Origin of the sequence: Streptomyces anatolicus, assembly GCF_019400875.1 — a bacterium.
GTDB classification, from domain to species: Bacteria; Actinomycetota; Actinomycetes; order Streptomycetales; family Streptomycetaceae; genus Streptomyces; species Streptomyces anatolicus.
The window spans coordinates 1-51,290 of record NZ_WMBF01000006.1 but is presented as its reverse complement, the minus strand read 5'-3'; the positions used below and the strand labels follow the sequence as shown (position 1 = coordinate 51,290).

The following is a 51,290-nucleotide window of genomic DNA, read 5'->3' as shown; positions in this document are numbered from 1 at the left end:
CGCGCCGAGCAGCTGGTCGACGACGACACACCCGACCCCCGCGCAAACCGCGCCACCCGGCGCGCCTTCGCGCGCGCAGCACGGAGGAAGAAGTGACCGACCGACCCACCGCCGACACGATCACCGACGACGAACTCGACGCCCTGTACGCCCGCATCAAGACCCTCGAACACGTCGCCGCGGGCAACAAGCGGCACGTGCAGCTCATCGTGCCCGAGCTGGAGAACGCCGACGCCGCTCGCCGGGTCCTCCGCGACCGCGCCGAGCAGGCCGAGGCCGCCATCGAGCGCGTGCGCCGAGCCGTCCAGGAAGCCAGCACGAGCGCGACCCCCGTGCGCGCGGGCAGGACCCTCGCCGGGCAGCTCGTTGCGCGCGTCCTAGCGGCTCTCGACGGGGCACCCGGCCCGGCAGCGGCCGAAGCGATCGAGACGGAGAACTGCTGCGGCAAGCCCGCAGGAGCTATCTGCGTCCACGACGTCATGCCCACCGACCACACCACGGAGTAGCCGTGCACCACCGCATCGCCGCCGCAGAAGTCGCCCGCACCCTCACCGCCCGAGGGCACACCAACTCCCTAACCGGGTCCGCCTGGAGGCCCGGCCACCGCGCCACCCAGGCCAGTCCCAGCACCGCCCGCCTCTGGCACGACGGCCCTGACGAACAAGACCACCTCGACCAATACGCGCAGGCGCTCCGGGGCGCCGGATACACCGTCACCGCCGAACACACCGCCGACACCCGCCCGCGCCTCCGGATCACCCGCCAAACCAAGGAGAAGTGACCCATGCAGTACCTGCTCGCCCTCGGCGGCTGCATCGGCGTCTTCCTCGCCGCGCCCTGGGTCTCCGACGCCCTCGACCGCTACTACCACGCCGTGCACCGCATCCTCCGGCGCCGGAAGAGCTGGGGGCCCGAGTGCTCCGAGAGGCACACCGAAACCGGCCGCTGCGAGATCGCGAGGAACCGATGAAACCCACCCGCGTCGAGATCATGGGCGACGACGGCGAATGGCACGACGTGCTCGGCGTCGCCTCCATCGAACTCCACGAGGAGCAGCCCGACACGGCCGCAGACCCGTGGGTCGCGCTCGCCGCCCGCGTACGTGCGACGCAGGCCGAACGCGACGCCCTCGTCCGCGAAGCCTGGACCGTCTTCGCCCGCGCGTACGTCGAGGCGATGCGGCCAGCCATGGAACAAGCAGCCGCAGCGATGGCCGAGTTCAACCGCGCCGTTAAGGCGAGCGCGACCGCCAAGAGGGACGACTTCGTCCTGCACACGGACCGGCCCGCCTGGCAGTCGCCGTACGGGCCACCGACGAGGAGGCACTGACCATGCGCTCCGCCATCACCGTGTACGTCGGCCACTGGATCGCCGGACCGCTCTACCGGCTCCTCGGCATCCGCCGCCCTGGCGACGGCTACAGGGCCATGCAGTACCAGGACCTGCAGAGCCACCGCTGAACATGCGAGAGGGCGTCCTCACAGTCTCCCCAGACCAGGACGCCCCCTAGGTGCTGATCACCGTACCTCCCGCGCACCACAGGAGCACCCACGATGACCACCACCGCCACCCACCTCCGCACCATCGCCCTCCACTGGCAAGACCTCCGCGAAGCCGTCGGTGCCCCCGCGCAGCACGGGGCGTTCGGTCTCGGCCTCCGCGGCTACCTCGCCGCCCTCGACCAGACCGACGCCGACCGGCTGGAGTACGACCGCCACCAGGCCGCCCACCTCCGCTCGCTGGAACGTTCCTCCGATCAGATCGGCGAACGCCCCGCCCCCGTCCGCCTCCACATCCTCGACACGATGCGCGCCGTCGAGACCGCCTTGGTCGAGACCGCCGACCAGACCGCCGCCGTCGTCCAGCGATCCCCGATGACGTACGCGCCGCGCGGGTGGCCGACTGCCGACCGGGCCCGCCGCGACGTCCTCGCGCGGGCGGACGCGCTCGACCCGCGGAGGTGGCGGTACGCCGGGCGCCGCACGGCGCCGTACGCCGCGCTGTGGCTCCTCGCACGCGTCGCCCGCGCGGCCGGCCCGTTCACGGCGCTGCCAGAGCGGGAGGAGCGGCACATCGGCTGCGTGGCCGCGGGCGCAGCCGCGCGTGTGGAGCGGGCCCTCGACATTGCCGTGCAGCGCCGCACCCTGGAGCAGCGCCACGATTGCGGCGGCGCCATCGATGTCCACGGGGGCGAGGGTCGGGCCCCGCTCGCGCATTGCACGGGGTGCGGGCAGATCTGGACCGGGCAAGGCACAGCAGTTCTAGGCTGATTGATCATCTTGAGCGTTAGCTACCCACAGAGCCGCCCCGTTTTTTTGGCTCAACTTCCTGACGACTAGGGCGCCTTACTGCCTAACCAGGCATATTTACGCTCTGCCACTAAAGAGTTGGCGGCGATTTGCCGCCAACGTTGTGCACTGGCAGCGGCGTTGGGCCATGCGTGACGCTACGACTCCCGACTTCCGGACAACCTTGGCTTTTTGGTCTCCGGCAGAGGAGGCCCATGTTCCCTCGTCGAGTAATGAGGGGGCGAGCACTCAGGCAAGAAGGCAACGCCCGATTTCTTGACATGTGTGCCATTGATGGGCTTTTCGCCTTCGAGTTGTGCAAGATCGTCGTTGCTCTATAAAGTCCAGGCCAGGAAATCGGGGTGACTTCCCGAGCCTTGCGAAACATGACATTCAGGGGGGACCCAATGCGCGTATTGAACGGTCAGCGGAGAACTATCGGTGGCGCTGTCGTGGTCGCCACGGCACTTATGGCTACGCTTACGCCGATGGCGTCAGCTGCCCCCGCCGTTAATTCTGGCGGCAATTCCACGGCAAGCAGCACGGAAGACGCAGTCAGGCAGGCCACGCTGAAGCATCTCCTGGCTAAGATCCAGGGCGGGGACGCCTCCCCGCAGGAAATCAACACCCTCAAGCATCTTTATCCGGAGATAGCGAAGACGATCGACGACCCGTCGCGCACAGAGGTCAGCGTCAAGGAAGCAGTAATCACCGAGGACGGGAAGATCGTTTCCCCTGTGACCGGTAAGCCTCTGAGCGCCGCGGAAATTGCAGAGATTGAACCTCCGGCAGACGCCAAGCCGAGCGACCCCTCGGAGGAAGTGGAGACGCCTGAGGAGACCGAAGTGGACCCCGAGGGCGCGGCTGCTAGCGCTTCCGGCACATCTTCCCTTCGCGCTGCCGTCAGCGGGGGCAAGTGGAAGATGACTCACATCACGCACACCCACCGTAGCCTCCTCGGTGATACCATTTTCAAGTACCACACGTACGCGCGATTCAACTACAAGGGCGGCAAGGTGCGCGCCTGGGGCAAGCGGTACGACAGGTTCACCAACGAGGCCGATGTGGTCGACGTCGAAAAGGACCGGTACGAGAACCGGAAGTCCAAGGTGCCGGCCTCCTCCGCTACCTCGATGATGAAGCGTAAGGTGAAGCTTTGCGCCGTCGGCACCATCAGCTGCTACGCCACGCTCTACCCGTGGGCTAAGGTGCAGGTCTTCGGAACCGGCAGGACGAAGATTGCCGGTAGTGGCGCATAAAGCGGGGAAGTCCCTATGATGTCTCTTGTCGCACAAATTCTAGCGATTCTCGCCGTCTTTTTTGCCATACTGATTGCGCTCGGATCCGGGTTCGGAACTGTAGAAATCTGCATCTGGTTCGCAGCTATGGCAGCGGCGATAATTTTCGCCATCAAGCGGCATCGACGGTCGAGTAACTCAAATTCTGACTAGCTTCAGAGGGTTCCTGCCGTCGAGCGTCCTCAGATGATCAGCAGGACGATGGTTGCCCTCCTTGTTACGCAACAGGGAGGGCCACTTTCATTCTTCACTGCACTGCCGGTAGCGCTTACGTCGTGGTGCGAAAAATTACACGGGAACGGGCGTCTGTGGGTAACAGCTGGACCTGCACATCGCGAGTCCGACTATCAGTAACCAATGCGACCCTCGTCGTATGGACGAGCCCGTGCGGTGCTTCCGCTCCCAAGATCGCGGCCCCCTTGGGCTTTCCACGGTCAGAAAGCAGTTGGGCCCGTACGGGAAGTACTCCGTCGTCGGATACCGCTGCCCCGCGCCTGCGCCCAGGCCAGATATAGCCGCAGCGGCGTGACCTACGCCACTCGCCGTATGGTTCTGCGGCCCAGACACCCGCCCGCCACCGCGCCACCATTAACCGCATGGATGCCCTCCCCGAGCTGTACGCGGTGCAGCACCTCCAAATCCTCGCCACTGAATCAGGAGGCGAACACCTCTACCGGGAGTTCCTTGTCCGGCGGGCCGCCGTCCTCGACCGTTTCGCGGACAAGCCACAGCCTCCCGAGTGGGCCATCGACCAGATCGCCTACGCCGACAGCTACGCCCGCGACCTCCTTGCCTACGACCTCATGCACGGCAGCACCCGCGGACCGCTCCCGGCCGGCGCCCCCTGCTGGACGCAGAACCCGCGCGGCTACGCCCGCCAGGAGCACCGGGCCTGGATCGTCGACCACGACGTTTAAACCCGGTGCCTCAGTCCAGCGTTCCCGCGCGGTAGACAATGAGCAGCCCGCCGAGCGCGGCGTAGACGATCCAGCACCGCCCCCGCAGCACGGCGTCGGCCGCCGTCATCGGCCCGGCGCCGTGCTCGCGCTCGTCGGCCACGGAGTCGATGAGCGCGAGCACCTCCTCATGCACGGCATCCGGCATCGCGGACATTGCCGCATCGGCTACGCGCGTGAGATCCACCCTCGTCATGCCGCCCCCCTCGTGATCGCAGGAGCAGCACGGTAGAGCCTGCTGCCTGAAAGTGCGTGCCCCTGTGGATAACTGCGGGGACATGACCCGGGGATGCGGGCCGGGCCTCATCTCTGATCAGGAGAAGACGACCGAGCGCACCTTCAGGCGTTCCGAACCGCCGCCCGTGTGGGGTCGCAGGGAGAAGAAGACATCGCCCTCACAGTCGGCGTTCAGAAAGACCACGGCCGTGGCGTCCGTCCGATTCTTCGGGGAGTGCCCAGGGGGCAGATCGTCGGAGCCGACGCCGTGGAGGTTGATGCACTGCCCGCTCGGCGGGTTGTTGAGGAAACCAACCGCCTCGTAGCCCTCCTCAGTCAGGTAGGTGTAACGGAACTGCCCGTCGGCAGCGCTGGCTGAAGTAGGGGCCGCCAGGACCAGTGCGAGAGCTCCGAGAGCGGCGGTGGCAGAACGACGAAGGTGCATGAAGCGAGCTCCTGGGAAGAGGCGTTAGGGACGCCTGAGTCTGTCCGCGCCCAACCTGCCGTTACACGCAGTCGACCTGGGAAAACGATTCGCTGTAACCCGTTCGGCCGAATGAAGGGCGTCCCCGCTCGTCACACCTCTCGGCTGCCGTGCTCGCCGGCCATCGTCCACTCCTCCGGGCTGCCGCCCCGCCACTCGATCAGCGACGAGCGGACCACGTCCATCTCGTCCCAGCCCTGGAGCCCCGCCTCCTGGAGGAACGCAACGACGTCCCGTACCGAGTACGCGCGCCCGAGGATCGTGCCATCGACGCGGACGCGCCGCCCACCGTCGCCGTCGGGCGGGTAGATCACTACGGGCACGGTGGAGGCCATGACGCCAGCGTGCAGGGCCACAGGGTGCGGCGCACGCCGGGCTACTCCAGCACGCCGAGCTCGGTGTCCGGCCGACAATGCGTGCACGCCCGGATTTCTTCCGCCAGCGCCCGGCGCGCCTCATCCCGTGAAATCGGCCGGCGCTTCTTGCCCGCGGCGTAGCAGTCGCCCCGGTGCACCTCGATGGGCGGGCTGCCCTGGCCGATCCCGAGTTCGATGATCCAGTCCGGCGTCGGCGGTCGGGCTTGCTCGCCCTGGCGCTTCTCGGCCTGTCGCCGTTCCTCGTCCGCGATCCACTTGCGCGTGCGCGCGAGGTCCCGCTCCTGCACGCGCTCCAGGAAGCGCAGCAGGTCGAGGCGGGAAAGCGGAGCGGAGTCGTTCACACGTTCGAGTGTACGGACGTCGGTCGCGGAGGCCTACGACCGCCAGGTCGATCGGGCCTGACCACTCACGCGGGTGACACAACCGCCATACGCGGCACGTCGCCGGGCCCGTCTCGCTACGAAGGACGCGACATTCGCGCTCCCCAAGGAGACCAGTGCCCGCCTTTACTCGCGCCGCAGTCCTGCTCGCCACCGTTGCAGCCCTCACCTCTCCCGCAGCCGCCCACGCCACCCCCACCCAAGCCCCGGAGCCCGGCAAGACCGTCGTGCGCCCCCTCCAGACCGCGCTCAAAGCCCTCTCCATCAAGGACGAGGACCGCAGCGGTTACCAGCGCACGAGCTTCAAGCACTGGGTCGACGCCGACAAGGACGGCTGCTCAACACGCAACGAAGTCCTGCTCGACGAAGCACTCACCGCACCCGACCAGGGCCCGAAGTGCAAACTCACCGGGGGCCGCTGGTACTCCGAGTACGACGACCAGTACATCGAAGGCCCCTCCGGCCTCGACATCGACCACCGCATTCCACTCGCCGAGGCATGGGACTCCGGAGCCAAGAACTGGTCCGCGGCCGAGCGCCAGGAGTACGCCAACGACCTCGGCGACAGCCGGGCGTTGATCGCCGTCACCGCGAAATCCAACCGGAGCAAGGCCGACCAGGACCCCTCCACGTGGATGCCGCCGGCCGAGGGCAACCGGTGCGAGTACATCGCCCAGTGGGTCGCCATCAAGACCCGCTGGAAGCTGGCCATCGACCCGAGCGAGGAGGCGGCGCTCGCGGAGAACGTGACGCGGTGCCCGAACGTGCCGGTCAAGGTGCAGCTCGCCCGATAGACGCCCCGCACTCGAAAAGCCCCTGCCTCGATGGAAGGTAGGGGCCTTTGTGCGTGCGGCTACAGCCGCCACTCCTCGCGGTAGCCGGGCCGGTCCGCGTACGCGCTCGCGAGGCTCTTCAGCACCGGTTCCATCACCACGAGCGCCACCTTCGCCGGGCCGTTCACCATGAAGTCGGGAGACGTCGCCTCCTCGATGCGCGCCTGCGCCATCGCGAGCACCTGCCGCTTGGCGCCGATCTCGCGCAGCACCCGCGCCGGATTGTGGGCGGCTACGTGCAGGCAGTCCTCACGGGCGCGGTGCGAATCGGTGTACGCGACCGGCCAGTGCTTGCCGCCATCACCCACCACGCCCTCATCGCGGACCCGCCAGGGCCCCGGCGTAGCCGCTCGCGCGATCCGCTCGTCCTCGTCGAGCTGCTCTCCGCACCACTGCACGAGATCATCCACCGCTACGCCTCCGGTTCCGTCCTCTTGAGGTCCGTGCGCTCGCCCGGCCGCAGCTCCCGCGCTTTGTAGTACGCGCGCGCCTCGGCTAGGTCCCAGAAGTCACGAGTACTGCCTGGCTTCCGGCGTGCGCCGGGGAAGTCGGGGTCCTTCAGACGCAGGGCGTGCAGCCACTGCCGCGTGACCCCCAGCTCGGCGGCGAGCTGCGAGAGGTTCAACAGTCTGCCCTCCTCGTCATCGACCTGCGGCTTTTCCGGCTCCGGTACGTCCGGCATGGGGTCCATCCTGCCCAACCTTGTTGACACTGTAAAGCAGGTTCCCTAGCTTGGAGCCTGCACCACTGCAAAACCCCCGGCCCGGCGCTGGAACGCCATATGGGCCGGGGGCGCCCACCCTCACTCTGACGAAAGGGCAGGCAATGCCCGAGACTATCGATCTCCCCCAGGCCGATGAAGCCCTCCGCCGCGTCCTAGCAGAGCCATCCCTCGCCGCGCAGATCCTCCTCGTCACCGCCCGCCTCCTCGGCGAGAGCACCGACACCCTCGGCATGCACCAGCTTGACCGGCGGCTGACCACTGCCATCGACGCCATCTGCGGCGCCCTCCCCGAAGCCGTACGGACCGACGCCGCCACCCGCGCCCGGTCCGCGCTCCCACCCCTCACCTCCATCAGCTGCGGCCGGTACGCCGCTCACCTCCGCGCCGCCGCGAGGGAGCTGTGATGGGTTACGAGGGCCCCACCTGCCAGGGCTGCGGCGGGCAAGGCGGCTACCCCGAAACCACACCGACACCCGGAGGCGGGCAGATCACCGTCTTCCGCCGCTGCGAGACGTGCGCCGGACGGGGGACGCAGTGATGGAACGTCTCCTCTACGGCCTCGGCATCCTCGCCAGCCTCGCGTCCGGCGTGTTCGCCGTCGTCTGGATGACCACCCGCTGAGCCAACCGACCGCCGGGCCTTGCACCACCCCCGCCGCGAGGCCCGGCCCTCACTTTCCACGGAGACGCCACCGTGACAGCAGACCAGCTCACCGAGTGGGCGGTCGCCAACCCCTGGCCGGCCGCCATCCTGGCCACAGCCGCGCTCGGTACCACCGCCCTCACCACGCGGGGAGTCGTACGCGCCGTACGCGCGGTTCGCTTCCCGCCCGCGGCCGTACTCGTCGCCGCCGCCGGGGCCCTCGTGTGCACCACGTACTCTGCCGACGCCTCCTGGCGGTTCGCCGAACACCGCCTCGGCATGAGCAACTTCAGCGAGCGCGCCGTCATGTTCGCCGCCGCCGAACTCGCCCTCCTCGCCTGTGCCGTCATGGCCCGCGCCAACAAGGCCGCGACCGCCACCGACGACAAGGCCGGCACGCCGGGCGTCCCGGGCATCCTCATGTGGGTCATCACCGCGGTCCTCGTCATCCCCTGCTACGCCGAGTCCGGCCTCGTCGGCGGCACCGTCCGCGCCGTCATCGGACCCGTGATGGCCGGTCTGCTCTGGCACCTCGCGATGGGCCTGGAGATCCGTCTCGTCCGCCCGGAGGCGCTCTCCACGGGGTTGCCCGCGATGATCGGCCGGGAGCTGCGCGAGCGGCTGCTGTCGCACCTGGGGATGGCGACGCGGAACCGTACCGCGGAGCAGATCACCCGCGACCGCGCGACCGCGCGCGCCGTACGTCTCGGTGCGCGCCGCTGGCTCGGCCCGTGGGGCAGGGCCCGGCTCGCTGCCGCGCTGGCCCGCTCGGGGGCGGCAACCGACGGCGAGCAGCGCCACGCCCTGATGCAGCAGCTCGCCGGGCGGCGCAGCGCGAGCGAGCTGCGGACCGTACCCGTCATCTCCCCGTGGGTACAGCAGCCCGTACCCGAGGTGTACCCGCGTACCCCGCTCGGGGTGACCGGCGAGCAGCTGCGGCGGATGGATCCGATCGAGGCGATCCTCCTCGTGCACCGCGCGCACCCGGAGGCAGGTCCGGCCGAACTCGCCGTGCTGTGCACCGAGTACGGCGTACCCGTCTCCGAGGCTCAGGCGGGTCTGGCCCTGCGCGCGGACCGGTGGGGCATCCCCGACACCATCGCGCCGCCCGCGCTGGAGAGCCCCGGACCGGGCCCCGTACCTGAGTCCGTACTCGACGACGTACCCGAGCCTCCACCAGCCCAGACGCTCACGTTCGACCTCGCGGACATGCCCGAGGTACACCCCGAGGTACGCGCACCCGAACTCGTACTCGCCGCCGAGCACACCCGTACCGAGGTACACGCACGCGTACCCGACGAGCCCATGCCTGAGCCGATCGAGGACCCCTGCGAGGCCAGCTCGCAGGCTCCCCGCAGCACTGCTGTACCTGCGGATCTCCTCGCCCGCGCCCGCGTACTCGACGCCGAGTACAGGCGTACCCACGACGGCCGCCCCGCCTCGATCCGCGCTCTGAAATCCGGACTCCACATCGGCCAGCCGCGCGCCGAGCAGGTACGCGACGCCCTCACCGAGAGGCCCACCCCATGACCGGCATCGGCGGGTTGATCCTCGCCCTCGTCTGCTTCACCCCCGTCGGCCTCGCCGCGGGCATCGCCATCGCCACACGAGGCGGCCGTGAGCCGCACTGGCTCGTGCCCCTCGTACGCGTCACCGCGGTCACCGTCGCCGCGTTCTGCTTCCTCCTCGCCGCCGTCCACCAGCTCACCGAGGCCCTCCTGCCATGACCGACAAGCCGCCGCCCATCACCCCGACGCGGATCATCCCCGCCAGCGCACCACTGCCCGACCGGCCGCCGCAGCCCGGCGAGGTCCCGCCCTGGCGCACCCCACCACCGCCTCCCGCCCCACCGGCCGCGCCCATGCCGCCGCCTCCGCTGTTCCCGCCGCCCCCGGCGCCCGGCGTGATCGAGGTGCGGACCACCTACGTGCTGCTGCCGGTCGAGCCCGAGCCGTCCCGTTGGCAGTGGCTGGTGGACTGGCTGCGGCCCTGGCAGTCCCTCGTCGCCGCGGGGATCGCTCTGCTGCCGGTGTCTGACGGGTACAGCCTGGCGACCGGGTGGGGTGCCGTGTTGCACGACGCCCGCAGCACCGAGTCCACCGGCGCCGCGTACGCCCTCGCAGGCGTCGCGCTCGGCGTGGCGCTGCTCCTCGACCGCACCGAGCGTTTCCTGCCCCGCATCCTCCTCGTCACCGCCGTCGTCGGCGGCCTCGGCGTCATGGACTGGTACGACCCGGTCACCGCCGTCACGGGGGTGACCCGATGACCGGCCGCACCGGACTGACCCTCGCCGGACTCGCCATCGTCCTCGTCGTGCTGTGGGCCAACCTGCGGCCGTGGTGGCGCGGAGACCGTGACCCCGCCAAGCTCAAATCTTTCGGTACCGGATCCCTGCTCGGCGCCCTGGCGACCATGTGCGGTGGCGGCGTCCTCGGCTGGCTCGCCGGATGCGCCCCCACCCTCGCGAACAACGGCGGCGGCAAGGGCGTGCAAGGCGTCACCGGCCAGACGCCGCAGGCCACCGTCACACAAGGCGCTCTCGGCCAGCTCACACCCGAGGGTGCCGTGATCGTCTTCCTGGTCTTCTGCGGCACGATCTTCGCCTACCGCTCCGCGGGCAAGGACGAGCGCAAGCGCATGGTTGGCGGGATCTTCTGCGGCGTCTGCCTGTGCCTGACCGCAGGCGTCGCCTCCGCCCTCAACTGGGTGCCCGACCTGGTCAACCAGGGCGGAACCGTCCTCGTCGACGGCATCGAAGGGGCGGGCCTGCTGTGATCAGCCGTCTCCTCGCCCGTCTCCCCGCACAGACCTGGATGTACGAGGGCAGCCTCCTCATCCTGCGACGCCGCACCGACGCCCTCACCCGCTGGGTGCGCGCCGGCCGCCGCGAGGACCTCACTGGCTGGCAGGCCGCCCTCGGCCCGCTCGCCCGCCTGCTCCTCCTCGGGTTGCTCGCCTACGTGCTGTGGGCGATCGTGCGGGCCCTGCCGTGGCTGCTCTGGCTCCTCGGCGCACTGTGGCTGCACGCTGCTCGCAGAGCTGCCCGCACCCGCCCCGCTGACCCCACCGAGGCTCCCCCGGAGGCACCGTCAGGGGACGCCTCTGTGGCTCCCTCCGGGGAGGCCCTCCGCGCCCTGCTCCTGGAGCTGATGGAGGGCGGCTCCGCGGTGCACCTCCGCACGGTCCTGGCACACCTCCAGCAACACCCCGAAACGGCCGCCCTGACGGCCCGCTGGAGGATCGCTGATCTGCGCGCCCGTCTGGAGGCTCAGGACATCCCCGTGCACCCCAAGGTCAAGGCGCGCGGCGGGGGGCCCACGCGGGGCGTCCGGCGTGAGGATCTGGCCCCTTCCCCGGCTGGGCCCCAGGAGGCGTCTATCGCCCCGTCTACCGCCGTCTGACCTGCATGTCTACCGAGCCATCTACCGCCATCTACCCGCCCATCTACCCGACGTCTACCGCGAATGGATCGCCGATGACCATGCCCACCCACCCGCAGACCGCCGAGGCCCTCGACGCCACCATCCGCGCCATGGAAGCCAACCCGGCCCTCGACCCGGACGCAGCCGCGCGCCTCGCCGTCCACGGAGACGCCAACTGGCAGATGCCGTACGGCGACACCACCGACTCCCTGCTCTACGAGTCAGTCGCCGACGCCATCGCCCACGACCACGCCCCGCACCTCGACACCGACCGTCGGCCCCTCGCGCAGGAGCTGAGCCCGACCGACGGGCTCCGTGCCGCTCGCGCAGCGGCCGCGCGCCTGCACTCCTATCGCTGAGAAAGGACCGCTCATGAACCGCTACGACTGCATGACGAGCAACGACATCAAGGCCGAGCTGGAACGACTCAGCGCACACAAGGAACGCGCGGACCTGTCCGAAGCCGAGCGCGACGCCGCGCACTGGGCCATCGACAAGGGGCTGGAAGAGCTGCGCAAGCGCGACGACCTCTGACCACACCAAGCCCCGGGGCGGCCCCCCGCCTGGCAGCTGACGGCCGCCCCGGTCTCCCATCCCGATCACACGAGACAGGAGCACCACCATGCCACTGCCCAAGGACATGCCCACCCGCGACCCGAGCCGCGTACCCGACTCGGACAAGCACGCTACCGACTACCGCGGCTCGCAGGGTGGTTGGGTGAAGGACTCGGACAAACCGATCCCCGGCACGCCGAAGCAGTGACACCCTGAACCCGGGCCCCGCCGTGCACCCCCCGACGCGGCGGGGCCCTCCCTTGTGTCACGAAGCAGACACTTCACCTTCGCGAGCACCACATAAGGCCGCATCATGCGCAGACACCGCACAACCGCAGGGGGGACCCATGAGCAACACCATGCCGCCACCACCGCCCGCGTTCCCGCCGCCTCCGCCGGCGAAGAAGCGCAACACCAACGCGGTCATCATCGGCTCGGCAGCCGCCGTCATCGCGGCCGTGGTCGCCACCGGCATCGTCGTCGTCAACAGCCGCGATGACGGGCGGCCGGACACCACCAGCGCCCAGGAGTCCGCCACGACGGACGACGTGACCACGACCGACGAGGACGGTGAACCGGCCGAGGATCCGGCGCCGGAGGACACCGGCTCGGACACGCTGGGCCTGACCGACACCGTCGCCTACGACAACGACGTCGAGGTCAGCCTGGCGAAGTTCTCGCGCGGCACATCGAGCGTGACCGCCGCACCGGAGAACACTCCATACCTGAAGTTCGAGGTCCGCGTGAAGAACGGGTCGAAGTCGACGGTCGACACGACGGCGCTCTCCGTGAACTGCGCGTACGGCGAGGAGGGGAAGGAGGGCGACCTCGTCATCGACACGGAGCGCGGCCTGAACGGGGGGCCGTCGACGCGGCTTCTCGCCGGCCGTTCGCTCACGGTGGAGTGGGCGTGCGCGATTCCGAAGTCGGAGAGGTCAGTACAAATCGAGGTGTCGCCGGACTTTGAGACGGAGACGGCAATCTTTACGGGTGAAGTGAAGTAACAGGCCAGCCGATGTGGCCCCGCCGGAACAACCCGGCGGGGCCTTCGTCATTCGGCCGGACCCTGAGCCGGCCTGTCGTCCGCTGGCGGGCACACGGCGAGAACGGCCTGCTCGACCACTCCTCTCGCCCGACGATCAGCCCGGCCCGCACCGCGGAGGACACCTAAGCGATGCTCTAACGCTGAGGCCCTGAGGCCCTGAGGCCCTGCGGCCCCGTGACGCGGCGGGGCTACCCGTCGCGCGAGCACTGACGTATGTCACGGCCGTTGGCCGGGTAGACAGGCCGCATGGAGTCGCGGACGGTCGCGCATCACCAAATCACCCGCCGTCGGGTGTTCTTCTTCCTCCTGCTGCTAACTGCCCTTGCAGGAGTAATGGTCTTCCTCAGCGTCCGCCCTAGCGCGAAGCCGGAACCCCGTCCCAGACCCACCGAAGGTGTCAGGCACTACGAGGGCGAAGCCTGCGCCCGGACGGGCGAGCGGTTCACTGACGGGGAGGGTAAAGAGTGGATCTGTACGATTCGCTGATCGCAGGCTCCAGAGCGTCTCTTCGCGGGATGCCACTACGTCCGTAGTTGCGCCTGAAGCGATCTTCCCGCACACTGAGCCGCAGATCCGGCATGCCCGGAAACAACAGGCCCGCCCAGTGCGGGCCTTTTTCGTGCCCGCAGGAGGTGACGCCATGGCCGTACGCCGGGACATGCGCAAGGTCACCGACGCCGAACGCGCCGAAATCATCCGCCTGCACGGTGAAGGCAAGGGCCGCAACGAAATCGCCCGCCTCATCGGCCGCGCACAGCGCACCGTGTCGATCATCTGCGGCGAAGAGGGCCTCGTCTTCGACGTCACCATGACTGAAGAGGCCACCCGCCACCGCGTCGCCCAACTCGCCGACCGCCGCGCCATGCTCGCCGAGGCCCTCCAGGACGACGCCGAGCGACTCACCGAGCAGCTGTGGCAGCCCGCAAAGGTCTTCAATATCGGCGGCAAGGACAACACCTACGCCGAGCACGACGTAGACGAGCCGCCCGCGGACGCGAAGAAGAACCTCATGGCGTCGGCCGGCATCGCCATCGAGAAGTCCCTGAAGCTCGTCCCGCCGGAGCGTGAGGACACCGAGGGCCTGGCCGCGGTCGACCAGTGGCTGAGGGGAATGATCGGCGGCTAGGGGGCGGCGATGTTCAAGCCCCTGGCCGGGAAGTCCTTGCGCGCGACGCAGTTGGCGGCCGCGCGCGGGAACCTGTGGGAGGGCGCGGTCCGCTCGGGCAAGACGATCGGCTCGATCATGGTGTGGCTGCGGTACATCCGCACCGGCCCGCCGGGCGCGCTGCTCATGGTCGGCAAGACCGAGCGGACGCTGAAGCGCAACATCATCGACGTCATCGAGCAGATGGTCGGCAAGAAGCGCTGCGTCTACCGCGCGGGCGCCGGTGAAGTGGTGATCTTCGGCCGCACCATCTACGTGGCGGGGGCGAACGACGAGAAGGCCGTCGACAAGATCAAGGGCCTCACGCTCGCGGGCGCGTACTGCGACGAGCTGACGACGTACCCCGAAACGTTCTTCCAGATGCTAGAGACGCGTCTGAGCGTGGCAGGCGCGCAGTGGTTCGCCACGACCAACCCCGAGGGCCCGAACCACTGGCTGAAGAAGCAGTACCTCGACCGGGCCCGCCTGCACCTGCGCCGTGACGGGACGCTCGTGGAGACGCAGGACCCGGACGCGCTCGACCTGGCCCGGTTCTCGTTCACGCTGGACGATAACCCCTCACTGCCGGCGGACTACGTGGCCTCGCTGCGGCGGTCCCATCAGGGCCTGTTCTTCCGCCGGTACATCCTCGGCGAGTGGTGCCTGGCCGAGGGCGTGATCTACGACGCGTTCGACGAGGCGAAGCACGTCGTCGACCTGGTGCCGGACATCGCCCGGTGGATGTGCGTGGGCCTGGACTACGGCACCGTGAACCCCTTCTCCGCCCTGCTCATCGGGATCGGTACCGACGACCGGCTGTACGTGGCCAGCGAGTACCGGCACGACTCACGGATCGCACGCAGGCAGCTCACCGACGCGCAGTACAGCGTGGGCGTGCGCCGCTGGCTGGCGTCGTACGAGCACCGCGGCACGAAGGGCGTACAGCCGTCCTGGATCTTCGTGGACCCGTCGGCGGCGAGCTTCATGACGCAGCTGTGGGCGGACGGCATGCCCGGTGTGGCGAAGGCGAACAACGACGTGAAGGACGGCATCCGGTCGGTCTCCACGGCGTTCGGCGAGGACGTCCTGTCCATCCACCGCTCGTGCACGGGCCTGCTCCAGGAGCTGCCCTCGTACGTGTGGGACGAGAAAGCGTCCGCAAAGGGCATCGACCAGCCGCTGAAGGTCGACGACCACTCGGCGGACGCACTGCGGTACGGGCTGCACAGCTCGGCACACGAGTGGCGGCACCTGCTGCCGGTGACATCCCTGGAGGTAGCGGCCTGATGCCCGCTGAGATCACGTTCCCCGTCTACATGCGTGTCGGCGAGCAGCCCGAGTTCCGTCTCGGTGAGTTCACCGTCGACCTGGCGACCGGCATCGGCTCACTCACCTACGGGCGCCCTGAGTTGGCCGCGATGATGCGTGCCGCCGCCGACGAGATCACGAACCCGAGCCACGCAGACGAGGAGGTGCCCGATGCCGCTCCCTGACAAGGGCATCGCCTGGCCGCCCGTCCACCCTGCGGTGCGGGCCGACATGGCGGACTGGTCGGCCTGGCTCGCAGCGAACCCCGACCGGCTCGCCTACCGCTACCTCAACCGGCACCGCGACAACGCCCGCTTCGGGCCCGCGAACCGGCCGAGCCAGTACCGCGGGGGTGTCGTCGGCCGCGTGAGCCGCTGGTTCTGGGGCGAGCCGACACCGCTCGGCGAGAAGCGCGCCAACCTCCTCATGCCGCTCGCTCGGGACATCGCCCGCACCTCTTCCGACCTCCTGTACTCCGAGCCACCCTCCCTGAAGGTCGAGCACTCGACCACTCAAGAGGCCCTCGAAGAGCTCCTGAATACCGGCTTCAAGCGCACCCTGATCGCCGCGGGTGAGACCGGAGCAGCCCTCGGCGGTTCGTACCTCCGGACCGTGTGGGACACCGACATCAGCCCCATGCCCTGGATCGGCCGTGTCAGGGCAGACGCAGCCGTCCCCGAGTTCGCCCACGGCGAGAAGCTCCGCGCGGTCACCTTCTGGACGGTCCTGGAAGCCGACGGCCAGACGGTTGTCCGCCACCTGGAGCGCCACGAGCCGGGCTTCATCCTGCACGGCGTCTACGAAGGCACCGAGGACAACCTCGGCAAGCCGCGCGCGCTCACCGACTTCGCAGCAACGAAAGATCTTCTCCCCGTTCGGCAGCTCCCGCCCGGCATGGAGAAGCGCATCCTCGCCGCGTACATCCCAAACACCATGGACGCGCCCGACTGGGAGGACATCCCCGGCGCTGCCGGACTCGGTACGAGCGATTTCCAGGGCGCGGAGACGTTCCTGTCGGCGATCGACGAGACGTACACCTCGTGGATGCGGGACGTCCGCCTGGCCCGGTCCCGGATCATCGTCCCGTCGGGCTACCTCCAGTCCAACGGGCCCGGGGCCGGGGCCCTGTGGGAGGACCGCGAGGTCTACGCGGCGATGAACATCCCGCCGACCGAACGGCAGGAGATCACCCTCAATCAGTTCGCGATCCGGCACGAGGAGCACCGCGCCACGATCGAGGAGCTGACAGGCAAAGTCATCCGCAATGCCGGGTACAGCGGCAACACCTTCGGCGACGACTCCGATGGGGCCGCGGTGACGGCCACGGAGATCAAGGCGCGGGCCGCGCGGAGTATGAGCACCCGGGCCCGTAAGAGCGAGCTCGCGGTGCCCGGCATCGCGGACATCGCCGAGTCGTGGCTCATGCTCCTCGCCTCGGGCATGTTCCCGGGTGCGCCGGCCGTCGAAGTCGCCCGGCCTGATGTCGAGTTCCAGGACTCGGTGCAGGACGACATCAAAACCCTCGCCGAGACAGCCGAGCTGCTGCGCCGTGCCGAGGCCGCGTCCACACAGACCCTCGTGGCGCTCACCCGGCCGGACCTCGACGAGACCGCGCAGCGCCAGGAGGTCGACCGGATCCTGAAGGAGTCCGGCCGCGCCGTCAACGATCCGGCGAAGACCGGAGCAGAGGGAGGCGGTCATGCCGGTTTCCCCAGCGATGGCGGAGGACCTGGCGAGTGAGGTCGCTCGGCTCTACGAGGATGCCGAGGGTGCCCTTCTGGAGCGCCTGGCGAAGGCCTTGGAGGCTGACCTCGAATCGCCGCGGTGGGCGGAGCTGAAGCTCGCCGCGATCGGTGATCTCCGTACGGCCGTCGAGACTGTCGCCGAGGCGCTTCAGGCCGACACGGACGGCAAGGTCCGCGAGGCCTTGATCACCGCCTACAACCGCGGCCGTCAGGCGGCCGTCGCCGAACTCGGCGCGCTCGACATCGGGCGCGAGCTGGTCGCTCGCCGCACGCTGCCGAATGCACCGGCCGCGGATCGGCTCGCCGCCTCCCTCGCGCAGGACACGCGCCCGCTGTACGTACGCATCAGCCGCGCGATCACGGACGCGTTCCGCTCGATCGTGGGCCGCGTGTCCGGCGGGGTGCTCCTCGGTGGGATGACGCGACGCCAGGCGAGTCAGCGGGCGCTCGATCAGTTTGCCGCGAAGGGCCTCACCGGCTTTGTCGACAAAGCGGGCCGGTCTTGGAGCATGGCGTCGTACGCGGAGATGGCCGTCCGGTCTGTGACCGCGCGAGCGGCGATCGAGGGGCACACGGACGCCCTCGCGGAGATCGGCGTGGGTCTGGTCATCGTCTCCGACGCGCCGCTGGAGTGCCCGCTGTGCGCGCAGTGGGAGGGCGAGGTGCTGGAGCTGGCCGGTGAGGCGGGCCCGCACACGGTCGTGGCCGAGCACACGGTGCAGCCTGGCGGTCTGTTCACGCCGAAGCGGACGGTCGTGGTGCACGTGGCCGGGTCGCTCGTTGAAGCCCGCTCGAAGGGCCTGTTCCACCCGAATTGCCGCCACTCACTCGCCGCGTACCTGCCTGGGGTGACGACGCGGCCGCCGCATCACGCGACGCCCGGCACGACGTACGAGGACACACAGCGCCAGCGGGAGATCGAGCGACACATCCGCCGCTGGAAGCGCGTCCAGTCCGCGGCGATGGACGACGACGCCCGCCGCAAGGCCGGAGTGAAGGTCCGGGAGTGGCAGAAGGCCATGCGTGAGCACGTGGCCGCGCACGAGGACCTGCGACGCAAGCCTCAGCGAGAGCAGATCAGCGCTGCGCGTTAGCCATGGGAGACGGCCCGGCACCCACCAGGTCGAGTTCCCAAAGCCGGTCGTCGATGAGTGCGGCCCCCGTGATGTGGGCGGTGCCGGTTCCGCCCTCCGGAAGACCGACCTTCACCGGGCCTGGCCTCTCCAGCCACTCCGGGGTGACCTCCGATGCCTCGCTCCTGGCGACGCTTGCTGTCCCCTCCCAGCTCTTGATGACCCCGTCTCCTTCCTGGTCCGCCTGTTCGCGGAGGGAGGCCTGGGCGAAGCGGATGCCGCCGATCACGGCGGGGCCGTCGTACCGGCTGAGGCTGAACGTGATCTGAGACATGTTCCCAGTGTGGCCACTCCTTGCTGTCGTAGCGAGCGCCCGCTGAACCACAGACCTACAGCCGCCTGGTGCGGCTGGGGAAACCGATCCGCCGGGTGCGGGTCACTCCTGAAGGCCCCGCCAGGCGCGGGCCACTGCACATCACGGGTCCGCCTGGTGCGGCCCACCCTCATGCCCGCCAGGCGCGGGTGACTCATGCCCTGGAGGGCGTATGCGACGCAAGACCCTGCCCCGACTCGCGGGCTCCGGCTGGGCCCACCCCTACGGCACCGGCCCTTTCTCCCCGTTCCTGTACGCGGACGGAGGGGACGGCGACGGCTCCGGATCCAGCAACGGCGACGGGGACGGCTCGGGAGGTGACGGCGACTCCGGCGACGGGGACGGCGGCGGCTCGGGAGACGGCTCCGGCAAGGACACCGGCCAGGGCAAGAGCGGCAAGGGCGGCGACGACCTGGCGGCCACGGTCAAGAGGCTGGAGAAGGAGCTCGCCTACGCCCGCGGTGAGGCCGGCAAGGCCCGCACCGCAGCGAAGCAGCAGGCCGCGGACGACGCGGTCAAGGAGCTCACCCAGCAGCTCGGTAAGGCTCTCGGGTTCGTGAAGGACGACGACACCCCGCCGGACCCGAAGGCGCTCGCCGAGGCCATCGCGCAGAAGGACACCACGATCTCCGAGAAGGAATCGGCACTCCGCGCGAAGGACGTCGAGCTCGCCGTGTGGGCGCGCGCCGACAAGCTTCAGGCCCGCGCGGGTGCACTGCTCGACTCGCGCTCGTTCGTCTCCACGCTGGCCGAGCTCGACCCCTCCGAGAAGGGCTTCACGACCGCCCTCGACAGCGCGATCAAGGACGCGGTCAAGGACAACCCCGCCTTCGCGGTGCAGACCGCCGGGAAGTCCGGCGGTGATCTCTCCGGCGCCACCGGCGAAGCCGGCGCGAAGAAGCGCGGCGGCTCGCTCTCCGGGGCGATCGCGAACCACTACCAGACCTGACACCACCAGGAGTAACCCATGCCCGTGACGCTCGCTCAGGCGCAGCTCAACACTCAGGCGGACATCGACTTCGCCGTCATCGACAACCTCCGCCGCAACAGCTGGCTGTTCAACAACTTCGTCTGGGACGACACCGCGACCCCGGGCACGGGCGACAGCTCCCTGACCTACGGCTACACCCGGCTCCTCGCCCCGTCGAGCGTGTCGTTCCGCCGGTTCAACGAGGAGTACGTGCCCAACCAGGCGACCCGCGAGCGCAAGAGCGTGGAACTCCATCCGCTGGGTGGCGCGTTCACGGTCGACCGGAAGCTGGCCCGGCTCGGTCCGGCCGCCTCGAACGAGATCAGCTTCCAGCTCGCGCAGAAGCTCACCTCGATGCGCACCCGCTTCCAGCAGGAACTCATCCTCGGCGACACCGCCGTGGACGACGCCGGGTTCGACGGTCTCGACAAGGCCCTGACGGGCCAGTCCACGGAGTACCTGCCGCTCGCCGAAGGCGTCGCGACCGGCTACCTCGACTGGTCGCCGACCACGGTCAACAGCGAGGACATCGCCATGAGCGCGTTCGACGCGTTCGACGACTTCCTGTCGCGGATCATGGGCTCGCAGACCGGATCGGGTGACACCGGCGCGGACGGCTCCGTGCCGCCCGGAGTGAAGGCGATCCTCGGCAACACCAAGTCCATCGCCCGCATCAAGGCCCTGGCCCGGCGCGCGTCCCAGTTCACGTCGGAGCGCAACGACCTCGGTGTCCTCGTCGAGCGCTACGGCGACTGGGCCCTCGTCGACCTCGGCGACCGCGCCGACGGTTCCGCCCCGATCATCCCGATCCGGTCGGCGGACACCGACGGTGGCGGCGCGGGCGGCACCATCACCGGCCTGACCGACATCTACGCCGTCAGCCTCGGTCTGGACACCTTCCACGGCGCCTCGATGGCGAACGCGCAGCTCGTCGAGACCTACCTGCCCGACTTCACCCAGCCCGGCGCGGTCAAGTCCGGCGAGGTCGAGATGGGCCCGGTTGCGGCTGTCCTGCGCAACACGAAGTCCTGCGGTGTCCTGCGCAACGTGAAGGTGCGGTGATCAGCATGAACAGGTTCCGGATCGAGGCCCCCGTCCGCAGCTACACCGGCGAGTCCGTCGGCGTCTCCTTCAACAAGGGGACCGGCTTCGTGGACGACTCCACGAAGGAAGGCCGCGCAGCGATCGAGTACTTCCGCCGGCAGGCCTACGGCATCTTCCCCGCTGACGAGGCCACCGAGGAGGACACCGAAGCCACCTCGAATCCCGAGGCTGACGAGGCGCTGACCAACCTCGGCCACGGCTCCGCGCCGTCGGTCGGCTTCGGGATCGGCACGCCGGAGCAGCAGCCGCCGGTGACGCCGGTCGACTTCGACCCGTCGAAGCGCAGCCAGGACGAGGTGATCGCCTACCTCGACATCGCGGACGACGACGAGGTGCAGCGCGTCAAGGCTGCCGAGGCCGCGGGCAAGAACCGGCGGCAGATCGCCGCCTACGAGCGCAAGACCACCCCCGAGCCGCAGAAGAGCGGGGACGACACGAAGGGACAGTCGGCATGACGCTCCTCGGCACGTTCAAGGGCAACCCCCGCAACGACCTCGGCTGGCTCAACTCCGCCGGCCGCCCGGACCCGGACGTCACCTTCCACCGGGCGAACCTGCCCCGAGTGGGTCTGGACGACGTCCCCGCCGCGGCGACCGGCGTCATGTGCTCCGTCGCGATCTATCTGCAGGACGGAGACCTGGTCTCCAACCTGACGTTCATCAGCGCGGGTACCGCCGGTGGCACGCTGACGAACCAGATCGCCGCGCTCTACAACGGCGCCGGTGCGCTGATGGCGCAGTCCGCGGACAAGACGTCCGAGGCGTGGGCGGCGGACACGGCGAAGGTGTTCGCGCTGGCGGCGGCGCAGCGCATCACCAAGTCGGGCATCTACTACGCGGCGCTCGCGGTGGCCGCCTCGACCGTGCCTACGCTGGTCGGCTCGCTCGGAGCGAAGCCAGCGCTGGCGGGTGAGGGGAACCTGGCCCAGACGTCGGGCTCCGGCATCGGCGCAACGGCCCCGGCGACGATCGTGACGCCCGCCTACAAGCGGCACGTGCCGCTCGTCATCGCGACCTGATCGGAGATCGTGATGCCTGTATCGAGTGCGCTGTCGATGGCAGCGACGATCGGCCAGACCAAGGCCCTGGATCTCACCACGGTGTCGGACCCGCTGCAGTTCCGGCGGGCCGTGACCCTCACGGACGGCACCACAGCGGGCAAGGCCGACCGGGTGTTCCACGACCGGCGCACGCTCGCGGCGTCGGGCACGGAGGATCTCGACCTGGCGGGGGTGCTCCTCGACGCGTTCGGCGCGGCGATCACCTTCGCCCGGATCAAGGGCATCTACATCAGCACGGCCGCCGCGAACACGAACAACGTGATCGTCGGGGCAGCCTCGGCGACCCAGTGGGCGACCCTGCTGAACGCGACCGGCACGGTGACTCTGCGGCCGGGTGCGACGTTCGGGGCGATGGCGGGGCAGGCGGACGCCACGGCGTACGCGGTCACTGCGGGGACTGGGGACCTGCTGAAGGTCGCCAACTCCGGGGCGGGATCGAGCGTCACGTACGACATCGTCATCGTCGGCGCGAGCGCGTAGGAGGCCGCTGTGGGCAGGGTGTACGCCACGACCGCGGAGTTGGAGGCGTTCACCGGGCAGCCCGCCCCGGCGAACGTCGCCAGGCTGCTGGCACGGGCCTCGCGGCTCGTGTCGGCCGCCACGAAGGCAGCGCTGTACGACACCGATCCGGCGGGATACCCGACCGACACCGACATCCGGGCGGCGTTCCGGGACGCGACCTGCGCGCAGGTTGGGGAGTGGGCGAAGCGGGACGCGGCCGGATCCGACGAGAGCGACGACGTCGTGTCGGGCCCGTGGACATCTGTGAGCGCGGGCGGGTTGTCGTTCTCCCGGCAGTCGGCGCCGACTGCCACGGCCGAGGACACGGAGTTGGTCCCGGAGGCGCTGGAGATTCTCGCCGAGCTGGACCTGTGCCAGGTGGTGTGGTCGACGTGAGGTTCCCGCGCTTCCTGCAACGGCACGCGGTCATGGTGGAGCCGTACCTCGGCGTCTCCTCTGTCGGGGACGTGTTCGGCCCCGCTGTCGAGGTGCGGGGCCTGCTGGAGCAGAAGACCCGGCTCGTCCGGAGCCCGGCGGGCGAGGAGGTTACCTCGTCCTCGACTCTCCGGGCGCCGCTGGAGACGGTGGCGCCCGCCAAGAGCCGCGTGCGGCTCCCAGACGGCAGGCGTACGACGGTGATCGCGGCCGTGCGGCAGGACGGCGGCGGCCTGCCGGTACCGGATCACCTGGAGGTGCAGCTCCAGTGACGCAGTACGTACGGCTGGACTGGCGCGGCCAGCGCCTGTGGACCGCGCGCGGCCGGCGCCTGGCGTCGGAGGGCCTGCAACGGGCCCTGGAGCATGGCCTCGGCGTCTCCAACTCCCGCGTGCCGCTGGAGGAGGGCACCCTCGAACGGTCCGGCCGGGTCGATGTGGACGGGCTGAACGGCGCGATCAGCTACGACACGGTGTACGCGGTGCGCCAGCACGAAGAGCTGACCTGGAAGCACTTGCCAGGCAGGCAGGCGAAGTACCTGGAGTCGGCGATGAACGACGAGCGTGAGGTCATGCTCCAGTTGATGGCCGTGACCCTGCGGCGCTTCTTCCGTGGCGGCTGATCCGGATTGGCGTTCTCTGACCTGACCGGGCCTCATGAGCTGGCCGTAGGCTCACGCGATGAACTGGTCATCGCTGCTCAGTACCGGGGTCGGAGCGCTCATCGGCGTCAGCGCCACACTGGCCGCAGAGTGGACGCGTTGGAAGCGAAACCGCCACGACAACGACCAGGCCATCAAGCGCCAGACGTACGCGGAATACCTGGCAGCGCTGTCTCGTACTCGAAACGAATTGCGAATGGCCGCCTGGGCCCCTGCTATGCCTCGTGAGGAGCGAGCACGGCTCGCACAGGAGGCGTTCAAGGCCGGCGGGGCCTACGAGTTGCGATACCAGGTGGCGCTTCTGGCTCCTGAAATGGTGGATCAGGCGTCCATTGCGGCGTTCCGGACCCTTCGTGATCTGCGGGACGTCGTGGAGGCGGGAGTGGTACGCACCGAGGAGCCGTACATCGAACTGCGGGTTCGGTGGGACGATCTCTTCGCTGAGCTCCGTAGACAGATGCGCGCAGACCTTCAGCAGTAACTGCTGCTGCCGCACCTTCGCCTTCTCCAAGCCCTCGCCCCCGGCGGGGGCTTTCTCATGCCCGGAGGCTGCCTGTGGGGCACACCAGCTCAATCCTCGACGGACTTGCCGAGCTCCTCGACAGTGCTGGCCTCGGCGTGTACCGGCCCGCCGGGGTGTACGCGGACGACGAGACCGCGATCTTCCTGCACCGCATGCCTGAAGGCCCGGATCGGGCGTACGCGATCACCCCGTACCCGGTCGAGGACACCGGCCAGACCGACGTCACCGACGGCCTGCAGATCCGCATGCGGGCGGGCCCGGACCCGCGCGAGGTCCTCGACATGGCCGACGCCGTCCGCGACCTCCTGCACATGCGCGAGAACACGCTCGTCGGCGGTGTCCGGCTCTCGCTGATCTGGCGGCAGTCACAGGCCCCGATGGGCCAGGACGAGCACGGCCGCGAAGAGCTGACCAGCAACTACTACGCCCGCTCGAACCGGCCGGGCCCCCACGTGTACGAGTAGAAGGAGGCCGTCATGTCGACGCCGACCGAGACCGCTCTGGCCCGCCGGTGGCGGCTGGAGATCAACATGGGCACCGAGGCCGTGCCGGACTGGCAGCTCTGCCCCGCCGTGACGGAATTCCAGTGGACGGCCGAGCCGAATCACGAGGACGACACCTCGTACGACACCGACGGGTGGGGTGAGAACACCAAGACCGGCCAGGACTGGGAGGTCGAGGTCACGTTCAACCGCAAGGCGACCCCGGACTCGACCGCCTACAGCGCGGTGCACGAGGCGATCCGGCTGGCTTTCTTCGCCTACGGCGAGCCGTCCAAGGTGCACCTCCGCTTCTTCGACCGTAACGGTCTGCCCGAGGCGTACGTCGGCAAGGGCCTGCCCAACTGGGAGCCCCAGGGCGGCGAAGCCAGGGACTTGGACCAGGTCCAGGTGACATTTACCGGCACGGGCCCGCTCACCCCGATCACGAACCCGATGGCCGCCTGATGGCCGGGGACTTCAAGGTCCTGGAGGAGTTCCAGGACGACGCACTCACCCTGCCCGTACGCCTCCCGAGCGGCGAGGTACGCGACTTCCGCATCCCCTCCCCGCCCGCCGAGGACGGCCTGAAGGTGCAGACGCTCATGGAGCAGACCGCGCGCATGGCTGACTCCGGCACCCCGATGGACTCCGAAGTCCTCGACGACGCGCAGGAACTCGACCTCTACAGGACGGCCCTCGGCGACGCCTACGACGACCTGCTGTCGGTCGGCCTGAGGTGGAGCCGATTCCGGCACGTCGCCATGACCGCCGTCATGTGGATCACCGCCGGACTCGACGCCGCCGAGAAGTACTGGGAGGCCGACGGCGACCCTTCTCGGGTAGCCCCGAACCGGGCAGCACGCCGAGCGGCCTCATCGGCTGCGGCGAGCAAGACCCCGTCACGGGGCTCTACGAGTGGTACGAGCACCCGCAAGGCCACCGCCCGCGCCCGAAAGGCCGCGAAGACCTGACCTGGGGCCTGCTCCTCGACGAGTGGGCCCTCATCGAGGCCGACCTCCACGAGATCTACGGCATCGACCTCGACACCCCCGGCCTCATGCGGGCCCGCACCTGGCGATGGTTGCGCATCCGCATCCTCGGCCTGCTCTCCACCGAGTGCCGCCTGGCCAGGCACTTCGCCCCGCCTGAGCCCAAGCAGCCGCGGCGCCCTCCTCGACACTGATCTCCCCGAGGGGGTGCGCTCATGGCCCTCCACCTCGGCGATCTGGTCGCAGGACTGCGCGCGGACGACTCCGGATTCGTCCGTGGTCTGAACAGCGCGCGCCTGCGGATGGAGGGCCTGACCCGCGACGTCAACGGCCGACTTCGCGACATCCACGGCCGGTTCGTCTCCGAGGGCGATGCGGCCGGGCGCGCGTTCGGGAGCCGCATCAGCGCAGGCGCCCGCACCGCCGTGAACGCTCTGCGGCGTGTGGGCCCGGCGGTGGCTGGCATCGGCGTGGGGCTGCCCGTGGTCGCCGCGGCGACCACCGCCCTCATGGGGCTCGCGGCGGCCGGCGCGGCGGCTGGGCTCGCTGTTAAGGCGTTCAGCCTCGCGGCCGGCCCGCAGCTGGAGTCCGTCACCGAGGTCTCCAAGCTCGCCGAGGAGGCGCAGAAGGCGGTCGCGTCCGGGGCGGCGGACGCGGCGGAGAAGCAGAAGGCGTACAAGGACGCGATGTCCGAGCTGCCGCCTGCGACACAGCAGACGGCGAAGGCCTTCATCGGCCTGAAGAAGGACTACCAGGGCTGGTCGGACTCCATGTCCAGCACGACCATGCCCGTGTTCACCAAGGGCATCGGCATCCTGCGGGACCTGCTCCCGATGCTGACGCCGTTCGTGAAGGCCGCGGCATCCGCGATCAGCGACTTCCTCGACGACGTCGGCAAGGGCGTGAAGTCGGCCGGCTTCAAGGAGTGGGCCAAGGACATGGCCGAGGCGGCCGGGCCCGCGCTCCGCCGCTTCCTCGAAGTGATCAAGAATCTGGCGGTCGGCTTCGGCGGGCTGCTGGCGGCCTTCGCGCCCGCGTCGAAGGGGACGACGGGCGGCCTCGTGGCCATGTCGAAGGCCTTCGCCGACTGGGCCACCGCGCTCAAGGGGTCGGAGGGCTTCGCTGACTTCCTGGCTATGGCCAAGGAGGGCGGGCAGATGCTCGCCACGCTGGCGGCCGCTGCCGCCAAGCTCTTGGTGGCGATCGCTCCGCTGATCGGCTTGACGGCGCAGCTCGCGACGTGGCTGGCCGCGATCATCAACGCCACGCCGACTCCCGTCCTTACGGCGCTCGCTGTGGCGATCGGCACGGTCACGGTGGCGATGAAGTTGTGGGCGGTCGCGCAGACGATCGTCGCGGCCCGCAACGCCATCTGGACGGCGACGCAGTGGCAGTTGAACGCGGCCATGTTCGCCAGCCCGATCTTCTGGGTGGTCGCGGCCATCGCGGCGTTGATCGCGATCATTGTGCTGATCGCGACCAAGACCACGTGGTTCCAAACCGCCTGGTCAGCGGCCTGGTCCTTCATCAAGACTGCCACGGACATCGCGATCGCCGGGATCAAAACCGCGCTGAACTGGTTCGCTGGCCTGCCCGGCCTGATCTCGGGCTGGTTCGGCGCGGCGAAGGACGCCGCAGTCCAGCAGTTCACCGCCCTGGTGGGCTGGCTCCGAGGCCTCCCCGGGCGCGCGGGCGCCGCCCTGGCCGGGCTGGCGGGATCCCTGCGCACCGCAGCCGTCCGGGGGTTCACGGCCTTCAAAAGCGCCGCAGCGGCACAGGCCTCGGCGTTCCTCGGATGGGTGCGGGGCCTGCCGCGCCGAATCGCCAGCGCGATCGGCTCCCTCTCAGGCCTGCTTGTCTCCAAGGGCAAGGACGTCGTGCGCGGTCTGTGGAACGGCATCAAATCTATGGGCAGCTGGTTGAAGGGCCAGCTGATCAGCTTCGCCAAGAGCATCATCCCCGGCCCCATCGCCAGGGCCCTGGACATCGGCTCGCCGTCGCGGCTGATGGCCGACGAGATCGGCCACTGGATCCCGCCCGGCATCGCGATGGGCGCAGAGGAGAACGCGGGCGTCCTCGACAAGACGATGGCCAACCTCGTCAGCACGCCCACCCCGTCGGCCGCCCTGGCCATGGGCGCCGGTGCCGCAGGAGGCGGCGCCTCCAGTTCGGGCGGCTCCACACCGCAGGTCTTCACGCTTCGCTCCGACGGCAGCGGCTTCTCCGACCTCGTCATCGGCACGCTGCGCGACGCGGTGGGCGCACGCGGCGGCAACGTCCAATTCGTTCTGGGGAGGTGACCGTGGCGTTTCCCGAGGATCCGCTCGGCCTGCGTGTGGAGATCCGTACCGGCACGGTGTGGACGGACATCACGGCGGATGTGAAGACCGCCGACCCGATCACGCACGCGCGCGGGATCCGCAACTCGGGCACGGCTGCCGACCCGGCGACGTGCCCGCTGAAGATCGACAACCGGGACGGCCGATACTCGCCGCGCAACCCGATGAGTCCGTACTACGGGCTCATCGGCCGCAACACCCCCGTCAGGATCTGGCTGCCCGGCGGCGACCACTTCCTCGACCTCGACGGCGACCCCACCAGCTACGCCTCCACCCCCGACGCAGCGGCGCTCGACATCACCGGCGACCTCGACCTCCGCTGGGAAGGCGCCGCCAACTGGCACGGGCCCGGCGCCATGATGCTCATCGGGAAGTGGGGCGCCCCGGGTGACCGCTCCTACCACCTGCGCCTCCAGGACGGCGCCCTGTACCTGCACGTCACCCGCGACGGCACCAGCGGCCCCTTCTCCTTCGAGAGGCTGCCCGCGCTGCCGCCCCGTGCCGCACTGCGGGTCACGCTGGACGCCGACGACGGCGCCGGGCACTACATCGTCCGCCACTACTGGGCTCCCACCCTGGCCGGGCCGTGGACGCAGATCGGGACGGACTCGGTCGCCGACAACCCGGTCACGATGTACGCGTCCACCGCCCCGCTCGTCATCGCCCCCAGCGACCTGACCACGAGCCCGCCGCGCCGCGCGCTGGAGGGCCGCGTCTACGCCGCCGAGGTCCGATCCGGCATCGGCGGCACGATCGTCGCCGCGCCCAACTTCGCAGCGCAGCCCGTGGGGACGACCGGCTTCACCGACTCGGCCGGCCGCGTGTGGACTCTCGTCGGGGGCGCGACGATCGCCGACAGGATCGAGCGGTTTGTCGGGGAGATCGCGCGGTGGCCGCAGAAGTGGGTGCCGTCCGGTCAGGCCGTGTGGACGACGGTGGAGGCCGCGGGCATCCTGCGCCGGTACGGGCAGGGGCAGAAGGCTCTCGACTCGACGCTGCGGCGCCGGATCCCGTCGGGGAATCCGATCGCGTACTGGGCGATGGAGGAGGAGCGGGAGGCGACCCGCGCCTACTCGCCGATCCCGGGCGTGAGCCCGGCGGCCGTGACGGGTGTGGAGTTCGCGGCTGTCGACACCTTGCCCTCGTCCAAGGCACTGCCCAGGCTCACTGCCGCAGCCACCCTCTCCGCGATCGTCCCCGCGCATCCCGACCCGGGACAGTGGCAGGTGGAGTTCGTCTACAACGCCGACGACAAGACACCGCCCGGCACGGGCCCGCACGCCGAGGTCATCAGCATCTCGACCACCGGCACCGTCCGCCGCTGGGTGGTGGGCATGCGCGCGGGGACGGCCCGTCTCTGGGGCTACGACGCGAGCGGCACCGACATCGCCTTCAAGCAGCTCGGTATCGGCGGCGACGTCTTCCACGGCTGGGTACGCATGCGCCTGTGGGCCCGCGACCTCGGCGGCGGCACCATGGAATTCCAGCTCGCTTGGCAGGACGTGGGCGGTGAGGCGGGCGCGGGGACGTACACCATGGCTGCCGTGCCCGGGCGCGTCACCGCGCTCACTGCCAACTGGGGCCCGCTCACCGAGGGCTGGGCGGTCGGACATCTGTCCGTGCTGCCTACCGCCGACAGCGCGCTCTACACCGGCTCCGACGACGGGTATGCGGGCGAGACCGCGTGGGCGCGGATGCTGCGCCTGGCCACCGAGGAGAACATCCCCATGGCCCGCATCGCCGGGCCGCTGGCCACCGAACGCGTGGGCCCTCAGCGCCCGCAGACCCTGCTCGCGCTCCTCCAGGAGGCGGCCGAGGCCGACGGCGGGATGCTCCTGGAGTCCCGCGAGCGGCTCGGACTGCTCTACCGGGACCGCTCCTCGCTGTACACGCAGGAGCCCGCGCTCGTCCTCGACTACGCGGCCGGGCAGATCAGCCCGCCGCTGGACCCGGTCGACGACGACACCGCGACCCGCAACGACATCACCGTCACTCGCACGGGCGGCAGCTCGGCGCGCGCGGTCCTGGAGGAGGGGCCGCTGTCGGTGCAGCCGCCGCCTGCGGGGATCGGCCTGTACGACGAGTCGGTCACGCTGAATCTCGACGACGACGTCCAGCCGGTCCACCAGTCCTACTGGCGGCTGCACTTGGGCACCTTCGACGGCGCCCGCTACCCCTCAGTGCGGGTTCTCCTGCACCGACGGCCGGAGCTGATCCCCGACGTCCTGGCCCTGCGCGAGGGCGACGTGATCCGGCTCGTGAACTTGCCGCCGTGGACGGCGTACGGTCCCGTCGACCTGATCGTCACCGGCTACAGCGAGGTCTTGCTGCCGCGCACGTGGGAGATCACGTTCACGTGCGAGCCGGGCGGCCCCTGGGACCTCGCGAGGATCAACGTCATCCACGAGGGCTTCGAGGACGACACCTACGAGGTGTCGGTCACGGCTGGCGGCAACCTGCCGTGGACGCGGACCAGCGCACAGGCCCGCTCGGGCACGTCGTCACTGCGCTCGGGCACGATCAGCAACAACCAGACCTCGGACGCGACGTTGACGCTGCCCTCCGGGGCGGCGTCGTTCTCGTTCTGGTACCGCACGAGCAGCGAGGCGAGCGGAGCGGGGTTCCAGGGCGACCGGCTCCTGGTCCTCGTCGACGGCGTGCAAGTCCTGCGCGCGCAGGGCGTCACCCCGTGGACGAAGACCACCCTCGACGTGACCGGCAAGAGCGTCGTGCTGTTCCGCTACGCCAAGGACAACAGCACCGCGTCCGGCGAGGACGCCGTCTACATCGACGACCTCCGCATCATCCTCGGCGTCTACCAGCCCGCGAAGGCCGACACCGACGGATGCCAGCTGCTCGCCCCGGCGACGGCCACCGCGACGACGCTGGACGTCGTCAGCGCCGGCCTGCCCTGGACGACCGACCCCGCCGAGATGCCAATCCTGCTCCAACTCGGCGGCGAGCACGTCAGCGTGACCGCGGCCTCCGCCCTTGCGGGCCCCGGCGAGCAGCGGCTGACCGTCGTGCGCTCGGTGAACGGCGTCGTGAAACCCCACTCATCCGGTACTGCGGTGAGCCTCGCGCGGCCCGCCATCGCCTCACTGTGAAGGAGGGCACCCGTTGACCACGCCCGTGAACTGGCTGCCCGGCATGGATGTCACCGCCGGGCGCCTTGGCGCGATGGCGCAGTCCGCCTCGCTGCTCGCCACGAACTATGGGGCGGACGCGTCTGGGTCCACGAACGCGGCCCCGGGAATCCAGCTCGCCCTCAACCTGGCGCGCGACCTCGGCGGCGCCCAGGTCCTCGTGCCGCCGGGCGTCTACCTGATCGGCCAGACCCTGAGGATCTACAACAACACCAGGCTGACCCTCATGGAAGGCGCCGAGTTCCGCCGCAACGTCGCCGGGACGATGCTCATCAACGGCGACTCGGGCCAGTCCCTGGGCGGGTACACCGGTCACTCCCGCATCACGATCGAGGGCGGACTGTGGAACATGCGCGGCACCACCGCCGGGCTGACCGCGAGCGCGATGTGCATCTCGATCGGTCACGCCACGGACATCGTCATCCGGGACCTGGAGATCAGGGACACCCCCGGCTTCCATGCGGTCGAGCTGAACTCCACGAACCACGCGCTGGTGACCAACTGCCGCTTCCGTGGCTACGTCGATCCCGGGGGCAGGGACTTCTCGGAGGCGCTCCAGCTCGACCTGGCGAAGAGCAACGCCGTCTTTGGAGGCTTCGGACCGTACGACAGCACGGAGACGAAGGACGTCACCATCTCCGCCTGCCACTTCGGGGACAGCGGCACGGCCGGGACCACCGCCTGGCCGCGCGGTATCGGCTCCCACTCCGCGACGATCACGAAGTGGCACCGCCGCATCCGGATCAGTGACTGTAGCTTCGAGAACCTCCTCCAGTTCGCGATCTCCGCGTACAACTGGGAAGACGTCACGATCAGCGGGAACACCTTCGTCAGCTGCGGCTCTGGCGTCAGGATCCGCACCGTGATCGTGGGAGACCTGGAGGACACCAAGCTCCCGGACGGCACCCAGACCAACGCCTCCCAGAGCATGCGGAACATCGCCGTCACGGGCAACAGCTTCCGCAACGGCGGCGGCTACGACAACGTCATCGTGGCCCAGGGCGAGACGTCCGGCACGATCCTGAACCTGGCCATCACCGGCAACGTCATCGACGGCACGAGCGGGAATCAGAGCGGGATCCGCCTCAACCGCGTCTCCCGCGCAACGGTTGCGGACAACGTGATCTCCAACGTCGACAACACAGGGATCTCAACGGAGAACCAGAACAACACGGTCATCAGCGGCAACGTGATCTGGACCGCCGGGGACCACGGAATCACGATGGTCGCCTCCGACAACTCCAACCTGATCGGCAACACGATCCGTGACGCCGGAGACACCGGCATCTTCGTCAACGGGCCCGGCACGGACATCCAGGTCCGCAGCAACTTCGTCGACGGCGCGAACCGCAACAACTCCAGCTCGTACGCCATCCGCTTCTCCACCACGGCCGTGGCAGGCATCGCCGTGACGGGCAACAAGTGCCGCCCCGGCTCCACCCCCGCCACGAAGGCCGTCCGGGGCCTGTCCATCGCCTCTGGCAACACGGGCGTGCATCGCTTCGGCAACGACTGCCGAGGGACCTGGTCGGGCTCCGGCGGTACGGGCATCGACGACGCGTCCACGACCCCGAACACGACCGCTACCGACATCCAGTAACAGCTCCACCCCTGCACGCCCCGCGCCCTTGGCCGGGGCCTTTTTCATGCCCTGGAGGGCTCATGGCTCTGCATCCACTCCCGCAGGATCTCGGACAGCGGGCGTACGCCGCGTACGGCGAGGTGACCGGCGGACTCACCCATGACGGCCGCACGATGCCGCCGTGGGAGGACCTCGGCGAGGACATTCAGGCCGCGTGGACCGTGGCCGCCAGCTCCCTCTACCAGGCGGGCGCGGACGCCGCATCGCAGGCAGGTGGCCGCTGATGGCCGCGCCGCTGTCCGCCGCGAAGGCGCTGGCCGCGCTCCGCGCCGAGGGCGTGCGCGTCGTCGAGGTCACGGGCTGGTCCACCCGCAACCGGAACCACAAAGGTGCTTGGGGCCCGGTGCATGGCGTGATGATCCACCACACCGTGACCAAAGGCAGCGCCGCCACCGTGCAGATCTGCCGGGACGGGCATTCATCCCTGCCGGGCCCGCTGTGCCACGGCGTCATCACCAAGGACGGGCAGGTGCACCTCGTCGGGTGGGGCCGTGCCAACCACGCGGGCCTCGGCGACGAGGACGTCCTCCAGGCCGTCATCGACGAGAAGCCGCTGCCCGCCGACAACGAGGCGTCCACCGACGGCAACCGGCACTTCTACGGCTTCGAGTGCGAGAACCTCGGCGACGGCAAGGACCCGTGGCCCGCAGTGCAGGTCGAGGCGATCGTGCGGGCCTCGGCGGCGCTGTGCCGCGCGCACGGCTGGGGCAAGGGCGGTCCCACCTCCGTCATCGGCCACGCCGAGTGGCAGCCCGGAAAGATCGACCCCCACGGGCCCGGCGTCTCGATGCCGGACATCCGCGCGCGCGTCACCGAGCGGCTGAAGCACCCCGCGAGCTGGACGCCTGGCGACACCAAGCCGCCCACCACCCCGAAGCCCACGACCGAGGAGCGGCTGACCGCTCTGGAGAAGCGCGTCACCGCGCTGGAGAAGGGCTGACGGTGATCCTCAACCTCACCCCGCACCCGATCCGCCTGTACGCGCACGAGCGGGAGGACGGAATCGACGACCTCGAACCTCACCTGCGGGAGGTCATCGAGCCCGAGGCCACGCCTGCTCGGCTCGCCACCATCGAACTGGGCGGCGGCTTCACCTTCGAGATGGTCGAGTTCGGGCACGCCCAGAATCTGCCGCCCAAGCGCGACGGCTACCAGTACATCGTCTCCCTCGTCGTCGCGCTCGCGCTGGCCGACCGGCGAAGCGACCTGCTCGCCCCCTACCGCGAGGTACGTAACGCCTCCGGAACCGTCATCGGCTGCCGTTCGCTCGCGCAGCCCGTCTGAAGGAGATGGCCATGAACACTTTCGCCTTCTGGAAGGCCACTTTGGAGCGCGCGGTGCGCACCTTCGCGCAGGCCGTCCTCGGCATCGCCGGCGCCGACGGCCTCGGCCTGCTCAACACCAGCTGGGGCGACGCGGCCGCCGTCGGTGGCCTGGCCTCGCTCGCCGCCGTCCTGACCGCGATCGTCACCAGCGGCGGACCCGTCGGCCCCGGCCTGACCGAGACCGTCGCCACGCCGACCTCTCCGCGACGCCCGACCTCCATCTGACCTGACAGGAGGCCGCACACGTGGCTGACGAGCAGTGGACAACCGGGGAGCTGGTCCGCCGCCTGGAGGACGTCCGCCAGGACCTGAAGGAGGACATCCACGGAGTCGTCGCGCTCGTCGGCCAGAAGGTGGACGGCGAGATCTTGCGGCTGGGCCAGGAGGCGCAGGACGAGCGGCACACCGTCCTCGTGGCCCGGGTCGTGAAGCTGGAGGAGCAGCTGGCCGAGAAGGAGAGGCAGCGGATCGCGGACCGCCGCCTGATCTTCTTCTCGCTGATCGTGCCGGTGCTCCTCCTCGCCATCCAGCTCTACAACACGAACCGGGGGGCGACCTGATGAGCGCGCACCGGCCCCCGCGCCGTGACCCGTTCGTGCTGCTCCTCGGCACGCTCCTGGCGCTCCTCGTCGCGTACATCTGGTGGCAGACCTCGCAGCTGTCCCACGACCTGCGCACCGCCAACCAGGCGAGGGACGCCCTGGCTTCGCAGGTTCAAAGGCTCGGTGGGAAGCCCGTGGCGGGCCCTCCCGGCAGCCGCGGCGAGTCCATCACCGGGCCCCGCGGCCCCCAGGGCGAGCGCGGGGAACGGGGAGAGCCTGGCCCGGCCGGAAAATCCGGGAAGCCGGGCCCGCCCGGGGAGGACGGCGCCGCGGGTAAGAAGGGCGTTACCGGCCCGGGCGGGGAGCCGGGAGCCGACGGCGAGGCTGGGACTCCGGGCGCGGACGGCGCCGCGGGCCCGCCGGGGCCGCAGGGCGAGCCCGGCCCGGCCGGACCCGAGGGCCCAGCGGGCCCGCCGGGGAAGGACGGCGCCGACGGGGAGCGTGGTCCGGCCGGGCCGTCGTGCCCGGACGGCTACAGCCTCCAGGCACCGGCCGACGACCCGGACGCGCTCGTCTGCCGTCGCGACGGAGCGCCGCAACCTGATCCGACAGGCGATGAACCACCGAAGCCTCAGGCAGCGCTGGATCCGCAGCGGCGCCAGTACCGATGAGCAGGCCCCCTTCGCCTTCGGGCGTAGGGGGCCCTTTCGTCATGTCCAGGCGCAGGACCAGGCCACCGCCTACACGATGGCAGCGAGCGCCTTTTCCGTGTCCGTCAGTCCTTCGAGCACTGCGTCGGCACCAGCGTCACGCAGCTCCTCCGCAGAAGTGCGCCCGGTGGCGACCGCAACGATCTGCACACCAGCCTCCAGCCCTCCCGCCACGTCCGCTGGTGTATCCCCCAGGAACACTGCGTCCTCACGTCGAGTGGAGGATCGGGCCATGGCCGCGCGCAGAAGCTCGGGGCGCTCCTCTCCGTCCTCTCCGTACGCCCCCTCGTCGAGCCGCAGGTAGTCGTCGAGGCCGAAGACCGCGAGCTTCACCTCGGCCGCACGGCGAACGTTGCCCGTCACCACGGTCTGACGCACACCCTGTTCTGCGAGACGAGCGAGGACAGCAGCGGCTCCGGGCAGCGCGTGCCCGCGCTCGCGCAGCTCGGCGGCCCGACGGACATGCACGGCGCCGAGAGCGCGGGCGAAGGACTCAAACAGCTCATCGCTGTACGGGAGATCGTGCAGGCGCGCGGTCTCCCGCAGAATCACCCGCTCCGTCGACCCGGTGACAGACGCCTGCTCTCTCATCTCGACCCCGGTCACCTCCTCGAAGGCCTGAGCCCACAGTTCACGCCCCAGGCCGCCCGTGGCCATCAGCGTATGGTCGATGTCCCACAGCACCAGCTTCGTCACGGCGCCCCCTCTCTCGATGCATTCCTGTGTCCCCGCCTTGCGGGCACCTTACGCTCAGGCATAGCGAGCAAGGAGCGGGCGCATGGTGGCATCAGATCTCCCAATCGGGGACCGGATCAGGCACTACCGCGGAGGGCGGCGGCAAGATGCGGTCGCTGGCCTGGTGGGCATTTCTCCGGATTACCTTTCCCAGATCGAGCGTGGTCTCAAGGTGCCGTCATTGCCCATCCTGTACGCGCTCGCGCAGGAGTTGGGGGTAGCCACTGCTGCGCTGCTTTCGGAACAGCCACCTGCTGCGGAGGAAGCAACGGACACGGCGGAGGCCGCAGTGGGGCGAGCGCTCCTGGGCTACGCACCGACCGCCAGTCCTACGCGTGCCACGGCAGCCGAGCTGAGGGGCCGGGTCGAGGCCGCATGGCAGTCTTGGCAGACCGATGGCGACCGCTTCACCCGCGCGGCCACAACGCTGCCCGGCCTGGTCGCCGATACCGAGTACGCCGTACGCGCCGTTCGGGCCGGGACGGATCCAACGGAGCGCCGCGGTGTACTGCGGGCGGCTGCGGACCTCTACTGTCTGCTCCGGTCCTACCTGCGTCGAACTGGCCGCGTTGACCTCGCCACCATCGCTGCCGACCGCGCGATGCGCGCTGCGGAAGACGCCGACGACCCACTCCGTATCGCCGCTGCGCAGTGGAATCTGGGCCACGTCCTGCTCGCCGCCGGCCAGCCCGGCGAGGCAGAGGAGCTTTCGCTCCGGGCGGCAGAGCAACTGGCTGCTACCCAGATGCCGGAAGCCGAGCGAGCGGCGATGGGTGGCGCCCTCCAGCTCGTCGCTGTGGTCGGGGCTGCGCGTCGCCGTCGCTGGTCGGATGCCCGTGATCGCCTCCGTCAGCACGCGGCGCCCGCGGCGCGCATGGTGCCGGACAGTAGCAATGTGGGCTGGACGGTGTTCGGGCCGACCAACGTGGCCTTGCACGCACTGTCCATCGACATGGAGGCAGGCGAAACCGGCGAGGCCCTGCATACCGCGGACGCCATCGACACGAGCGACTTGCCCTCGCTGGAGCGAGAGTTCACGTTTGGCCTGGAGGTCGCCGCCTGCCACAGCCAGCGTCGGGATGACGCCGCCGTGCTGCTGGCCCTGCTCGGCCTGGAGGCCGTTGCCCCGGAGGATCTCGCTCGGACACCTCTCGCACGGCAGTTGGTGTTGACCGTGATCCGCCGGGCGCGGGCGATGCATGCCCGGCAGGCCGAGCAGCTGGCGGTGCGGATCGGGCTCGTGTAGCTGACGAGCCTGTAGTCCACCCGAACTCTCAGCTCGGGTGTGCCCAGCAAAGGCCCCTACGGTCACGGTGTGAGGCAAGTCACCGGACTGTGAGGGCGCGATGATCGTGCGACAAGACGTGAACCAGATCGCCACATGGCTCGCCTATGCACAACGAGCCCCTGAGCAGGCGCAGCGGGAGTGGAGCGACACTGGAGTCGCCCTACTCCCGCTCGGCTCGAGGTTCGAGGTGGCCCGCCTCCCCGAGCGGCTTGTGCTCGCGGCAGTGTGTACGACGGCCCCGCAGGCGGTCGCCGTGCTCCTCGGCCGAGCCCTCAACGGCCCCGTCATCTACGACAACCTGGCCATGGGCGGCACGTATTACGCCCTCATGCGGCCCCGCGCCGAGCGCGCGTGGACGCACCAGGCTGTCGCGCCTTGCCTCGGCGCGGGTAGCTACCTCGGCGTACCGAGGATCGGCCGCACCGAGCCGCCCGGCACGTACTGGGTGGTGCCCCCGCGGTTCGAGGGCGACCTGTGCGAGCCCGAGACCGTCGAGGCGCTCATCAGCTTCGGGCTCGGCGTCCACCAGGAGGCGCAGCGATGACGCCGCGGGCCGAGGCTCCGGAGCCGGACCAGGTGGAGATCCGCCAGATGATCGCCTCGCACACCTACGGCTGCCACCGATGTCACATGCTGGGCCGCGTCTGCCCCAAGGGCCGCATTCTGCGCCGGACACTAGAAGCCCACCGCGAGCCACCAGCCGCGCCGGGCGAGACCGGCGGCCCGAAATGAGCGAGGGCGGCCGGTTCTGCTGCCGCTGTGACATGCCGATCACCAAGGAGTACCCCGGCACGTCCATGGAGAAGGCCTCCATCTCGGCGGGCGGCGCCGTCCTCTGGTGGCACAAGAAGAAGTGCCCGGAGCAGCCCGCGTTCGTACGGCGCACCCAGCGGTAGACCCCCGGGCCGTGCCCCTGGCGAGGGGCGCCGCCTGGCTCAGCCCCTACACGCCGCTCACCTCGCGGCACCCACCACTTCCGCCGCGCAAGCGGCGATTGATCATCCCCCGCACACCGCGGGGGAGCCCCATCCACCCACTATGCAGGAGGCGCCCCATGGGCACGCTCACCAACGGCAGAACCACCATCCCCTACGAGCACCACACCGCGCCCGGCCTCGACTGGCGCAAGGCCGGCCGGACCGACCTCGACCCGATCCTGAAGGACTGCGTGATCCTCGCCGCGGCGCCGCCCGCCGAAGGGCACCCGCACCACAGCATCCCGGACGGCACGCGCCTGGTCGCGATCAGCGACGACAAAGACCCGCAGTCGCCCGTGCTCCTCATGACCCGGGTGGAGATCAGCAAGTTCTTCGATGGGGTGATCGCGGGTGAGTTCGACGAGTTCCGTGCGAGCGCGGAAGAACTCGACGCTGCGGCGGCGGACGCCACAGCCTGACCCGCCGTCCGCCGAGTTGGCCGCGACCTGCACGCCACCGGCTGACAACTGCCGCTCGCTCGTGGGCGGCCCGGAGTGCACCCAGCACACGGGCCCGCCGCTCCCGGCCATCCGCAGCGCGGTGGGCACGTACATCTGCCATGTGTGCACGCCCCTGGGGCGGACGCCCGAGCAGACGTGGGTGATCGTGCAGCGCGAGATCCAACTGCTGAACAGCCCGTACTGGAGTTAGGGCAGCCGGCCACCTGCCCCCTGAGCCCCGCCGTGGTTCCGTCGCACCGGCCGCGTAGCGGGAACAGGGCGGCCACCCCCGCTCGCGGAGTTCATCCATGGGGTGGCCGCCCGTCCGTGTCCGGGCGAGCCGATCACCAGCTCGTCCGTGTAGGCCCTCGTCCGCGGGCCCTGGGGAGGGTCGCGGACGGGACAGGGCGGCCCGCCCGTTGCCGACCCACGGGGCGGGCCGCCCATCACCCGCAGACGATGAGGAGGAGGAAGCCGTGTCCCACACCGCCCGAGATGCCGAGTTGGAACCGGTGCCCTGCCCGCCCTGCCTCGTCGCACTGCTGACCGGGGGCGGCACCGAGCCGCACGGCTGCCTGCTGACCACCACCCTCGCCGTGGACGGCACCCGCATCGTCATCCTCGCCCGCGAGATGGACTGTCGGTGCCGCTGCCCGAGCGCCGAGGAGAGCGCCGCCCTGAAGACGGCGAGGGCGCAGGCTCGCGGTGGACGGGCCGAGTGATGCAGGCCCCCGCTACACGAGGTCGCGCAGCTGTACGCCGAGAGCGTCCGCGATGCGGATCAGGTTGTCGAGGACGGGCGACGAATGTCCCTGCTCGATGCGGTTGACCGCCTGGCGTTCCATGCCCGCCCGTTCGGCGAGGCGTTCTTGCGTCAGGTTCGCGTGAATGCGGGCCGTTCGGATGCGTTCGCCGACGGCGCGTCGGGCGGCGAGGACGCGGGGCGTGGGCGGAGCAGACGGCACCCGTTCAACACTCGCGGCCGAGTGATCAACTGTCTGTATAGCCGACCGTACATTTTTGGATCATTAATTGCCCATGATCACAAGACCTCTGTGATTAAAACGTCCGTTCGGGTGGCGCTCTGTCCATCCCCTTGCATGTGGCATTCAATTACCTACGCTGCACCGGCATATGCCAACCCCCAAGCGCCCGCCCGCCAGCGCCCCGACAGGCGAAGGAGTCCCTCATGCACGAGCAGCCCGCTTACCGCCTGTCCCCCTCACAGGCATCCACCATCGACTTCGCGCGCCGCGACCTGGAACTCGTGCGCGCAGCCGATCTCGCTTCACTGGAGAGCACCGCACTGCTGATGCAGGTCGAGCGGCTAAAGTCCCGACTCGACGACGTGCTGCACGTGGTTGACGAGATCGCCGTAGCATAACCGCAGGTCACAGATCCGATCTTGCTCACGAGCAACGAAGATCTCTGAACGTAACCCATCTGTTTCAGTAATATTCGCTCCGGACAATGTTGCTCAGGCAGATGGGTCGCTACGCTCGACCCATGCCGATCGCGCCCGAGTACCTGCACATGGTCTTCCCCGACACGGTGTTCCACGCTCTGCTCTACGGCCGCGCCTCCCGCGACCCGAAGAAGAAGGGCCGCAGCGTCGCCGATCAGATCAACACGGGGCGCGAAATGTGCGACACCTTCAACTGGCCGATCGCCGAAGTCTTCGACCAAGACATCGACCGCAGCGCGAGCCGTCACGCCCGCCGCGCCCGCAAGGACTTCGAGGCACTTATCGATTCCATCGAGGCCGGCCGTGGGCGCATTGTCGTCGCCTTCGAAGCGTCCCGCTATTACCGGGACATCGAGGCCTACATCCGGCTCCGCAACGCCTGCATGGCGAACAATGTCCTCCTTTGCTACAACGGCCAGGTCTACGACCTCTCCAAGCGCGAGGACCGCAAGGCGACCGCGCAGGACGCCATCGCCGCAGAGGACGAGGCGGAGGGCATCCGTGATCGTGTGCTCCGCACGACGCGTGCGCAGGCCAAGAAGGGCGCCCCGCACGGGCGGATCCTCTGGGGGTATGGCCGTCGTTACGACCCGGACACAGGCGACCTCGTAGAGCAGTACGTACTTCCCGAGCGCGGCTCTGTCGTTGTCGATATTTTTCAGCGTGTTGAGGCAGGCGAGAGCATGTACTCGATCCTGCACGACCTCCAGTCACAGGGAGACCGACTCCCCGGCGGCATGAACGAGGACGGCGAGCAGGAGCCCGGTATCCCGTGGCGCTACGACCACTTGTCCAGCATGCTGCGGAACTGGGGGTACATCGGGAAACGAGTGTTTCAGGGCGAGATCATCGGTGATGCCGCATGGCCACCGATCTCGAACGGGAATGACGACGAGGGGTTCATCCAGACGTTTCACAACGTGCAGAAGATCGTGAATGACCCGAAGCGGCGCACGACACACGACTCGTCCGTGAAGCACGAGCTGTCATTCCTCGGCCTTTGCGGCGAGTGCGAAGAAGAACCGTACCTGAAGGTCCTGAAGGGGCGGGGGTACCTGAACTACACGTGCCGCCTGCGCTACGACACCGTCATGCGGAAGGAAACGCTGGAGGCCTACGTCGAAGAGGCAGTAGTCCAGTGGCTTTCCAGCCCGGCCGCTGCCGAGGCCTTCCGTAACGATGCGGAGCAGAAGGCTGCCGCCGCGTCACGCGCGCTGGCCCAGGCTCTGACCGAGCAGTTGGAAGAGGCTCGCGCGAAGGCGGGCCAGATGACGGCCCAGGGCCGCCCGGTTCTGTCGATTGCGTCGCTCGCAGCAATCGAGGCGCAGTTGATCCCCCAGATCGAAGCGGCGGAGGAGGCTGGCGAGGTTACGTCTGCACCGCCGCTCGTGCGGCGCCTGTTGAGTGCCGAGGACGTGGATGCGCTGTGGCAGCGTCTGACGGTGCCACAGCGCCGGACGGTGTACCGAGCGGTGGTCACGGTCCGTCTGTACAAGGCGAGGGCGCGGGGGGTGCGTCGTATCGAACCGGGCCGCATCACGCTGTCGTTCGTGGGCCAGCCGGGCTTTCGGCCGCACACCTCGTCACGGGCGTCCGCGCCGGCCACTAGGCGGTCTGCGGGGCGGATTGTGTAGCGCGGGGTGCTACTGGACGTCGCGGCTCCTGGCCCTCTCGGTTTCCTGCTTGGGGAATTCGAATACTCGGGCGTGGCCATGCTGGGTTGCGTCGTTCGCTGCATGGTCGCGGAACATCTTGGCTCCCATCTCCAGCGCGTCGGAGACGAGTTGCGCCCGCTGCTCCTCGAAGGCGTCCTGCATGGCGGCGCGTTCGGCGGCGAGCATGGTGAGGGTTTGCGCTCGGTCCGCTGCGGCGTCACGGGTGAGGCGCTGACGCTCCATCTCGACGACGGCCTGCGCGGTGATGTAGCGGGCGTGCTCATCTGTGGCGCTTCGTGTCGCCTCCGCCAGCCTCGCCCTTTCGGCGTGAGTGTCGGTGATCCATTGTCGGATCGCCAGAAGGATGATGAGCGTTAGGGCGATCATGGTGAAGCACACCCCGCCAAGGGTGTGCGCCACATCGGATTGCACGACGCCATGGGTGGCGAGCGAAATCCCCGTTATTGCTGTGACAGCTGCGGCTACGGCTGTTGTCTGTGTTGCGCCTGTCGCCATATACGCCCCCGCCTCACATTCGCGCTGCTGTGCCTCCGCGGGTGTCGTCGGTGTGATCACCGGCGTCCTCATCTTCTAGACGCTTGAGACGCTCAACGGTTGCGGCGAACATCTGCCGCCCCACCTCATCGGTGATGCCGAGCCGGTCTGCTGCGTCCTCCGGAGTGATCGTCCAGCCTACCTGTGACTGATCGGTTTCGTACCGCGACTGCGTGGACTCCGGTGAAATGAGACCGCTTTCAACGAGCAGCGCGACAGGGCTGTAGCCGATGGCTTCAGCGAGTGGGCCGAGGAACTTCAACTCGGGGATAGCTCTGCCCTGGAACATGCGACTGACGCTGCTCTCGGACATGCCGGTATCTCGCGCTAGTCGAGCCTGTGCGCCGTGCCCGACGTAGCCAGCTTGCTTGGCCGCGGGGACGACCACGGCAGCGAAGCGCTGCGCGTGGGTGAGGGGGGTGTCTGCCATGACCCAAAACCCTACCTCCCTCGTTAGGGAGTATCCAGAAAATCCCTCCCACGCAAGGGTCGCCATTAGGCCACTCACCTGCATAGATGCAGGCTAACCCCTATACCGAACAAGCGTTCGCATTTGAAATTCAACCACCCTCCGTCGCAACCTCCCTTGCGCGGGAGGGAGAGTCATGGCAGAGTCTCCCTCGTGAGCAAGGAACAGCCTGCTACCAGGGAAGACGCCTGCCACCTGAGGCGGGAAGGGGGTGACTACGTGTTCCGTCTGGACGTTGAAAAGCTGCGTGAAGCGGCTGCCGCACATGGTGACCACACCGGCGGCAAGATCTCCCGCCGTACGGGAATCGCCGAGTCCTCGGTCTACCGGATCTTGAACGGCGAGACGCAGCCTGACCTGAACTCGGCCATGCGCCTCGTCGAGGCCTACGACATTGACCTTCGACAGGTCATCCAGCGCGTGCCCATTGAGGTCGCCGCATGACCCGCGAAGAGCGCCGCGCGCTCCTAGGCGACGACGTCATCGATCACATCCACCAGTGCGTCGCCGAGGCCCCTGCGCCCCCGCAGGAGGTCATTGACACCCTGCGCCGCATCTTCGCCAGGCCCGCTCGGCGCACTGCGGCCGAGCTGCCTCCAGCGGCTGATCAAGCCGCCTGATCCACCCCATCAAGCGCCGCAGGGCCGCCCGACTGCCAGGCCCGGCGACCCCACGACTACGGCGCCTCACCACCAAGAGAGATGAGGTCACCGTGAAAACGGAGACTACCTTCCCCCGGATCAGCGAGTACGGGCTGATCAGTGACAACCGCGTCGCCGTCGAAGCGATGCTCGACCACCTGCCCCTCCCCGCGCCGACGGTGATCCCGCGCGCCGAGGCCGTGTTCGTCACGGTCGCGGATCTGGACGACCTCGGCGAGTGGCTCCAGCAGCAGGGCGGCACCATCCACGTCAGCTCGGCCGGTGACGGCTTGGAGCTGTGGACGCTCCTCACCTCCACTCCCGCGCGTAGTGACGGTTCGTCGGTGCCGGTGCGGGTGTCGGTGCCGGTGCCGATGGGCGAGCAGGTCATGGGGTTCATCCGAGCGGCGGTGGCGGCATGAGCGCCCTGACTGTGGCTGCGGCGCTGGACGCGCTTCTCACCGAAACTCCCTCGTGGCTGCCTGACGTTCGTTCGTGGGAGATCGCCGAGGACGGCGGCAATTGGGTCCTCAGCGGCGGGCTGGCTGACGACCTCGGCGAGGCGAAGGCTGCTCACGCGCTGGGCCTTGTCGCCGGAGAGCACGGCGCGGACGTGTCCGATGACGGCCGCCGCATGGCGGTGCCGTTCGTCTGGCACGACACCCGGGTGCAGCTCTGGTACTTCCGCCCGGTGTTGCGGTGGGTGGTTCCGGAGCGGTGCGCAACGTGCCCGACGAAGCTCGGGCCGCCGGACGTGAGGTTCGTGAAGCTCGGCGAGGAGCGCGGCGCTGCTGTCGTCTGTATCCCGTGCCGGGACCGCATGCATGCGGTGTGGGTGGCGGATACGTGCCCCGTGTCTGAGGACCGGGCGGAGCACCACTGGTGGTTCTCGTTGCCGGATGACGGGTGGAAGTGCACGGTGTGCCGCTCAGTCCGGCGGGACCCCAGTGACCCGGCGACGACGGTACGCGCGGCGGTGACGGCATGAGCGCCCCGACGTCGAATGACCCGGTCGCGGTTACCACTGCGGATGGCGTGGCGTGGGTGCGTCGCGCGGTCACGGTGGATGGGCGTGCTCTGTACGCGATGGTCGGCGCCGTGGTGGGCGCCCCGGAGTTCGTGATGGCGTCGCTGGCGGATCTGGCGGAGCGGGGGATCAAAGACGCAGGGGATGCCCTGCCTGTGCCGGTGGGCGTGGCCACGGAGTCACCGGCCGGTGAGACGGTCGCGGCGTTGCGGGACACGCTCGATGCGCACCTCGCGGGGCAGCGGGAGCTGGAGACGCTGCGGGTTCGGGTCGCCGAGTTGGAGGCGGAGCGGCATTCGACGAACGAGGCGCTCTCCGACGCGATGGTGGAGCGGTCGGCGGACAAGCTGACGCGGCTGCTGGCGCCGACGCAGGCCCTCCGCGAGGACGAGCCAGCCGATGAGCCCCCGCTCACTGTGTACCGGGCATCGCACGAGTCGTTCGTGATGGGCCTATACACCACCCGCCAAGCGGCCTACGAGCACTGCGAGGCGCACGAGCTTCGCGACGACCCCGTGTCCCCCATGGCCTGGAACGTCGACGAAGACGGCGCCGCCGAACTGGTTCGACTCCGTGTCCCTCGCTCTCCTGGCGCCGAATCGGCGACCGGCTATGTGGTGACGCCGCTGGAGATCGCCTCCGCGTACGACGAGGAGGCCGACGAATGAGCGCCGACCGCACGCCCGTCACCGGGCCCTTCCGGATCCACGTGGACGCCCGCCCGGCTGGGGTTGGCATCGACGTGTCGCACTACCTCACCGCGGTTGTCCTCGGTCTCGCGCAGGCGGCGGACGAGGACGGTCACGGTCTCCTCGACGACCTGCGGTACATCGCCGAGTTGGCCCGGTCGGCCGCGCACCAGGGATCGGACTCCCACGCCGCGCACGAGCGGGACGAGCGGGTCGCCGATCTCCTCGCGGAGGTTGCGGACGACGGGGTGATCCCGGTGTACGGGGAGCAGGTCGCGCGACTGCGGGACAGGCTGGCGGTGCTGACGGCGCCGCGTCCAGTGCCGGGCCAGCGTGAGGCAGGTGCCGCATGAGCGCCCGCGACGCCGCAATCCACGCGGTCGAGCAGCACCCGTCGACCACCTTCATGGCGCCTTGCGAGTCGCTGGCCGACGCCGTTCTCGCTGCGGCGGCCCCGCTTCTGCGGGCTGAGGCTCTCATCGAGGGCGCCGTCGAGCTGGAGCGCATTGCCGACGAGACCGAGGCCCGCGTCGCCGAGCATTACGGCACCGGGTCTGGGATCGGCCCCGGCTCAGCCGAGATGGTCCGCGAGGCAGCGCGCACGCTGCGCAGCCTCGCTGGGGAGAAGGCCACCGCTCAGGCGGCGACGGCCACTCCCGACGCCGACCCGCTGATCGTGGACCGCTTCGACACCGCGGTGGAGCCCGCCCCCGAGGACCCGCCCGTCCTCATCGTGGGCGCCGTCGCCAGCGATGGGCGGCCGGTCGCGTTGTTCTTCGACGCGGAGGCGCGCGACAAGGTCGCCGCCTGGCTCGCTCCCGCTCCCCTCGATTCCTCCCGCGAGCGGAAGGCGGACCGCGATGTCTGAGCAGATCACCCGCCACACCCGCGTCGACCACGCCCGCGTGGCGGCCCGCCTCCGGGCGAAGCCCGGCCAATGGCAGCTCGTCGGTGACTACCAGAACCCCGCCACCGGGACGAACACCGCCTCCATGATCCGGCGAGCAGGCCGACCCTCCGGCCACCACTACCAGCCCGCCGGAGCGTACGACGCCCGCATCGTCCTCACCACCGACGGCACGCGCATCGAGGCCCGATACCGCGGCACCGAGAACCCGGCGCCCCTCCATCCGTCGCCGCCCCGCGGCGGGCAGAAAGTCCGCCCGTCGACCGACACCGAGCGAGTGCTCGGCCAGATCGAGCGAGGCGAGGTCCGCGCCGGACGTGCTGCGGCCCGCGAGATCGCTGCCCGTCACGAGGCCGCGTACGGCGCCGCATGGCCCGCCGACCACGCATGGGCCGACGCCCTCAACTCCCTCAACTCCACGACCTCGAAGGGCGGTGCCTGATGGCGACCGGACCCGAGCACTACCGCGAGGCCGAGCGCCTGGCCGCCCTCGTCAAGCGGCATCCCGACTCCAGCGACGCGGGCACTCTGGCGCAACTGATGACGGGCCACGCGACGCTCGCCCTTGCCGCAGCGACCGCCATGCAGGCCGCCGTCGACGGGTGCGAGCCCGGCATGGTCTCCGACGAGTACAACGAGTGGCACCACGCCGCTGGCGTTAAGCCGCGTCAGGGCGGTGATGCCGGATGACGACGACCGCGCAGGCCGGGGCAACTACCCCGGCCGCCGGCCGCCGGGTCACACCGACCGGCCGCCTCATCCTCCCCGCCGACGCCGACCGCGCCGACTGGCTCACCGCCCGCCGCGGTGGCCTCGGCTCCAGCGACGTCGCGGCCATCCTCGGCATCTCGAAGTACGGCAACGCCCTGTCCGTCTGGCACGACAAGACCGGCGGACTCCCCCTCGAAAGCGACGACTCCGAACCCGCCCTCTGGGGGCGCGCGTTCGAGGAAACCGTCGCCCGTGAGTGGGCCCGCCGCAACCGCAGCGTGGTCCGCCGCGTCGGCCTGGTCCAGAACACCGCACGCACCTGGCAGATGTGCACCCTCGACCGCCGCGTCCTGGAGTGCCCGCTCGCCGACGGCGCCGAGAAGTGTGCCGTCGAGATCAAGTGCCGCGACAAGATGAAAGCCGGGCAGTTCCGCCGCGGCGTCGCCGACGACGTCCTCGTCCAGACCCTGTGGCAGGCCGACGTCTGCGGCTTCGACCACATCCACGCCGCGGTACTCATCGGCGGCAACGACTACCGCCAGTTCGTCGTGAGGGTGGCCGACCACGCCGATCTCGTGGCGGACCTGCGCGCCGCCGGGGCCCGAGCGTGGCAGCAGATCACCGACCGGCGACCGCCCGTCCTGGAGCACGACGCCGACCCGGACGTCCTCCTCGACCTGTACGACCGCCTCCACCCCAACCGGGCCGGGGCCGTGGACATCACCCGCGACGTCGACACGCAGGAGGCCGTCGAGGAGTACCTCGACGCCCACAACGACTACGTGGCGGCCGAGAAGCGGAAGAAGGCGGCGAAGGCCCGCATCCTCGCCGGCCTCGGCAGCGCCGAGCAGGCCACCGTCCTCGAGCGGGTCCACGTGTCGCTGGACGAGCGCTCGAAGCAGTGGACCGACACCGCCCGGCTCGCCGAGCGCTGGCCGGACGCGTACGCGGACTGCGTCGAGGACCGCACCTATCGCCAGATCAGCATTCCGCGCGCTGTCCGTGAGGAGCACAACGCATGAGCACGATCGCTGAGCGGGCCGCGGCTGCCGCTGGCCGCACCGCGCCCGCGGTGGGCCCGGCCGAGGACGCGCCGCCCGTCGAGGACTTCACTCCGGCGCCGGATCCGATGGCCGACTACGAGCCTGGCGAAGACGATCCGGAGATGGTGCCCGTCGGTGTCGCCTGGCTCCGGGTCCGCCGGGAAATCCGGGCCATCGCCAAGGGCGAGAAGTACGACTCCTTCGGCACGAAGTTCAACTTCCGCGGGGTCGACACCGTCGTCAACGTCTTTGGGCCCGTGACGCTGAAGCACGGCGTCAACGTCATGTCGTCCAAGGTCGAAGCCACCTACGGGGAGAAGTCGACCAAGAGCGGCGGCAAGATGCGGGAGTGCTCCGTCCTCGTCACCTGGACGATCATGGGGCCGATGGGTGACACGCTCACCCTCCAGACGATGGGCGAGGCCCTCGACACGGCGGATAAGTCGACGACGAAGGCGCAGTCCGTCGCGCTCCGCACACTGCTCCTCGGCTTCGGCCTCACCCCGACGCACGACCAGGATCCGGACGCCGACCGCCACGAACGTGGTGAGGCACCGCCCCGTACGGCGGCCTCGTACCGGGACGAGATTTTGGAACTGGGCACTTCCCGGCAGCGGATGGCGCAGATCAACTACGAGATCAAGCAGGCCGGTCTCTTCGACACGAAGGTCGTGAACGAGGTCGGCGACGAGGAGGCCCTCGGGGCTTTCCTCTACCGGACCGGTCAGGAGCGCTTCGCCGGGGGTGGCCAGTGACTTGGTACCTCTGCCGCATGGCTGGCTTCGACCTGGAGACCACCGGCATCGACGTCGAGCAGGACCGCATCGTCACCGCTTGCGTCGTCCAGTGCGGCGGCGGCGCACCCGTCCAGACCGCGACATGGCTCGCCGACCCCGGCATCGAGATCCCCGAAGAGGCCGCGAAGGTCCACGGCATCACCACCGAGCAGGCCCGCGCCGAGGGCCGCCCCGCGGCCGAGGTCGTCGAGCAGCTGGTGGCCGCACTCGCCAAGGTCGTCCTCGCCGGAACCCCGGTCGTCGCGATGAACGCCAGCTTCGACCTGACGATCCTCGACCGTGAGGCTCGCCGCCACGGCGTACAACCCCTCACCGACATCGTCGGCACCGGCCTCCGCGTCGTCGACCCGCTCGTCCTGGACAAGCACATCGACCGCTACCGCAAGGGCCGACGGACCCTCACACACCTCTGCCGTACCTACGGGGCGCGTCTGGACGGCGCGCACTCGGCGGACGCCGACGCCCTCGCCGCGTGCCGGGTCGTCTGGCGGATCGCGCAGAAGGAGTCCGCCATCGGCGGCGCCTCGCTCGACTTGTTGCACGAGAAGCAGATCGAGTGGGCGCGCGAGCAGGCCGAGGGCCTCGCCGACTATTTCCGGCGTACGCCCGGCAAGGAGCACCAGGCCGACGGCGTCCGCGTCGAGTGGCCGCTCATCCCGGCCCCGCGTCAGGCAGGTGACCGCTGATGTGGGGACTGAAGATCAGGCGCCGCCGGGACTGGCTCGTCGACGAGCTGCACGCGCGCACCCAGCGTGCCGAGGCCGAGCGTGACGCCGCGCAGAAGGAGGCCGCCGCTGAGCGGGCGGCGGCCATCCGCACCGCGGGCCGCAACACGATCCTCACCGAACAGATCGAGGGTCTGACCGCCGCCGAGGCGGCTCACGACGCAGACATCGAAGGCATGGCCGACCGCATCGACCGCCTGGCTCGAGCCTGCGCCCGTTACCGGGTCGCTCTCGCCGCAGAGACCCGTCGTGCCGACCAGCTCCAGGCCCGCCTCGACGACGCCCTCGGCCTCACCAGCCCGGCGGTCGAGGCAGGCGCGAGCTGGCAGGAGCGCCGCCCCGACAAGATCGGAGGGCTCGTATGAACCCCGTCGCCGCCGTACGGAACCTCCTGCGCGGCCCCGGCCGCCACCGCCCCGGCGCTCTGCCCGCGCCGGTCGATGAGTCGCCCGTGCTCCTCGACGAGCAGGTCCTCACCGCCGCGATCGCGGACGGCGACATCGAGGCCAACGAGTTCGCGTTCTGTGGCGCCGAGCAGCGCGAGACGTTCCACGCCATCCACAGCGACGGTAGCCGCACCTGCTGGACCTGCCAGAACGTCACCGGGAGCGAGCAGTGAAGGGACAGGTCGACGCCGACGCCGTCGCGGCTCTCTGCGCTGGACGAGCCACGCCCACCGAAGCGGAGGCCGCCGTCCGGCTCGTCGACCGGAACGCCCGCGACGACGCCGACCGTGCGCACCTCCTCCACGTCCTCGGCCTCACCACCACGACCAACGAGGGGACTCAGTGACCGCGCCCACCCTCTTCGACACCGAGGCACCGGCCGCCACCACGGCGGCCGGGCCCCGGCCCACCACCGACATCCCCAAGGTCATCGGCCTCGACGTCGCCATGGGCATCAGCGGCATCGCAGGCGAAGGCTGGACGGACTACGTCAAGGCCAAGGGCCAGTCTCAGCACTCCCGCTTCGAGCAGCAGCTCGCCGGTATCGCCGACCACATCCGTCACGCACGGTTCGCCGTCATCGAGGGCGCCGCCTACGGGCACAACAACCAGGGAGCCGACGCGCTCGCCGCAATGCGGTGGATGGTCCGCCACGACCTGTGGAAGCGACGCATCCCGTACGCCGTCGTGACGCCTGGCCAGCGCATGATCTACGCCGTCGGCACCGCAGCGCCCGTCGACACGGACACCGGGAAACGCCTCAAGGGCACGGCGCTCAAGGCGATCCTCCGGGAGGCCGTGGCCGAGACGTACGGGATCACCACCGAGGGCGAAGCGAAGTACGACGAGGCCGACGCCTACATCCTCATGGCGATGGGCCTGCACTGGCTCGGCTACCCGCTCGCCGTCGTCCCGGACACGCACCGCCGCGCTCTCGATTCGGTGCGGTGGCCGGACCGCGAGGCGGTGACCGCCCGATGATTCGCCGCACCCCCTACCAGCGCGCCACCCCCGACACCCCCACCGCCGACGACTGGCGCAAGCGTGGCGCGTGCGCGGACGTCAAGCCCGAGGTCATGTTCCCCGGCCGGGCTCCCGAGGCCATCGATGCCGCCAAGGCCGTCTGTCAGGACTGCCCCGTCTACCGCACCTGCCTACGCGACATCATCCGCCACGAAGGCGCGAAGCACCCAGACAACCGACACGGCGTCGTCGCCGCCCTCACCGGCCGCGAACGCCACGCCGTCTGGCGGCAGTTGAGGCGGCGCGGAGCGATCACATGAACGGCCACCGGCGCCCCGCCGAGTGCACCCACTGGATCGGCGCCGAACAGCACCACTGCCGCTCGACCGACCACGTCCGCCTCTACCTCACCGGTCTCCGCTGCCCCCGCCACACCCCCAACGCCCTCCGCGGGCGGCCCGAGCC

At 69.7% G+C, this 51,290-nt stretch carries 82 protein-coding genes and 1 pseudogene (1 of these 83 running past the window's edge); 72 read left to right on the top strand and 11 right to left on the bottom strand.

The window, feature by feature from the left end; genetic code table 11:
- The 9 genes from GKQ77_RS01830 to GKQ77_RS01795 form a co-directional block, all read left to right on the top strand.
- On the top strand, positions 1-96 hold the 3' portion of the coding sequence (locus GKQ77_RS01830) for a hypothetical protein (protein WP_219686809.1). The gene continues 75 nt to the left of window position 1, outside the view; the window shows 96 of its 171 coding nt (coding positions 76-171); its start codon lies beyond the left edge, outside the window; the stop codon is at positions 94-96.
- Positions 93-506, top strand: coding sequence for a hypothetical protein (locus GKQ77_RS01825; RefSeq protein WP_219686808.1), 414 nt, complete (start codon positions 93-95; stop codon positions 504-506). Before GKQ77_RS01830 ends, GKQ77_RS01825 begins: the two co-directional genes overlap by 4 nt.
- A 2-nt stretch (positions 507-508) precedes the next feature.
- The gene (locus tag GKQ77_RS01820; RefSeq protein WP_219686807.1) at positions 509-781 is read left to right on the top strand and encodes a hypothetical protein; all 273 of its coding nucleotides are present in this window, start codon (positions 509-511) and stop codon (positions 779-781) included.
- 3 nt (positions 782-784) lie between these two features.
- Positions 785-970, top strand: a complete 186-nt coding sequence (locus tag GKQ77_RS01815; protein ID WP_219686806.1) for a hypothetical protein — start codon at positions 785-787, stop codon at positions 968-970.
- On the top strand, positions 967-1,329 hold the full coding sequence (locus GKQ77_RS01810) for a hypothetical protein (protein ID WP_219686805.1): 363 nt from the start codon (positions 967-969) through the stop codon (positions 1,327-1,329). The genes GKQ77_RS01815 and GKQ77_RS01810 overlap by 4 nt, the downstream gene beginning before the upstream one ends.
- A 2-nt stretch (positions 1,330-1,331) precedes the next feature.
- On the top strand, positions 1,332-1,460 hold the full coding sequence (locus GKQ77_RS33145) for a hypothetical protein (RefSeq protein ID WP_258020698.1): 129 nt from the start codon (positions 1,332-1,334) through the stop codon (positions 1,458-1,460).
- A gap of 93 nt (positions 1,461-1,553) precedes the next feature.
- Positions 1,554-2,270: a hypothetical protein gene (locus GKQ77_RS01805; protein ID WP_219686804.1), complete on the top strand. Its 717-nt coding sequence runs from the start codon at positions 1,554-1,556 to the stop codon at positions 2,268-2,270.
- 506 nt (positions 2,271-2,776) lie between these two features.
- Positions 2,777-3,547 (top strand): hypothetical protein, encoded by a 771-nt coding sequence (locus GKQ77_RS01800; RefSeq protein WP_219686803.1) that lies wholly within the window; start codon positions 2,777-2,779, stop codon positions 3,545-3,547.
- 635 nt (positions 3,548-4,182) lie between these two features.
- The gene (locus GKQ77_RS01795) at positions 4,183-4,503 is read left to right on the top strand and encodes a hypothetical protein (RefSeq protein WP_219686802.1); all 321 of its coding nucleotides are present in this window, start codon (positions 4,183-4,185) and stop codon (positions 4,501-4,503) included.
- A gap of 10 nt (positions 4,504-4,513) precedes the next feature.
- On the opposite strand, the gene GKQ77_RS01790 is transcribed toward GKQ77_RS01795, so the two are convergent.
- From GKQ77_RS01790 to GKQ77_RS01775, 4 genes are all read right to left on the bottom strand, one after another.
- A complete protein-coding gene (locus GKQ77_RS01790; RefSeq protein ID WP_219686801.1) occupies positions 4,514-4,738 on the bottom strand; it encodes a hypothetical protein in 225 nt (74 codons plus the stop codon).
- Positions 4,739-4,855: 117 nt separating this feature from the next.
- Positions 4,856-5,203, bottom strand: coding sequence for a hypothetical protein (locus GKQ77_RS01785; protein ID WP_219686800.1), 348 nt, complete (start codon positions 5,201-5,203; stop codon positions 4,856-4,858).
- Positions 5,204-5,334: 131 nt separating this feature from the next.
- Positions 5,335-5,577, bottom strand: coding sequence for a hypothetical protein (locus GKQ77_RS01780; protein ID WP_219686799.1), 243 nt, complete (start codon positions 5,575-5,577; stop codon positions 5,335-5,337).
- Positions 5,578-5,618: 41 nt separating this feature from the next.
- Complete coding sequence (locus GKQ77_RS01775; protein WP_219686798.1) at positions 5,619-5,960, bottom strand: DUF6233 domain-containing protein; 342 nt, start codon at positions 5,958-5,960, stop codon at positions 5,619-5,621.
- A 155-nt stretch (positions 5,961-6,115) separates the two neighbouring features.
- Here GKQ77_RS01775 and GKQ77_RS01770 point away from each other — a divergent pair, with 155 nt between their 5' ends.
- Positions 6,116-6,793: an HNH endonuclease family protein gene (locus tag GKQ77_RS01770; RefSeq protein WP_219686797.1), complete on the top strand. Its 678-nt coding sequence runs from the start codon at positions 6,116-6,118 to the stop codon at positions 6,791-6,793.
- Between the two features lie 59 nt (positions 6,794-6,852).
- On the opposite strand, the gene GKQ77_RS01765 is transcribed toward GKQ77_RS01770, so the two are convergent.
- A complete protein-coding gene (locus tag GKQ77_RS01765; RefSeq protein ID WP_219686796.1) occupies positions 6,853-7,242 on the bottom strand; it encodes a DUF6221 family protein in 390 nt (129 codons plus the stop codon).
- A gap of 2 nt (positions 7,243-7,244) precedes the next feature.
- Entirely contained in the window at positions 7,245-7,514 is a 270-nt protein-coding gene (locus tag GKQ77_RS01760) for a helix-turn-helix transcriptional regulator (RefSeq protein WP_219686795.1), read from the bottom strand.
- A 143-nt stretch (positions 7,515-7,657) separates the two neighbouring features.
- On the opposite strand from GKQ77_RS01760, the gene GKQ77_RS01755 reads away from it, so the two are divergent.
- The 15 genes from GKQ77_RS01755 (at position 7,658) to GKQ77_RS01680 (ending at position 18,511) form a co-directional block, all read left to right on the top strand.
- The gene (locus tag GKQ77_RS01755) at positions 7,658-7,960 is read left to right on the top strand and encodes a hypothetical protein (RefSeq protein WP_219686794.1); all 303 of its coding nucleotides are present in this window, start codon (positions 7,658-7,660) and stop codon (positions 7,958-7,960) included.
- Positions 7,961-8,249: 289 nt separating this feature from the next.
- A complete protein-coding gene (locus GKQ77_RS01750; RefSeq protein WP_219686793.1) occupies positions 8,250-9,728 on the top strand; it encodes a hypothetical protein in 1,479 nt (492 codons plus the stop codon).
- Positions 9,725-9,925, top strand: coding sequence for a hypothetical protein (locus GKQ77_RS01745; protein ID WP_219686792.1), 201 nt, complete (start codon positions 9,725-9,727; stop codon positions 9,923-9,925). Before GKQ77_RS01750 ends, GKQ77_RS01745 begins: the two co-directional genes overlap by 4 nt.
- Positions 9,922-10,464: a hypothetical protein gene (locus tag GKQ77_RS01740; RefSeq protein WP_219686791.1), complete on the top strand. Its 543-nt coding sequence runs from the start codon at positions 9,922-9,924 to the stop codon at positions 10,462-10,464. Before GKQ77_RS01745 ends, GKQ77_RS01740 begins: the two co-directional genes overlap by 4 nt.
- Complete coding sequence (locus tag GKQ77_RS01735) at positions 10,461-10,973, top strand: hypothetical protein (protein WP_219686790.1); 513 nt, start codon at positions 10,461-10,463, stop codon at positions 10,971-10,973. Before GKQ77_RS01740 ends, GKQ77_RS01735 begins: the two co-directional genes overlap by 4 nt.
- On the top strand, positions 10,970-11,599 hold the full coding sequence (locus tag GKQ77_RS01730) for a hypothetical protein (RefSeq protein WP_219686789.1): 630 nt from the start codon (positions 10,970-10,972) through the stop codon (positions 11,597-11,599). The genes GKQ77_RS01735 and GKQ77_RS01730 overlap by 4 nt, the downstream gene beginning before the upstream one ends.
- 74 nt (positions 11,600-11,673) lie before the next feature.
- Entirely contained in the window at positions 11,674-11,979 is a 306-nt protein-coding gene (locus tag GKQ77_RS01725; RefSeq protein ID WP_219686788.1) for a hypothetical protein, read from the top strand.
- A 13-nt stretch (positions 11,980-11,992) separates the two neighbouring features.
- Positions 11,993-12,154, top strand: a complete 162-nt coding sequence (locus GKQ77_RS01720; RefSeq protein WP_219686787.1) for a hypothetical protein — start codon at positions 11,993-11,995, stop codon at positions 12,152-12,154.
- Between the two features lie 88 nt (positions 12,155-12,242).
- Positions 12,243-12,383: a hypothetical protein gene (locus GKQ77_RS01715; RefSeq protein ID WP_219686786.1), complete on the top strand. Its 141-nt coding sequence runs from the start codon at positions 12,243-12,245 to the stop codon at positions 12,381-12,383.
- 139 nt (positions 12,384-12,522) lie between these two features.
- The gene (locus tag GKQ77_RS01710) at positions 12,523-13,179 is read left to right on the top strand and encodes a hypothetical protein (RefSeq protein WP_219686825.1); all 657 of its coding nucleotides are present in this window, start codon (positions 12,523-12,525) and stop codon (positions 13,177-13,179) included.
- Positions 13,180-13,860: 681 nt separating this feature from the next.
- On the top strand, positions 13,861-14,346 hold the full coding sequence (locus GKQ77_RS01700) for a helix-turn-helix domain-containing protein (RefSeq protein WP_258020697.1): 486 nt from the start codon (positions 13,861-13,863) through the stop codon (positions 14,344-14,346).
- A gap of 9 nt (positions 14,347-14,355) precedes the next feature.
- A complete protein-coding gene (locus GKQ77_RS01695) occupies positions 14,356-15,651 on the top strand; it encodes a PBSX family phage terminase large subunit (protein WP_219686784.1) in 1,296 nt (431 codons plus the stop codon).
- Entirely contained in the window at positions 15,651-15,857 is a 207-nt protein-coding gene (locus tag GKQ77_RS01690) for a hypothetical protein (RefSeq protein ID WP_219686783.1), read from the top strand. Before GKQ77_RS01695 ends, GKQ77_RS01690 begins: the two co-directional genes overlap by 1 nt.
- Complete coding sequence (locus tag GKQ77_RS01685; protein ID WP_219686782.1) at positions 15,844-17,412, top strand: capsid protein; 1,569 nt, start codon at positions 15,844-15,846, stop codon at positions 17,410-17,412. The genes GKQ77_RS01690 and GKQ77_RS01685 overlap by 14 nt, the downstream gene beginning before the upstream one ends.
- Complete coding sequence (locus GKQ77_RS01680) at positions 17,372-18,511, top strand: phage minor capsid protein (protein ID WP_219686781.1); 1,140 nt, start codon at positions 17,372-17,374, stop codon at positions 18,509-18,511. The genes GKQ77_RS01685 and GKQ77_RS01680 overlap by 41 nt, the downstream gene beginning before the upstream one ends.
- On the opposite strand, the gene GKQ77_RS01675 is transcribed toward GKQ77_RS01680, so the two are convergent.
- The gene (locus tag GKQ77_RS01675) at positions 18,495-18,824 is read right to left on the bottom strand and encodes a hypothetical protein (RefSeq protein ID WP_219686780.1); all 330 of its coding nucleotides are present in this window, start codon (positions 18,822-18,824) and stop codon (positions 18,495-18,497) included. The two genes, GKQ77_RS01680 and GKQ77_RS01675, sit on opposite strands and share 17 nt — an antisense overlap.
- Before the next feature lie 211 nt (positions 18,825-19,035).
- Here GKQ77_RS01675 and GKQ77_RS01670 point away from each other — a divergent pair, with 211 nt between their 5' ends.
- From GKQ77_RS01670 to GKQ77_RS01570, 21 genes and pseudogenes are all read left to right on the top strand, one after another.
- A complete protein-coding gene (locus tag GKQ77_RS01670) occupies positions 19,036-19,812 on the top strand; it encodes a hypothetical protein (protein WP_219686779.1) in 777 nt (258 codons plus the stop codon).
- 18 nt (positions 19,813-19,830) lie between these two features.
- The gene (locus tag GKQ77_RS01665) at positions 19,831-20,895 is read left to right on the top strand and encodes a major capsid protein (protein ID WP_219686778.1); all 1,065 of its coding nucleotides are present in this window, start codon (positions 19,831-19,833) and stop codon (positions 20,893-20,895) included.
- A 5-nt stretch (positions 20,896-20,900) separates the two neighbouring features.
- Positions 20,901-21,392, top strand: a complete 492-nt coding sequence (locus tag GKQ77_RS01660; RefSeq protein ID WP_219686777.1) for a hypothetical protein — start codon at positions 20,901-20,903, stop codon at positions 21,390-21,392.
- Positions 21,389-21,955 carry a hypothetical protein gene (locus GKQ77_RS01655; protein ID WP_219686776.1) on the top strand — a complete coding sequence of 189 codons (567 nt, stop codon included), beginning with the start codon at positions 21,389-21,391 and terminating at the stop codon, positions 21,953-21,955. The genes GKQ77_RS01660 and GKQ77_RS01655 overlap by 4 nt, the downstream gene beginning before the upstream one ends.
- Before the next feature lie 12 nt (positions 21,956-21,967).
- A complete protein-coding gene (locus tag GKQ77_RS01650; protein ID WP_219686775.1) occupies positions 21,968-22,477 on the top strand; it encodes a hypothetical protein in 510 nt (169 codons plus the stop codon).
- 9 nt (positions 22,478-22,486) lie between these two features.
- Complete coding sequence (locus GKQ77_RS01645; RefSeq protein ID WP_219686774.1) at positions 22,487-22,894, top strand: hypothetical protein; 408 nt, start codon at positions 22,487-22,489, stop codon at positions 22,892-22,894.
- Positions 22,891-23,205 carry a hypothetical protein gene (locus tag GKQ77_RS01640; RefSeq protein ID WP_308117515.1) on the top strand — a complete coding sequence of 105 codons (315 nt, stop codon included), beginning with the start codon at positions 22,891-22,893 and terminating at the stop codon, positions 23,203-23,205. Before GKQ77_RS01645 ends, GKQ77_RS01640 begins: the two co-directional genes overlap by 4 nt.
- Positions 23,202-23,555 (top strand): hypothetical protein, encoded by a 354-nt coding sequence (locus tag GKQ77_RS01635; RefSeq protein WP_308117514.1) that lies wholly within the window; start codon positions 23,202-23,204, stop codon positions 23,553-23,555. Before GKQ77_RS01640 ends, GKQ77_RS01635 begins: the two co-directional genes overlap by 4 nt.
- A 58-nt stretch (positions 23,556-23,613) precedes the next feature.
- Complete coding sequence (locus GKQ77_RS01630; RefSeq protein ID WP_219686773.1) at positions 23,614-24,075, top strand: hypothetical protein; 462 nt, start codon at positions 23,614-23,616, stop codon at positions 24,073-24,075.
- Between the two features lie 74 nt (positions 24,076-24,149).
- Positions 24,150-24,581, top strand: coding sequence for a minor capsid protein (locus tag GKQ77_RS01625; protein ID WP_308117513.1), 432 nt, complete (start codon positions 24,150-24,152; stop codon positions 24,579-24,581).
- A gap of 12 nt (positions 24,582-24,593) precedes the next feature.
- Positions 24,594-25,064, top strand: a complete 471-nt coding sequence (locus GKQ77_RS01620) for a phage tail tube protein (protein ID WP_219686772.1) — start codon at positions 24,594-24,596, stop codon at positions 25,062-25,064.
- Positions 25,064-25,570 (top strand): DUF7426 family protein, encoded by a 507-nt coding sequence (locus GKQ77_RS01615; RefSeq protein WP_219686771.1) that lies wholly within the window; start codon positions 25,064-25,066, stop codon positions 25,568-25,570. Before GKQ77_RS01620 ends, GKQ77_RS01615 begins: the two co-directional genes overlap by 1 nt.
- 233 nt (positions 25,571-25,803) lie before the next feature.
- A complete protein-coding gene (locus tag GKQ77_RS01610) occupies positions 25,804-27,888 on the top strand; it encodes a phage tail protein (protein WP_219686770.1) in 2,085 nt (694 codons plus the stop codon).
- A gap of 2 nt (positions 27,889-27,890) precedes the next feature.
- Positions 27,891-31,034: a hypothetical protein gene (locus GKQ77_RS01605; RefSeq protein ID WP_219686769.1), complete on the top strand. Its 3,144-nt coding sequence runs from the start codon at positions 27,891-27,893 to the stop codon at positions 31,032-31,034.
- Between the two features lie 13 nt (positions 31,035-31,047).
- Positions 31,048-32,673, top strand: coding sequence for a right-handed parallel beta-helix repeat-containing protein (locus GKQ77_RS01600; protein ID WP_219686768.1), 1,626 nt, complete (start codon positions 31,048-31,050; stop codon positions 32,671-32,673).
- A gap of 62 nt (positions 32,674-32,735) precedes the next feature.
- Complete coding sequence (locus tag GKQ77_RS01595; RefSeq protein WP_219686767.1) at positions 32,736-32,939, top strand: hypothetical protein; 204 nt, start codon at positions 32,736-32,738, stop codon at positions 32,937-32,939.
- Positions 32,939-33,604 (top strand): annotated as a pseudogene (locus GKQ77_RS01590) (N-acetylmuramoyl-L-alanine amidase); the annotation flags it as partial. The gene GKQ77_RS01595 and the pseudogene GKQ77_RS01590, both read left to right, overlap by 1 nt.
- A gap of 53 nt (positions 33,605-33,657) precedes the next feature.
- Positions 33,658-33,999 (top strand): hypothetical protein, encoded by a 342-nt coding sequence (locus GKQ77_RS01585; RefSeq protein ID WP_219686765.1) that lies wholly within the window; start codon positions 33,658-33,660, stop codon positions 33,997-33,999.
- A gap of 11 nt (positions 34,000-34,010) precedes the next feature.
- A complete protein-coding gene (locus GKQ77_RS01580; RefSeq protein ID WP_258020696.1) occupies positions 34,011-34,265 on the top strand; it encodes a holin in 255 nt (84 codons plus the stop codon).
- A gap of 20 nt (positions 34,266-34,285) precedes the next feature.
- On the top strand, positions 34,286-34,600 hold the full coding sequence (locus GKQ77_RS01575; RefSeq protein ID WP_219686763.1) for a hypothetical protein: 315 nt from the start codon (positions 34,286-34,288) through the stop codon (positions 34,598-34,600).
- Positions 34,600-35,253, top strand: a complete 654-nt coding sequence (locus GKQ77_RS01570) for a collagen-like domain-containing protein (protein WP_219686762.1) — start codon at positions 34,600-34,602, stop codon at positions 35,251-35,253. The genes GKQ77_RS01575 and GKQ77_RS01570 overlap by 1 nt, the downstream gene beginning before the upstream one ends.
- A gap of 69 nt (positions 35,254-35,322) precedes the next feature.
- On the opposite strand, the gene GKQ77_RS01565 is transcribed toward GKQ77_RS01570, so the two are convergent.
- Complete coding sequence (locus tag GKQ77_RS01565) at positions 35,323-35,988, bottom strand: HAD family hydrolase (RefSeq protein ID WP_219686761.1); 666 nt, start codon at positions 35,986-35,988, stop codon at positions 35,323-35,325.
- A gap of 82 nt (positions 35,989-36,070) precedes the next feature.
- On the opposite strand from GKQ77_RS01565, the gene GKQ77_RS01560 reads away from it, so the two are divergent.
- The 7 genes from GKQ77_RS01560 to GKQ77_RS01535 all read left to right on the top strand — a co-directional run bounded on the left by GKQ77_RS01560 (position 36,071) and on the right by GKQ77_RS01535 (position 39,454).
- Positions 36,071-37,273 (top strand): helix-turn-helix domain-containing protein, encoded by a 1,203-nt coding sequence (locus GKQ77_RS01560; RefSeq protein WP_219686760.1) that lies wholly within the window; start codon positions 36,071-36,073, stop codon positions 37,271-37,273.
- 100 nt (positions 37,274-37,373) lie between these two features.
- Positions 37,374-37,859 (top strand): hypothetical protein, encoded by a 486-nt coding sequence (locus GKQ77_RS01555; protein WP_219686759.1) that lies wholly within the window; start codon positions 37,374-37,376, stop codon positions 37,857-37,859.
- Complete coding sequence (locus GKQ77_RS01550; protein ID WP_219686758.1) at positions 37,856-38,047, top strand: hypothetical protein; 192 nt, start codon at positions 37,856-37,858, stop codon at positions 38,045-38,047. The genes GKQ77_RS01555 and GKQ77_RS01550 overlap by 4 nt, the downstream gene beginning before the upstream one ends.
- Before the next feature lie 32 nt (positions 38,048-38,079).
- Complete coding sequence (locus tag GKQ77_RS33140; RefSeq protein WP_258020695.1) at positions 38,080-38,211, top strand: hypothetical protein; 132 nt, start codon at positions 38,080-38,082, stop codon at positions 38,209-38,211.
- A gap of 158 nt (positions 38,212-38,369) precedes the next feature.
- Entirely contained in the window at positions 38,370-38,711 is a 342-nt protein-coding gene (locus GKQ77_RS01545; RefSeq protein ID WP_219686757.1) for a DUF397 domain-containing protein, read from the top strand.
- 61 nt (positions 38,712-38,772) lie between these two features.
- Positions 38,773-38,943, top strand: coding sequence for an SRPBCC family protein (locus GKQ77_RS01540; protein WP_219686756.1), 171 nt, complete (start codon positions 38,773-38,775; stop codon positions 38,941-38,943).
- Between the two features lie 265 nt (positions 38,944-39,208).
- Positions 39,209-39,454 carry a hypothetical protein gene (locus tag GKQ77_RS01535; RefSeq protein WP_219686755.1) on the top strand — a complete coding sequence of 82 codons (246 nt, stop codon included), beginning with the start codon at positions 39,209-39,211 and terminating at the stop codon, positions 39,452-39,454.
- Between the two features lie 12 nt (positions 39,455-39,466).
- Here the strand turns inward: GKQ77_RS01535 and GKQ77_RS01530 are convergent, their stop codons facing one another.
- A complete protein-coding gene (locus tag GKQ77_RS01530; protein WP_219686754.1) occupies positions 39,467-39,697 on the bottom strand; it encodes a helix-turn-helix domain-containing protein in 231 nt (76 codons plus the stop codon).
- A 224-nt stretch (positions 39,698-39,921) separates the two neighbouring features.
- Here GKQ77_RS01530 and GKQ77_RS01525 point away from each other — a divergent pair, with 224 nt between their 5' ends.
- Both GKQ77_RS01525 and GKQ77_RS01520 read left to right on the top strand, forming a co-directional pair.
- Positions 39,922-40,116 carry a hypothetical protein gene (locus tag GKQ77_RS01525; RefSeq protein ID WP_219686753.1) on the top strand — a complete coding sequence of 65 codons (195 nt, stop codon included), beginning with the start codon at positions 39,922-39,924 and terminating at the stop codon, positions 40,114-40,116.
- Positions 40,117-40,238: 122 nt separating this feature from the next.
- Entirely contained in the window at positions 40,239-41,831 is a 1,593-nt protein-coding gene (locus tag GKQ77_RS01520; protein ID WP_219686752.1) for a recombinase family protein, read from the top strand.
- Between the two features lie 9 nt (positions 41,832-41,840).
- Here GKQ77_RS01520 and GKQ77_RS01515 read toward each other — a convergent pair whose 3' ends face one another.
- Positions 41,841-42,284 (bottom strand): hypothetical protein, encoded by a 444-nt coding sequence (locus GKQ77_RS01515; protein ID WP_219686751.1) that lies wholly within the window; start codon positions 42,282-42,284, stop codon positions 41,841-41,843.
- A gap of 97 nt (positions 42,285-42,381) precedes the next feature.
- Complete coding sequence (locus tag GKQ77_RS01510) at positions 42,382-42,837, bottom strand: helix-turn-helix domain-containing protein (protein WP_219686750.1); 456 nt, start codon at positions 42,835-42,837, stop codon at positions 42,382-42,384.
- Between the two features lie 192 nt (positions 42,838-43,029).
- Between GKQ77_RS01510 and GKQ77_RS01505 the strand changes: the two genes are divergently transcribed.
- The 17 genes from GKQ77_RS01505 to GKQ77_RS01425 all read left to right on the top strand — a co-directional run bounded on the left by GKQ77_RS01505 (position 43,030) and on the right by GKQ77_RS01425 (position 51,145).
- On the top strand, positions 43,030-43,320 hold the full coding sequence (locus GKQ77_RS01505) for a helix-turn-helix domain-containing protein (RefSeq protein ID WP_308117511.1): 291 nt from the start codon (positions 43,030-43,032) through the stop codon (positions 43,318-43,320).
- Positions 43,317-43,496, top strand: coding sequence for a hypothetical protein (locus tag GKQ77_RS01500; protein ID WP_219686749.1), 180 nt, complete (start codon positions 43,317-43,319; stop codon positions 43,494-43,496). Before GKQ77_RS01505 ends, GKQ77_RS01500 begins: the two co-directional genes overlap by 4 nt.
- 92 nt (positions 43,497-43,588) lie before the next feature.
- Positions 43,589-43,939, top strand: a complete 351-nt coding sequence (locus GKQ77_RS01495; RefSeq protein WP_219686748.1) for a hypothetical protein — start codon at positions 43,589-43,591, stop codon at positions 43,937-43,939.
- Positions 43,936-44,505 carry a hypothetical protein gene (locus GKQ77_RS01490; protein WP_219686747.1) on the top strand — a complete coding sequence of 190 codons (570 nt, stop codon included), beginning with the start codon at positions 43,936-43,938 and terminating at the stop codon, positions 44,503-44,505. The genes GKQ77_RS01495 and GKQ77_RS01490 overlap by 4 nt, the downstream gene beginning before the upstream one ends.
- 47 nt (positions 44,506-44,552) lie before the next feature.
- A complete protein-coding gene (locus GKQ77_RS01485; RefSeq protein ID WP_219686746.1) occupies positions 44,553-45,212 on the top strand; it encodes a hypothetical protein in 660 nt (219 codons plus the stop codon).
- Entirely contained in the window at positions 45,209-45,586 is a 378-nt protein-coding gene (locus tag GKQ77_RS01480) for a hypothetical protein (RefSeq protein ID WP_219686745.1), read from the top strand. Before GKQ77_RS01485 ends, GKQ77_RS01480 begins: the two co-directional genes overlap by 4 nt.
- The gene (locus GKQ77_RS01475; RefSeq protein WP_219686744.1) at positions 45,583-46,101 is read left to right on the top strand and encodes a hypothetical protein; all 519 of its coding nucleotides are present in this window, start codon (positions 45,583-45,585) and stop codon (positions 46,099-46,101) included. The genes GKQ77_RS01480 and GKQ77_RS01475 overlap by 4 nt, the downstream gene beginning before the upstream one ends.
- The gene (locus GKQ77_RS01470) at positions 46,094-46,582 is read left to right on the top strand and encodes a hypothetical protein (protein ID WP_219686743.1); all 489 of its coding nucleotides are present in this window, start codon (positions 46,094-46,096) and stop codon (positions 46,580-46,582) included. The genes GKQ77_RS01475 and GKQ77_RS01470 overlap by 8 nt, the downstream gene beginning before the upstream one ends.
- Complete coding sequence (locus GKQ77_RS01465) at positions 46,582-46,830, top strand: hypothetical protein (RefSeq protein WP_219686742.1); 249 nt, start codon at positions 46,582-46,584, stop codon at positions 46,828-46,830. Before GKQ77_RS01470 ends, GKQ77_RS01465 begins: the two co-directional genes overlap by 1 nt.
- Positions 46,827-47,873 (top strand): YqaJ viral recombinase family nuclease, encoded by a 1,047-nt coding sequence (locus GKQ77_RS01460; protein WP_219686741.1) that lies wholly within the window; start codon positions 46,827-46,829, stop codon positions 47,871-47,873. The genes GKQ77_RS01465 and GKQ77_RS01460 overlap by 4 nt, the downstream gene beginning before the upstream one ends.
- Complete coding sequence (locus GKQ77_RS01455) at positions 47,870-48,649, top strand: ERF family protein (RefSeq protein ID WP_258020694.1); 780 nt, start codon at positions 47,870-47,872, stop codon at positions 48,647-48,649. The genes GKQ77_RS01460 and GKQ77_RS01455 overlap by 4 nt, the downstream gene beginning before the upstream one ends.
- Positions 48,646-49,377: a 3'-5' exonuclease gene (locus GKQ77_RS01450; protein WP_219686740.1), complete on the top strand. Its 732-nt coding sequence runs from the start codon at positions 48,646-48,648 to the stop codon at positions 49,375-49,377. The genes GKQ77_RS01455 and GKQ77_RS01450 overlap by 4 nt, the downstream gene beginning before the upstream one ends.
- The gene (locus GKQ77_RS01445) at positions 49,377-49,781 is read left to right on the top strand and encodes a hypothetical protein (RefSeq protein WP_219686739.1); all 405 of its coding nucleotides are present in this window, start codon (positions 49,377-49,379) and stop codon (positions 49,779-49,781) included. Before GKQ77_RS01450 ends, GKQ77_RS01445 begins: the two co-directional genes overlap by 1 nt.
- Positions 49,778-50,035 carry a hypothetical protein gene (locus GKQ77_RS01440; RefSeq protein ID WP_219686738.1) on the top strand — a complete coding sequence of 86 codons (258 nt, stop codon included), beginning with the start codon at positions 49,778-49,780 and terminating at the stop codon, positions 50,033-50,035. Before GKQ77_RS01445 ends, GKQ77_RS01440 begins: the two co-directional genes overlap by 4 nt.
- On the top strand, positions 50,032-50,208 hold the full coding sequence (locus GKQ77_RS01435; RefSeq protein WP_219686737.1) for a hypothetical protein: 177 nt from the start codon (positions 50,032-50,034) through the stop codon (positions 50,206-50,208). The genes GKQ77_RS01440 and GKQ77_RS01435 overlap by 4 nt, the downstream gene beginning before the upstream one ends.
- On the top strand, positions 50,205-50,843 hold the full coding sequence (locus GKQ77_RS01430; RefSeq protein WP_308117510.1) for a hypothetical protein: 639 nt from the start codon (positions 50,205-50,207) through the stop codon (positions 50,841-50,843). Before GKQ77_RS01435 ends, GKQ77_RS01430 begins: the two co-directional genes overlap by 4 nt.
- The gene (locus GKQ77_RS01425) at positions 50,840-51,145 is read left to right on the top strand and encodes a WhiB family transcriptional regulator (protein ID WP_219686736.1); all 306 of its coding nucleotides are present in this window, start codon (positions 50,840-50,842) and stop codon (positions 51,143-51,145) included. The genes GKQ77_RS01430 and GKQ77_RS01425 overlap by 4 nt, the downstream gene beginning before the upstream one ends.
- The last annotated feature ends 145 nt before the right edge of the window (positions 51,146-51,290 follow it).

Bases quoted from the DNA above. Each gene is read 5' to 3' on its own strand.
- GKQ77_RS01815 (WP_219686806.1), top strand. From the start codon at position 785: ATGCAGTACCTGCTCGCCCTCGGCGGCTGCATCGGCGTCTTCCTCGCC.
- GKQ77_RS01810 (WP_219686805.1), top strand. From the start codon at position 967: ATGAAACCCACCCGCGTCGAGATCATGGGCGACGACGGCGAATGGCAC.
- GKQ77_RS33145 (WP_258020698.1), top strand. From the start codon at position 1,332: ATGCGCTCCGCCATCACCGTGTACGTCGGCCACTGGATCGCCGGACCG.
- GKQ77_RS01805 (WP_219686804.1), top strand. From the start codon at position 1,554: ATGACCACCACCGCCACCCACCTCCGCACCATCGCCCTCCACTGGCAA.
- GKQ77_RS01800 (WP_219686803.1), top strand. From the start codon at position 2,777: ATGGCGTCAGCTGCCCCCGCCGTTAATTCTGGCGGCAATTCCACGGCA.
- GKQ77_RS01795 (WP_219686802.1), top strand. From the start codon at position 4,183: ATGGATGCCCTCCCCGAGCTGTACGCGGTGCAGCACCTCCAAATCCTC.
- GKQ77_RS01790 (WP_219686801.1), bottom strand. From the start codon at position 4,738: ATGACGAGGGTGGATCTCACGCGCGTAGCCGATGCGGCAATGTCCGCG.
- GKQ77_RS01785 (WP_219686800.1), bottom strand. From the start codon at position 5,203: ATGCACCTTCGTCGTTCTGCCACCGCCGCTCTCGGAGCTCTCGCACTG.
- GKQ77_RS01780 (WP_219686799.1), bottom strand. From the start codon at position 5,577: ATGGCCTCCACCGTGCCCGTAGTGATCTACCCGCCCGACGGCGACGGT.
- GKQ77_RS01760 (WP_219686795.1), bottom strand. From the start codon at position 7,514: ATGCCGGACGTACCGGAGCCGGAAAAGCCGCAGGTCGATGACGAGGAG.
- GKQ77_RS01755 (WP_219686794.1), top strand. From the start codon at position 7,658: ATGCCCGAGACTATCGATCTCCCCCAGGCCGATGAAGCCCTCCGCCGC.
- GKQ77_RS01745 (WP_219686792.1), top strand. From the start codon at position 9,725: ATGACCGGCATCGGCGGGTTGATCCTCGCCCTCGTCTGCTTCACCCCC.
- GKQ77_RS01740 (WP_219686791.1), top strand. From the start codon at position 9,922: ATGACCGACAAGCCGCCGCCCATCACCCCGACGCGGATCATCCCCGCC.
- GKQ77_RS01735 (WP_219686790.1), top strand. From the start codon at position 10,461: ATGACCGGCCGCACCGGACTGACCCTCGCCGGACTCGCCATCGTCCTC.
- GKQ77_RS01725 (WP_219686788.1), top strand. From the start codon at position 11,674: ATGACCATGCCCACCCACCCGCAGACCGCCGAGGCCCTCGACGCCACC.
- GKQ77_RS01720 (WP_219686787.1), top strand. From the start codon at position 11,993: ATGAACCGCTACGACTGCATGACGAGCAACGACATCAAGGCCGAGCTG.
- GKQ77_RS01715 (WP_219686786.1), top strand. From the start codon at position 12,243: ATGCCACTGCCCAAGGACATGCCCACCCGCGACCCGAGCCGCGTACCC.
- GKQ77_RS01710 (WP_219686825.1), top strand. From the start codon at position 12,523: ATGAGCAACACCATGCCGCCACCACCGCCCGCGTTCCCGCCGCCTCCG.
- GKQ77_RS01700 (WP_258020697.1), top strand. From the start codon at position 13,861: ATGGCCGTACGCCGGGACATGCGCAAGGTCACCGACGCCGAACGCGCC.
- GKQ77_RS01695 (WP_219686784.1), top strand. From the start codon at position 14,356: ATGTTCAAGCCCCTGGCCGGGAAGTCCTTGCGCGCGACGCAGTTGGCG.
- GKQ77_RS01690 (WP_219686783.1), top strand. From the start codon at position 15,651: ATGCCCGCTGAGATCACGTTCCCCGTCTACATGCGTGTCGGCGAGCAG.
- GKQ77_RS01685 (WP_219686782.1), top strand. From the start codon at position 15,844: ATGCCGCTCCCTGACAAGGGCATCGCCTGGCCGCCCGTCCACCCTGCG.
- GKQ77_RS01680 (WP_219686781.1), top strand. From the start codon at position 17,372: ATGCCGGTTTCCCCAGCGATGGCGGAGGACCTGGCGAGTGAGGTCGCT.
- GKQ77_RS01675 (WP_219686780.1), bottom strand. From the start codon at position 18,824: ATGTCTCAGATCACGTTCAGCCTCAGCCGGTACGACGGCCCCGCCGTG.
- GKQ77_RS01670 (WP_219686779.1), top strand. From the start codon at position 19,036: ATGCGACGCAAGACCCTGCCCCGACTCGCGGGCTCCGGCTGGGCCCAC.
- GKQ77_RS01665 (WP_219686778.1), top strand. From the start codon at position 19,831: ATGCCCGTGACGCTCGCTCAGGCGCAGCTCAACACTCAGGCGGACATC.
- GKQ77_RS01660 (WP_219686777.1), top strand. From the start codon at position 20,901: ATGAACAGGTTCCGGATCGAGGCCCCCGTCCGCAGCTACACCGGCGAG.
- GKQ77_RS01655 (WP_219686776.1), top strand. From the start codon at position 21,389: ATGACGCTCCTCGGCACGTTCAAGGGCAACCCCCGCAACGACCTCGGC.
- GKQ77_RS01650 (WP_219686775.1), top strand. From the start codon at position 21,968: ATGCCTGTATCGAGTGCGCTGTCGATGGCAGCGACGATCGGCCAGACC.
- GKQ77_RS01630 (WP_219686773.1), top strand. From the start codon at position 23,614: ATGAACTGGTCATCGCTGCTCAGTACCGGGGTCGGAGCGCTCATCGGC.
- GKQ77_RS01620 (WP_219686772.1), top strand. From the start codon at position 24,594: ATGTCGACGCCGACCGAGACCGCTCTGGCCCGCCGGTGGCGGCTGGAG.
- GKQ77_RS01615 (WP_219686771.1), top strand. From the start codon at position 25,064: ATGGCCGGGGACTTCAAGGTCCTGGAGGAGTTCCAGGACGACGCACTC.
- GKQ77_RS01610 (WP_219686770.1), top strand. From the start codon at position 25,804: ATGGCCCTCCACCTCGGCGATCTGGTCGCAGGACTGCGCGCGGACGAC.
- GKQ77_RS01595 (WP_219686767.1), top strand. From the start codon at position 32,736: ATGGCTCTGCATCCACTCCCGCAGGATCTCGGACAGCGGGCGTACGCC.
- GKQ77_RS01580 (WP_258020696.1), top strand. From the start codon at position 34,011: ATGAACACTTTCGCCTTCTGGAAGGCCACTTTGGAGCGCGCGGTGCGC.
- GKQ77_RS01570 (WP_219686762.1), top strand. From the start codon at position 34,600: ATGAGCGCGCACCGGCCCCCGCGCCGTGACCCGTTCGTGCTGCTCCTC.
- GKQ77_RS01560 (WP_219686760.1), top strand. From the start codon at position 36,071: ATGGTGGCATCAGATCTCCCAATCGGGGACCGGATCAGGCACTACCGC.
- GKQ77_RS01555 (WP_219686759.1), top strand. From the start codon at position 37,374: ATGATCGTGCGACAAGACGTGAACCAGATCGCCACATGGCTCGCCTAT.
- GKQ77_RS01550 (WP_219686758.1), top strand. From the start codon at position 37,856: ATGACGCCGCGGGCCGAGGCTCCGGAGCCGGACCAGGTGGAGATCCGC.
- GKQ77_RS33140 (WP_258020695.1), top strand. From the start codon at position 38,080: ATGCCGATCACCAAGGAGTACCCCGGCACGTCCATGGAGAAGGCCTCC.
- GKQ77_RS01545 (WP_219686757.1), top strand. From the start codon at position 38,370: ATGGGCACGCTCACCAACGGCAGAACCACCATCCCCTACGAGCACCAC.
- GKQ77_RS01525 (WP_219686753.1), top strand. From the start codon at position 39,922: ATGCACGAGCAGCCCGCTTACCGCCTGTCCCCCTCACAGGCATCCACC.
- GKQ77_RS01520 (WP_219686752.1), top strand. From the start codon at position 40,239: ATGCCGATCGCGCCCGAGTACCTGCACATGGTCTTCCCCGACACGGTG.
- GKQ77_RS01510 (WP_219686750.1), bottom strand. From the start codon at position 42,837: ATGGCAGACACCCCCCTCACCCACGCGCAGCGCTTCGCTGCCGTGGTC.
- GKQ77_RS01500 (WP_219686749.1), top strand. From the start codon at position 43,317: ATGACCCGCGAAGAGCGCCGCGCGCTCCTAGGCGACGACGTCATCGAT.
- GKQ77_RS01490 (WP_219686747.1), top strand. From the start codon at position 43,936: ATGAGCGCCCTGACTGTGGCTGCGGCGCTGGACGCGCTTCTCACCGAA.
- GKQ77_RS01480 (WP_219686745.1), top strand. From the start codon at position 45,209: ATGAGCGCCGACCGCACGCCCGTCACCGGGCCCTTCCGGATCCACGTG.
- GKQ77_RS01475 (WP_219686744.1), top strand. From the start codon at position 45,583: ATGAGCGCCCGCGACGCCGCAATCCACGCGGTCGAGCAGCACCCGTCG.
- GKQ77_RS01470 (WP_219686743.1), top strand. From the start codon at position 46,094: ATGTCTGAGCAGATCACCCGCCACACCCGCGTCGACCACGCCCGCGTG.
- GKQ77_RS01465 (WP_219686742.1), top strand. From the start codon at position 46,582: ATGGCGACCGGACCCGAGCACTACCGCGAGGCCGAGCGCCTGGCCGCC.
- GKQ77_RS01460 (WP_219686741.1), top strand. From the start codon at position 46,827: ATGACGACGACCGCGCAGGCCGGGGCAACTACCCCGGCCGCCGGCCGC.
- GKQ77_RS01455 (WP_258020694.1), top strand. From the start codon at position 47,870: ATGAGCACGATCGCTGAGCGGGCCGCGGCTGCCGCTGGCCGCACCGCG.
- GKQ77_RS01445 (WP_219686739.1), top strand. From the start codon at position 49,377: ATGTGGGGACTGAAGATCAGGCGCCGCCGGGACTGGCTCGTCGACGAG.
- GKQ77_RS01440 (WP_219686738.1), top strand. From the start codon at position 49,778: ATGAACCCCGTCGCCGCCGTACGGAACCTCCTGCGCGGCCCCGGCCGC.
- GKQ77_RS01425 (WP_219686736.1), top strand. From the start codon at position 50,840: ATGATTCGCCGCACCCCCTACCAGCGCGCCACCCCCGACACCCCCACC.